Annotated in this window: 50 protein-coding genes (1 of these 50 running past the window's edge); 22 read left to right on the plus strand and 28 right to left on the minus strand. The window is 48.8% G+C overall.

What is annotated here, in order from left to right; genetic code table 11:
• Positions 1 to 154 (minus strand): NAD-dependent epimerase/dehydratase family protein (locus tag F7D08_RS05900; RefSeq protein WP_152209746.1); only part of this gene is annotated, 154 nt, incomplete at its 3' end.
• Between the two features lie 213 nt (positions 155 to 367).
• Here F7D08_RS05900 and cps2T point away from each other — a divergent pair.
• The 9 genes from cps2T (at position 368) to F7D08_RS05945 (ending at position 10,954) form a co-directional block, all read left to right on the plus strand.
• Positions 368 to 1,543, plus strand: a complete 1,176-nt coding sequence (gene cps2T / locus F7D08_RS05905; RefSeq protein ID WP_226803399.1) for a beta 1-4 rhamnosyltransferase Cps2T — start codon at positions 368 to 370, stop codon at positions 1,541 to 1,543.
• 68 nt (positions 1,544 to 1,611) lie between these two features.
• A complete protein-coding gene (locus F7D08_RS05910; RefSeq protein WP_152209847.1) occupies positions 1,612 to 2,850 on the plus strand; it encodes a nucleotide sugar dehydrogenase in 1,239 nt (412 codons plus the stop codon).
• A 25-nt stretch (positions 2,851 to 2,875) separates the two neighbouring features.
• Complete coding sequence (locus F7D08_RS05915; protein ID WP_152209747.1) at positions 2,876 to 4,069, plus strand: glycosyltransferase family 4 protein; 1,194 nt, start codon at positions 2,876 to 2,878, stop codon at positions 4,067 to 4,069.
• Between the two features lie 2 nt (positions 4,070 to 4,071).
• Positions 4,072 to 4,728 carry an acyltransferase gene (locus F7D08_RS05920; RefSeq protein ID WP_152209748.1) on the plus strand — a complete coding sequence of 219 codons (657 nt, stop codon included), beginning with the start codon at positions 4,072 to 4,074 and terminating at the stop codon, positions 4,726 to 4,728.
• Positions 4,725 to 5,870, plus strand: a complete 1,146-nt coding sequence (locus F7D08_RS05925; protein WP_152209749.1) for a glycosyltransferase WbsX family protein — start codon at positions 4,725 to 4,727, stop codon at positions 5,868 to 5,870. The genes F7D08_RS05920 and F7D08_RS05925 overlap by 4 nt, the downstream gene beginning before the upstream one ends.
• A complete protein-coding gene (locus F7D08_RS05930) occupies positions 5,863 to 7,017 on the plus strand; it encodes a glycosyltransferase (RefSeq protein WP_152209750.1) in 1,155 nt (384 codons plus the stop codon). Before F7D08_RS05925 ends, F7D08_RS05930 begins: the two co-directional genes overlap by 8 nt.
• An 8-nt stretch (positions 7,018 to 7,025) precedes the next feature.
• Positions 7,026 to 8,321 carry an O-antigen polymerase gene (locus F7D08_RS05935; RefSeq protein WP_152209751.1) on the plus strand — a complete coding sequence of 432 codons (1,296 nt, stop codon included), beginning with the start codon at positions 7,026 to 7,028 and terminating at the stop codon, positions 8,319 to 8,321.
• On the plus strand, positions 8,318 to 9,763 hold the full coding sequence (locus F7D08_RS05940) for a flippase (protein WP_152209752.1): 1,446 nt from the start codon (positions 8,318 to 8,320) through the stop codon (positions 9,761 to 9,763). The genes F7D08_RS05935 and F7D08_RS05940 overlap by 4 nt, the downstream gene beginning before the upstream one ends.
• Positions 9,764 to 9,850: 87 nt before the next feature.
• Entirely contained in the window at positions 9,851 to 10,954 is a 1,104-nt protein-coding gene (locus F7D08_RS05945) for an acyltransferase family protein (RefSeq protein WP_193316212.1), read from the plus strand.
• Between the two features lie 140 nt (positions 10,955 to 11,094).
• Here the strand turns inward: F7D08_RS05945 and F7D08_RS05950 are convergent, their stop codons facing one another.
• The 19 genes from F7D08_RS05950 to pssD all read right to left on the minus strand — a co-directional run bounded on the left by F7D08_RS05950 (position 11,095) and on the right by pssD (position 31,076).
• Positions 11,095 to 12,603 (minus strand): FGGY-family carbohydrate kinase, encoded by a 1,509-nt coding sequence (locus tag F7D08_RS05950; protein WP_152209754.1) that lies wholly within the window; start codon positions 12,601 to 12,603, stop codon positions 11,095 to 11,097.
• Entirely contained in the window at positions 12,600 to 13,688 is a 1,089-nt protein-coding gene (locus F7D08_RS05955; protein WP_152209755.1) for an aminopeptidase, read from the minus strand. Before F7D08_RS05955 ends, F7D08_RS05950 begins: the two co-directional genes overlap by 4 nt.
• Positions 13,689 to 13,952: 264 nt before the next feature.
• A complete protein-coding gene (locus F7D08_RS05960) occupies positions 13,953 to 14,768 on the minus strand; it encodes a BtpA/SgcQ family protein (protein ID WP_152209756.1) in 816 nt (271 codons plus the stop codon).
• Positions 14,765 to 15,601 (minus strand): DeoR/GlpR family DNA-binding transcription regulator, encoded by an 837-nt coding sequence (locus F7D08_RS05965; protein WP_152209757.1) that lies wholly within the window; start codon positions 15,599 to 15,601, stop codon positions 14,765 to 14,767. Before F7D08_RS05965 ends, F7D08_RS05960 begins: the two co-directional genes overlap by 4 nt.
• Before the next feature lie 2 nt (positions 15,602 to 15,603).
• On the minus strand, positions 15,604 to 16,752 hold the full coding sequence (locus F7D08_RS05970) for an ABC transporter permease (RefSeq protein WP_152209758.1): 1,149 nt from the start codon (positions 16,750 to 16,752) through the stop codon (positions 15,604 to 15,606).
• Positions 16,749 to 17,765, minus strand: coding sequence for an ABC transporter permease (locus F7D08_RS05975; RefSeq protein WP_152209759.1), 1,017 nt, complete (start codon positions 17,763 to 17,765; stop codon positions 16,749 to 16,751). The genes F7D08_RS05970 and F7D08_RS05975 overlap by 4 nt, the downstream gene beginning before the upstream one ends.
• Positions 17,762 to 19,255: a sugar ABC transporter ATP-binding protein gene (locus tag F7D08_RS05980; RefSeq protein ID WP_152209760.1), complete on the minus strand. Its 1,494-nt coding sequence runs from the start codon at positions 19,253 to 19,255 to the stop codon at positions 17,762 to 17,764. The genes F7D08_RS05975 and F7D08_RS05980 overlap by 4 nt, the downstream gene beginning before the upstream one ends.
• Positions 19,256 to 19,277: 22 nt before the next feature.
• Complete coding sequence (locus F7D08_RS05985) at positions 19,278 to 20,438, minus strand: substrate-binding domain-containing protein (protein WP_193316213.1); 1,161 nt, start codon at positions 20,436 to 20,438, stop codon at positions 19,278 to 19,280.
• Between the two features lie 1,142 nt (positions 20,439 to 21,580).
• On the minus strand, positions 21,581 to 21,829 hold the full coding sequence (locus F7D08_RS09825) for an ATP-binding protein (protein ID WP_226803400.1): 249 nt from the start codon (positions 21,827 to 21,829) through the stop codon (positions 21,581 to 21,583).
• A 325-nt stretch (positions 21,830 to 22,154) separates the two neighbouring features.
• Positions 22,155 to 23,168, minus strand: a complete 1,014-nt coding sequence (locus F7D08_RS05995) for a nitroreductase family protein (RefSeq protein ID WP_152209762.1) — start codon at positions 23,166 to 23,168, stop codon at positions 22,155 to 22,157.
• A gap of 18 nt (positions 23,169 to 23,186) precedes the next feature.
• Positions 23,187 to 24,689 carry a lipopolysaccharide biosynthesis protein gene (locus tag F7D08_RS06000; RefSeq protein WP_152209763.1) on the minus strand — a complete coding sequence of 501 codons (1,503 nt, stop codon included), beginning with the start codon at positions 24,687 to 24,689 and terminating at the stop codon, positions 23,187 to 23,189.
• Positions 24,690 to 24,693: 4 nt separating this feature from the next.
• Positions 24,694 to 25,764 carry a polysaccharide pyruvyl transferase family protein gene (locus tag F7D08_RS06005; protein WP_152209764.1) on the minus strand — a complete coding sequence of 357 codons (1,071 nt, stop codon included), beginning with the start codon at positions 25,762 to 25,764 and terminating at the stop codon, positions 24,694 to 24,696.
• Positions 25,764 to 26,690: a hypothetical protein gene (locus F7D08_RS06010; protein ID WP_152209765.1), complete on the minus strand. Its 927-nt coding sequence runs from the start codon at positions 26,688 to 26,690 to the stop codon at positions 25,764 to 25,766. The genes F7D08_RS06005 and F7D08_RS06010 overlap by 1 nt, the downstream gene beginning before the upstream one ends.
• 344 nt (positions 26,691 to 27,034) lie before the next feature.
• Positions 27,035 to 27,439, minus strand: a complete 405-nt coding sequence (locus F7D08_RS06015) for a hypothetical protein (protein ID WP_152209766.1) — start codon at positions 27,437 to 27,439, stop codon at positions 27,035 to 27,037.
• Between the two features lie 56 nt (positions 27,440 to 27,495).
• Positions 27,496 to 28,260, minus strand: coding sequence for a hypothetical protein (locus F7D08_RS06020; RefSeq protein ID WP_152209767.1), 765 nt, complete (start codon positions 28,258 to 28,260; stop codon positions 27,496 to 27,498).
• Entirely contained in the window at positions 28,253 to 29,134 is an 882-nt protein-coding gene (locus F7D08_RS06025; protein ID WP_152209768.1) for a glycosyltransferase family 2 protein, read from the minus strand. Before F7D08_RS06025 ends, F7D08_RS06020 begins: the two co-directional genes overlap by 8 nt.
• Before the next feature lie 48 nt (positions 29,135 to 29,182).
• Positions 29,183 to 30,103 (minus strand): glycosyltransferase, encoded by a 921-nt coding sequence (locus tag F7D08_RS06030; protein WP_152209769.1) that lies wholly within the window; start codon positions 30,101 to 30,103, stop codon positions 29,183 to 29,185.
• A 24-nt stretch (positions 30,104 to 30,127) separates the two neighbouring features.
• A complete protein-coding gene (locus F7D08_RS06035; RefSeq protein WP_152209770.1) occupies positions 30,128 to 30,625 on the minus strand; it encodes a glycosyltransferase in 498 nt (165 codons plus the stop codon).
• 13 nt (positions 30,626 to 30,638) lie between these two features.
• On the minus strand, positions 30,639 to 31,076 hold the full coding sequence (gene pssD / locus F7D08_RS06040) for a PssD/Cps14F family polysaccharide biosynthesis glycosyltransferase (protein ID WP_226803401.1): 438 nt from the start codon (positions 31,074 to 31,076) through the stop codon (positions 30,639 to 30,641).
• A gap of 326 nt (positions 31,077 to 31,402) precedes the next feature.
• On the opposite strand from pssD, the gene F7D08_RS06045 reads away from it, so the two are divergent.
• The 9 genes from F7D08_RS06045 (at position 31,403) to F7D08_RS06085 (ending at position 40,817) form a co-directional block, all read left to right on the plus strand.
• Complete coding sequence (locus F7D08_RS06045) at positions 31,403 to 32,524, plus strand: glycosyltransferase family 1 protein (RefSeq protein ID WP_152209772.1); 1,122 nt, start codon at positions 31,403 to 31,405, stop codon at positions 32,522 to 32,524.
• 34 nt (positions 32,525 to 32,558) lie between these two features.
• Entirely contained in the window at positions 32,559 to 33,590 is a 1,032-nt protein-coding gene (locus F7D08_RS06050) for a glycosyltransferase family 2 protein (protein ID WP_152209773.1), read from the plus strand.
• An 11-nt stretch (positions 33,591 to 33,601) separates the two neighbouring features.
• A complete protein-coding gene (locus F7D08_RS06055; RefSeq protein ID WP_152209774.1) occupies positions 33,602 to 34,525 on the plus strand; it encodes a capsular polysaccharide synthesis protein in 924 nt (307 codons plus the stop codon).
• A gap of 9 nt (positions 34,526 to 34,534) precedes the next feature.
• Positions 34,535 to 35,662, plus strand: a complete 1,128-nt coding sequence (locus F7D08_RS06060) for an EpsG family protein (protein ID WP_152209775.1) — start codon at positions 34,535 to 34,537, stop codon at positions 35,660 to 35,662.
• Positions 35,663 to 35,674: 12 nt separating this feature from the next.
• The gene (locus F7D08_RS06065; protein ID WP_152209776.1) at positions 35,675 to 36,685 is read left to right on the plus strand and encodes a glycosyltransferase family 2 protein; all 1,011 of its coding nucleotides are present in this window, start codon (positions 35,675 to 35,677) and stop codon (positions 36,683 to 36,685) included.
• Complete coding sequence (locus F7D08_RS06070; RefSeq protein ID WP_152209777.1) at positions 36,682 to 37,770, plus strand: polysaccharide pyruvyl transferase family protein; 1,089 nt, start codon at positions 36,682 to 36,684, stop codon at positions 37,768 to 37,770. Before F7D08_RS06065 ends, F7D08_RS06070 begins: the two co-directional genes overlap by 4 nt.
• Entirely contained in the window at positions 37,770 to 39,230 is a 1,461-nt protein-coding gene (locus F7D08_RS06075; protein ID WP_152209778.1) for an oligosaccharide flippase family protein, read from the plus strand. The genes F7D08_RS06070 and F7D08_RS06075 overlap by 1 nt, the downstream gene beginning before the upstream one ends.
• 66 nt (positions 39,231 to 39,296) lie before the next feature.
• Complete coding sequence (locus F7D08_RS06080; protein ID WP_152209779.1) at positions 39,297 to 39,911, plus strand: LbetaH domain-containing protein; 615 nt, start codon at positions 39,297 to 39,299, stop codon at positions 39,909 to 39,911.
• A gap of 42 nt (positions 39,912 to 39,953) precedes the next feature.
• Positions 39,954 to 40,817 carry a beta-1,6-N-acetylglucosaminyltransferase gene (locus tag F7D08_RS06085; protein ID WP_226803413.1) on the plus strand — a complete coding sequence of 288 codons (864 nt, stop codon included), beginning with the start codon at positions 39,954 to 39,956 and terminating at the stop codon, positions 40,815 to 40,817.
• 750 nt (positions 40,818 to 41,567) lie between these two features.
• Here the strand turns inward: F7D08_RS06085 and F7D08_RS09830 are convergent.
• The 3 genes from F7D08_RS09830 to F7D08_RS06095 all read right to left on the minus strand — a co-directional run bounded on the left by F7D08_RS09830 (position 41,568) and on the right by F7D08_RS06095 (position 43,735).
• Positions 41,568 to 41,963 (minus strand): hypothetical protein, encoded by a 396-nt coding sequence (locus tag F7D08_RS09830; RefSeq protein ID WP_226803402.1) that lies wholly within the window; start codon positions 41,961 to 41,963, stop codon positions 41,568 to 41,570.
• A 14-nt stretch (positions 41,964 to 41,977) separates the two neighbouring features.
• The gene (locus F7D08_RS06090) at positions 41,978 to 42,955 is read right to left on the minus strand and encodes a hypothetical protein (RefSeq protein ID WP_226803403.1); all 978 of its coding nucleotides are present in this window, start codon (positions 42,953 to 42,955) and stop codon (positions 41,978 to 41,980) included.
• Positions 42,956 to 43,129: 174 nt separating this feature from the next.
• Positions 43,130 to 43,735, minus strand: a complete 606-nt coding sequence (locus F7D08_RS06095) for an arsenate reductase/protein-tyrosine-phosphatase family protein (RefSeq protein WP_152209781.1) — start codon at positions 43,733 to 43,735, stop codon at positions 43,130 to 43,132.
• Positions 43,736 to 43,956: 221 nt separating this feature from the next.
• On the opposite strand from F7D08_RS06095, the gene F7D08_RS06100 reads away from it, so the two are divergent.
• Positions 43,957 to 45,669: a sugar transferase gene (locus F7D08_RS06100; protein ID WP_152209782.1), complete on the plus strand. Its 1,713-nt coding sequence runs from the start codon at positions 43,957 to 43,959 to the stop codon at positions 45,667 to 45,669.
• A gap of 238 nt (positions 45,670 to 45,907) precedes the next feature.
• A complete protein-coding gene (locus F7D08_RS06105) occupies positions 45,908 to 47,485 on the plus strand; it encodes an MDR family MFS transporter (RefSeq protein WP_226803404.1) in 1,578 nt (525 codons plus the stop codon).
• Positions 47,486 to 47,878: 393 nt separating this feature from the next.
• Here F7D08_RS06105 and F7D08_RS06115 read toward each other — a convergent pair whose 3' ends face one another.
• The 4 genes from F7D08_RS06115 to F7D08_RS06130 form a co-directional block, all read right to left on the minus strand.
• Positions 47,879 to 48,880, minus strand: a complete 1,002-nt coding sequence (locus F7D08_RS06115) for a cupredoxin domain-containing protein (protein ID WP_152209785.1) — start codon at positions 48,878 to 48,880, stop codon at positions 47,879 to 47,881.
• 522 nt (positions 48,881 to 49,402) lie between these two features.
• Positions 49,403 to 50,674 carry an Nramp family divalent metal transporter gene (locus tag F7D08_RS06120; protein ID WP_226803414.1) on the minus strand — a complete coding sequence of 424 codons (1,272 nt, stop codon included), beginning with the start codon at positions 50,672 to 50,674 and terminating at the stop codon, positions 49,403 to 49,405.
• Positions 50,675 to 51,069: 395 nt separating this feature from the next.
• Positions 51,070 to 51,840: an HNH endonuclease family protein gene (locus tag F7D08_RS06125; RefSeq protein ID WP_193316215.1), complete on the minus strand. Its 771-nt coding sequence runs from the start codon at positions 51,838 to 51,840 to the stop codon at positions 51,070 to 51,072.
• A gap of 4 nt (positions 51,841 to 51,844) precedes the next feature.
• Positions 51,845 to 52,714, minus strand: a complete 870-nt coding sequence (locus tag F7D08_RS06130) for an aldo/keto reductase (RefSeq protein ID WP_152209786.1) — start codon at positions 52,712 to 52,714, stop codon at positions 51,845 to 51,847.
• 648 nt (positions 52,715 to 53,362) lie between these two features.
• Here F7D08_RS06130 and F7D08_RS06135 point away from each other — a divergent pair.
• Positions 53,363 to 54,364, plus strand: coding sequence for an alpha/beta hydrolase family protein (locus F7D08_RS06135; protein ID WP_152209787.1), 1,002 nt, complete (start codon positions 53,363 to 53,365; stop codon positions 54,362 to 54,364).
• Between the two features lie 141 nt (positions 54,365 to 54,505).
• Complete coding sequence (locus F7D08_RS06140; RefSeq protein WP_226803405.1) at positions 54,506 to 56,407, plus strand: sugar porter family MFS transporter; 1,902 nt, start codon at positions 54,506 to 54,508, stop codon at positions 56,405 to 56,407.
• A gap of 74 nt (positions 56,408 to 56,481) precedes the next feature.
• Here the strand turns inward: F7D08_RS06140 and F7D08_RS06145 are convergent, their stop codons facing one another.
• Positions 56,482 to 57,671: the 3' end of an ABC transporter ATP-binding protein/permease gene (locus tag F7D08_RS06145; protein ID WP_152209788.1), read on the minus strand. 2,659 nt of this gene lie beyond the right edge of the window; only the last 1,190 of its 3,849 coding nucleotides appear in the window; its start codon lies beyond the right edge, outside the window — the gene reads right to left on this strand; the stop codon is at positions 56,482 to 56,484.

Below are 57,671 nucleotides of genomic sequence, written 5' to 3' on the forward strand. Positions count from 1 at the left end.
TGATGTTCTCCAGATTGCCCGCATACGTCAACGCATCCAGGACCGTCACATGCACGTCCGGATGATTGTTATACACGTAATGAACGAAATTCGAACCGATGAAACCACAACCACCAGTCACAATAATGTTATGAGGAGTAAATTCTTCAGACATAGTTCCTTATCCTACTGCGGCGCACATCCAAAGGTCCAATAGATTCAAACACTGTATATACGTTCTTCACGCATACGTTATACACACTTAGTCGGCGTACCCCCCTCCTTCAATTCCTCAAGTAATCGAGCTTTGCCGTCCACCAATAGCCGATAAGGGCGGTTATGTCAGATTTCCTGTGTTCCTGTTTGGTGTTTTTTGTGGGGGTCTGGCGTGAGTTCGGGGCCTGTGCAGCATGTGTTCATTGTGGGGTCGAAGGGGATTCCGGGCTCGTACGGCGGCTATGAGACGTTCGTGGACCGTCTGACGGAGCGTCACCAGGACGATGCGTCGTTGAAGTACCACGTGGCGTGCAAGGCCAGGGATTCGAAGCGTTTCGTCTATCATAACGCGGACTGCTTCGACGTGAATGTGCCGAGCATCGGTCCGGCGCAGGCGATTTGGTATGACGTGGCCGCGCTCAACGATTGTGTCTCCTATATAAGGAGGAACCGGATCCCGCATCCGATCGTGTATGTGCTGGCGTGCAGGATCGGGCCGTTCGCAGCTCATTTCGAACGCGTAATCCACAAGTTGGGCGGCAAACTATACGTGAACCCGGATGGCCATGAGTGGATGCGCGCGAAGTGGAGCCGTCCGGTGCGCGCGTACTGGAAGTGGTCCGAGCGGCTGATGACCAGGCACAGCGATCTGATGGTGTGCGATTCGGTGAACATGGAGCGGTACATCCGCGGGGAGTATGCGGCGTATTCGCCGAATACCACGTTCATCTCGTATGGGGCTGACGCGCGTCCGAGCGCGTTGCCTGACGGCGATCCGAAGCTGCTCGACTGGTATCGGGGGCACGGGCTTTCCCCGAAGTCGTATTACCTGGTGGTCGGCCGGTTCGTGCCGGAGAACAACTACGAGACGATGATCCGCGAGTTCATGGCGAGCGGGTCGGAGCGTGATTTCGCGCTGGTCACGAACGTGTCCGACAAGTTCCTCGAGGAGCTGAAGCAGCGCACCGGCTTCGATAGGGATCCGCGCGTCAAGTTCGTGGGCACGGTCTACGACCGCGAGCTGTTGATGAAGATCCGGGAGAACGCGTACGCGTATTTCCATGGCCATGAGGTGGGTGGCACGAACCCGAGCCTGTTGGAGGCGTTGGCGTCCACCGATTTGAACCTGCTGTTGGACGTGGGCTTCAACCGGGAGGTCGCCGAGGACGGCGCCTTGTATTGGAGCAAACGGCCGGGCGACCTGGCCGCGCTCATTAATCGGGCGGACGCCATGGATCCGGACGAGATCCGAGCGTTGGGCGTGAAGGCCAGGCAGCGCATCCACGACGCGTACTCCTGGGAACACATCGCCAACCAATACAAGAAACTCTTCACACATAAGAGCTGATTCGTACTCATCAAGTCATTCATCAATTGGTTTTGTTTTAGGGGGTTTGTATGCGTGGTTTTGCTGATTTGCGTGTTGCTGTTGCGGGTACGGGTTATGTGGGGTTGAGTCTGGCGACCCTGTTGTCGCAGCATCATCATGTGACGGCGGTGGATGTGGTGCCGCAGAAGGTGGATCTGATCAACCGGAGGGAGTCGCCGATCCAGGACGAGTACATCGAGCGGTACTTCGCCGAGAAGGATCTGGATCTGACGGCGACCCTGGACGGGGAGCGGGCGTACGCGGACGCGGACCTGGTGATCATCGCGACGCCGACGAATTACGACAGCGAGCGGAACTTCTTCGACACGAGCGCGGTGGAGGCGGTCATCGACCTGGTGATGCGGGTGAACCCGGACGCGGTCATGGTGATCAAGTCCACGATCCCGGTGGGCTACACGAAGGCGATCCGAGAGAGGACGGGTTCCAGGAACATCATCTTCAGCCCGGAGTTCCTGCGTGAGTCGAAGGCGTTGTACGACAACCTGTATCCGAGCCGCATCGTGGTGGGCACCGATCCGGAGGACCCGCGTCTGGTGGAGGCGGCGCACACGTTCGCGGCGCTCCTGCAGGAGGGTGCTTTGGAGAAGGACATCAGGACCCTGTTCATGGGGTTCACGGAGGCCGAGGCCGTGAAATTGTTCGCGAACACGTATCTGGCGTTGCGCGTCTCCTATTTCAACGAGCTGGACACGTATGCGGAGTCGAAGGGCCTTGACACGAGGGAGATCATCGACGGCGTGTGCCTGGACCCGCGCATCGGCTCGCATTACAACAACCCGTCGTTCGGGTATGGCGGCTACTGCCTGCCGAAGGACACGAAGCAGCTGCTGGCGAACTACGCGGACGTGCCGGAGGACCTGATCCGGGCGATCGTGGAGTCGAACGCGACGCGCAAGGACTTCATCGCGGACCAGGTGCTGAAGCGGACGGGCGCCTACGGGTATACGGGCAACAACGAGTACGAGGCCGCCTCGGAGAGGCCGGTGACGGTGGGCGTGTACCGGCTGACCATGAAGTCGAATTCGGATAATTTCCGCCAGTCGGCGATCCAGGGCGTGATGAAGCGCGTCAAGGCGAAGGGCGCGACCGTGATCGTGTACGAGCCGACCCTGGAGGACGGCAGCACGTTCTTCGGCTCCCTGGTGGTCAACGACCTTCAGGAGTTCAAGAGGCGCAGCGACGCGATCCTCGCGAACCGCTACAACGCGTGCCTCGACGACGTGAAAGACAAGGTCTACACCCGCGACCTCTACAAACGAGACTAAACGCATTGGGATAGGGACGAGGACAATGAGAATTCTTGCTATCCACAATTTTCATCGTTCTGGATCTGCAAGTGGTGATGACCAGGTATTCAAGAGCGAGACTCAATTGCTTGAGGAACATGGTCATGAAGTCATTCGTTATACGGTGTCGAACGATGAATTCGACAACGCTGGTTTTATTGGGAAGCTGACCGCGACTTTCGGCATGCTATGGTCCGTTAAGAACTATAAAGCAGTAGCATCGCTTATTCGCTCGAAGCATCCGGACATAGTTCATGTTCATACATTTTTCCCGTTGCTCTCCCCCTCCATTCTGTATGCAGCAAAACGAGCAGGTGTCCCGGTAGTTGCAACGTTACATGACACTCGTTTTGTTTGCCCGGTGGCGACATCATTACGCAATGGTCATATATGCAATCAATGCGGCGATGGTCATTACTTGCGCATGGCCAAGTATGGCTGCTTTAAAGGGTCACGACTGCAGAGTCTGTTGATAGCCGGGATTTTTAAATATCATCGTGTGCGTAAAAGTTTTTATACTCAGATTGATCGGTATATCTGTCTTAATGACAATCAGATCAAACTATTAGAAGGCATTGGATTCGAACAGTCGAAAATTTCTAAGAAATATAATTTCGTACCTGATGCACAAGCGAATCTATCACCTGTAAAACCTGCCGGTTTACCGGATCGATACGTAGTGTTCTATGGACGTATTGGCGCTGAAAAGGGCATACGCGTATTGCAACGTATCTGGAACGAGATTGATGATATTCCTTTGGTCGTAATGGGTGGCGGTCCATTAGAGGGTGAGTTCCGGACTTGGGCTGAGAAAAAACCGAATGTGTATTTTCTAGGCTATACCGCCCATGAAAAGTGCATGTCCATTGCTAAGGCTGGCGAATTCGTCGTATTTCCCTCAATTTGGTATGAGGGTTGTTCCATGGTCGAGATTGAATCGGAGAGCCTTGGCCTACCTTTGATAGCAACTGATTTAGGTTTTTCAGCTGAAGCCGTTGAAAATGGAAGAAACGGATTAAAAGTTCAATTAGGTGATATCGCAGGATGGCGGAAGGCTATTCGCGAGTTATGGGACAATCCTGAGCTCTGTATTTCTATGGGCAAAAACGCGCGCCTCGATTATGCAAGAAAATACAGACCTGAAGACAACTACAGACAGCTTGTCAGTATCTATCAACAATCGATGGGAAATAAGTAATTATGGAATTTAATTCTGAAATTACAAAATCCGATAAAATTATTATTTTATTGCGGACAGGTTTTAAATTTATTCGCGGCATTTGGAAACGTCTCTTCTTAAGTGAAGCACATGGATTGTTGCTGATTGGCCGTCATGTAACCATATCTCATGCGCGGCATATCCGATGCGGACGTAACGTGAAATTTGAAGATTATTCGGAAATCCATGGACTGTGTAAAGAAGGATTAATCTTCGGCGACAACGTGACGATAGGACGAGGAGTGATGATTCGTCCATCAAGTTATTATGGCGGTGATTTAGGTCATGGCTTGGTAATAGGAAACAATTCATCTATTGGACCTCATGGATACATAGGATGTTCCGGACCAATCAACATCGGGAATAATGTCATGATTGGTCCTAAATGTAGTCTATTTGCTGAAAACCATGTTTTTAATGATTCATCAAAAAGTATAAAAAGCCAAGGGGTAAAACAAAAGGGAATCACCATAGGTGATGATTGTTGGATTGGCAGCAATGTCATCATTTTAGACGGTGTAACTATCGGCAGCCATGTGGTCATAGGGGCAGGAACGCTTGTCACCAAAGACATTCCAAATAATAGTCTAGTTCTTGATAAAAGAAACAAAACAATAAGCGACATGGAGACAAAATGAACAACAAGGCTCGTGTTATAGCTTTTTATTTACCACAATTTCACCCAATCCCGATAAATGATAAATATTGGGGAAAAGGTTTTACTGAATGGACAAATGTCGCTAAAGCAAAACCGTTATACAGAGGGCATTATCAACCACAAATTCCTGCCGATTTAGGTTTTTATGATTTGCGTGTTCCAGAGGTAAGAGTTGAGCAAGCAAAGATGGCACAGGAAGCAGGAATAGAAGGCTTTTGTTACTGGTATTATCGGTTTGACGACAATACCAGAGTACTGGACATGCCTATAAAAGAATTGATGAGAACGCATAGTCCGGATTTTCCTTTTTGCATTGGATGGGCGAATCATGACTGGTCAAATAAAACCTGGGAAAAGGGGAAAAGGTTCCAGACAGATATTACTTTCCTAAAACAAAAATATTTGGGAAAGGAAGATTACGCGAAATTCTTTTATGAACTTCTACCGATGTTCAAAGATGATAGATATATTAAGGTTGACAATAAGCTCTTATTCTATATATTTGCCCCAGATGATATTCCTGATATTGATATATTGTTTAAAACCTGGAGATCTCTTGCAAAAGCAGAAGGATTAAATGATATATTTTTTGTCGCAAGAGCGGATTCATGTGGAAAAGCATCAATAATAATGTCCAAAGATTTTTTAAATCAAGGACTTGAAAGATATCAACATTATATTAATATTGGGTTTAATGCCGTTAATTCTTTTTCTTTCAGAAGAGCCGAAATATTAGCAACTGGATATTGGAAAAAAGTATGGCGTCAAATTCAGATTAAACTAATAGGCTCTTCATTAAATAAGCATGACTATCGCAAGGTAATGGAAAATTACTACACATCAGAAGATAAATTAGATTATGTTTTTCCGACCTTAATGCCTAGAAGGGACAGGACTCCTCGTTCTGGAAGAAATTCTTTAATTTATGCCAATAGTAATCCAGAGGTATTTAAATCAGTTGTCAAGAATGCTCTTGAAGTTGTAAAAAATAAACCAATTCAACATAAAGTAATATTCTTGGACTCATGGAACGAATGGGGCGAAGGATCATATATGGAGCCTGATTTGAAATTCGAGCATGGGTATTTGAATGCCCTTAAAGAGGAAATAGAAAATGCCTAAAAAAGCTAATGTATTATTTTTTCTTCATACATCGAGTTTAAACAATGGCGCAATTAGGTCTTTGATAGATGTTATAGATAGCCTCCAATACTCTATTAAACCAATAGTGTTATATCCCGATAGAGGAGAAAGCGCTATCGAGTATCTACAAAATAAAGGTATTAATTGCTATCATGTCACCTATTCAACTTTTGCTTTTCACGAACGAGAAAAAAGAAGCACTCAATTTATCGAAATTGTAAAGATTATTATTAAAACTATATTATTCTTTTTTTACATACCAAAAGTTGTATATATAATTAAAAAAGAAAAAATTAATATTTTATATTCTAATACTTCTGTAATAGATGCAGGAGTATTTATTCACAATATTACTAAAATACCACATATTTATCATATTCGCGAATTCGGCAAAGAGGATCACGGCTTAAAATGTATTTACGGAGATAAATATATATACCACTGTTTAAACTCTTCTAACGCATTGATATATATCTCAGATAGCATCAAGACTAAATATTCCAAGCTTGTTCGCCCTGAAATTATCCAGAAAGTTATATATAACGACATTTCCGATTCCTTTATATGCCCCAAAGAAGTCTTTAACGTAGACCAGCCCCTACGTGTTGCTATTATCGGGTCTATACAGAAGGGAAAAGGGCAGCTAGAAGCCATCAAAGCTTTTTCTATTCTTAAGAAAAGAAATATTGAGTTACATATTGCCGGATTAAAGAAAGGGAAATATTTCGAAGATATCCAAAAATATGTATCAGATAATAATATTCCAAATATTTATTTCGATGGTTTTATTACAGATTTAAATACCTATAGGTCGCAAATGGATATAGGTCTTGTATGCTCAAGCAATGAGGCTTTTGGCCGCGTTACCGTTGAGGGAATGCTTAGCATGATGCTTATGATCGGAGCCGATGCAGCTGGAACAAGTGAGCTAATCGATGATGGGCGTAATGGTTTTCTATATCCGTTAGGCGATAGTGTTGCCCTCTCTCAAATTATCTCTTTTATAGATAGCAACAGATTACTACTTCAATCTATTGCGCAAACAGCTTTTACCGAAGCCAGAGAAAATTTTTGTTCACATAAAGCTGCAAAAATTATATATCAATTAATGAATGAAATTCTTTAAGAGCAAATATGCCAATTCTTTGTATTCTTATAAATATAGTTATTCTATCAATTTTTTTCCACAAAAAGAATATTGTTAACCCTTTAGTTATTTTTGTTGGATTGTGGACTATCATAATATTTTTATCTTACTGTAAATACTATAATCTAATAGCCGCATCCGATAAATCATATATCGCCATTGAAACAGGTGTTATCGGCTTTGTTTTTGGATATTTTATTTACCAAAAAATATTCATACCTAAAGCATATTCAATTCCAACCAGTATCAATTATATTATTGTCTATTTTTTCTTTATAGTATCTATTTACTCTTTGGTTAAAGACTGCACAAATACGTTTTCTTTAATTTCGAGTGGCGGCGATTTAAGCGAAATACGTTCAATGGCTCAGGACACGTCTAGCATCTTGTATTCGTCTAGATCTAATCTTGATAATGCCATTAAATTATATTTTGTTAATCCTTTTATAATTTTTTTCCCTATAATTTTTTCTTATGAATATTGGAATAATGGTGTACGCAAGAAAGTTTTTCTTATATTTCTCATCTTGCTGTCCTCATTAAAAGTTTTATCGGATGGGTCTCGAAGTATTATTTTATATTCTATTTTCCATTTTATTTTTATCGGGTTTCTTCTTAACAAGCAGAAGATTCAAGATAAAATTAGAGAAATTAAAAATACTGTCAATAGCAAACTGTTAATTGTTGTCGCTGTTTTTTTATTGATTATTGCTTCGATTTCTCGTTTAGGTGATCAATCTTTCATTCAAAATATTTATTATTACTTTGCAATGGAACCACGTATGCTTGATTATTGGATGACGGTTGTCGATAACAATAATTCCCCAGGTTTCGGACTTGCCTCCATTAATGGAATTATTTTTCCTCTTATATATTTAATTAAAAATATTTTTTCTATCAACTATCCATCATACTGGTATCAAAATGTTTTTCTTAATATTAATGATACCGATAAAATATGGATTGATATTACAAACGATCATACTACAGCAAATGCGTATGTGACTGTTTTCTGGTTTCCATACCTAGATGGATTTTATTTTGGAATTATATTTATCCTAATGATTTTAGGAATCTGCAGTGCTTCACTGCATAAAAAAGTAAATATTTACAATAATACTGTGTGCGCTAAAGAAACAGTCCTATATTCCTTATTTATGCAAGGTATTATTATGTCGTTTGTTCGACTTCAATTCGCGGATACGTCTTACGCACTTGCTTTCGTTTATATTATTTTTTTGGTTTTCTATAAGAATAAGAATAAATCTATTAATATTCTATGAAGTATACACGTGTTCGTTCTTTGAAGTTTAATGCGGTGATGAACATGATTCTCATGTCGTCGTCGTTCATCTTCCCCTTGATCACGGTGCCCTACGTGTCCCGCGTCCTCGACCCATCGGGCATGGGCGCGGTGGCCTTCGCGCAGAGCATCATCTCCTACTTCTCCCTGGCCGCGCTGCTGGGCATCTCCACATACGGGGTACGCGCCTGCGCCCAGGTAAGAGACGACCCGAAGGAACTCTCCCGCACCGTCGAGGAACTCCTCATCATCCTCGCCGCCTCCACCACCCTGACCTTCGCCGCATACCTGCTCGCACTGCAATTCGTGCCACGCCTGGCCGGCGACAAACCCCTCTTCCTCATCTTCGGGACCGCCCTGTGGCTCGCGTCCTTCGGCGTGGAATGGTTCTACCAGGCCATCGAACAATACGGGTACATCACCATCCGCAGCATCGCGGTCAAACTCATCGGCCTCATCCTCATGTTCGCGTTCGTCCACCAGGCATCCGACTACCACGTCTACGGCATGATCGTCGTGTTCACCGGCTACGGGGCCAACATCCTCAACATGCTCCGCCTGCGCGCGTTCATTACGCTCATGCCGTTCAAAGAACTGAACATCAGGCGCCATTTCAAACCCATGGCCTCGTTCCTCGTCTCCAGCGTCTCCTCCGGCATGTACGCGCAGGCCGACATGGTCCTCCTCGGCTTCCTCGCCACCAACCACGTCGTCGGCATCTACCAGCTCGTCGCCAAGATCAAGACCATGCTCGTCATGGCCATCAACTCCGTGGTCAACGTCATGCTCCCCAGGCTCTCCTACTACGCCAGGAACTCCCAGGAGAAATACCACGACCTGCTCGTCAAGAACATCGACTTCGTGCTCCTGTTCGCCTCCGCCGGCATCGCCTGCGCCGCGCTCTGCCCGGACGCGATCATCGGCATCCTCGGCGGCAGCCAATACAGGAGCGCCGTCCTGCCCCTCCTGTGCATCCTGCCCGCGCTCCTGTTCGTATCCCTGAACACCGTCCTGTCCCAATACCTCATCTCGTCCGGGCACGAGAGGCAATACGCCATCGTCAACTTCGCCGGACTCGTCTCCTCCATCATCTACTGCCTCATCCTCATCCCACCCCTCGGAGCCACGGGAGCCGCCATCAGCTGCAGCCTGTGCGAACTCACCGCGCTGCTGATCCGCTGCTGGTACGCACGCGACTTCATCACAACCATCCGCAAAGACATACGAATCCTGCCCGCACCCACCTCAGCCATCACCGCCACGGCCGTCATCCTCCTGATCCGCCAGGCATGGTGGCCGGCACAACCCCTCCTGCAGATCATCACTACAGGAACCGGCTTCACCATCCTCTACATCACACTGCTCCTGCTCCTCAAAGAAAAAACGATCACCACGATGATCCACCGCATTCAAACACGGTAATCACCCCCCTGCACGACACCCCACGAAACGGAAAACCCCATGCCCAGACATTCAAACCCGACGAACGGGAAAACGGCCACGACACGTATGCACAAGACACGAAACTCAAGCATCGAGCTCCTCCGCATCATCGCGGCATATCTGATCGTGCTACGTCACTTCGTGGGAGCGAACGCGTTCGACGTATGGGCACAACCATTGTCATTCAACAAAATCATCCTCGAAGGCATACTCTACCCCAGCGGCAAGGTCGGGGTCGTACTGTTCTTCCTGATATCCGCATGGTTCCTCTGCGAATCCACCACGGACCTCAAGGCCGCACTCAGACGAGCATGGATCCTCGAACGAGAGATCCTGTTCTACAGCCTCGCCCTCACGACAGTCATCCTCATCACCGACAGGAGCCTGCTGACCCCCAAAACCCTCATCAGCGCCGTGCTACCCACATCAACCGACCTCTGGTGGTATACGACCAGTTATATGGTCTTCCTCATCCTCTGCCCATTCCTGACCATCGGCCTCAAATCACTCGGACAGCAGACCCACCGCAACTGCTGCCTGGCCTGCATCCTCCTATGGAGCATCGGCGGCGGACTCACCAGCTTCGTCTCGTTCGACATGACCAAGGAAAACGTACTCATCTTCATCTACCTATACACCCTCGTCTCATACTGGCGCTGGTACCGGCCCGAGTTGATCGCTCGCCGCACGGCCACCGTCCTCGTGGCCCTCGGATACGCGACATCCATCGCATCGGTCCTCGTATTGACCCCCATCACCCTCGCCCTCGACCGCGGCACGCACCAGCAGACCATGCTCGGACAGAACGAATGGATGCTACCCGTCATGCTCATAGGATTCGGATCGTTCGCGATCGCCAAACAACACCATTTCACCAGCAAAATCATCAACAGCATCGCCAAATCCACCCTGGCCATATACCTCATCACCGTCTACCCACCCATCTCCACGCTTCTCTGGAAACAGACATTCAACATGAAAGACATCTACCACGATCCATGGCTCACGGCATACGCACTCGGCATAGCAGCCCTGACAACCGCCACCTGCATCGCCATCGACTACATAAGAAGAGGAATATTCACCATCAGCATCGACCGCAACCCCGGAAAATGGTTCAACCAACTATGGAAACCACCCATGAAAGAGCACAATCACGGCAACCAGTAAAAACTTGAAACGATAATAACCCATCACTCAAAATGTTCAACGTTACCTCAATTTTGCTCTGAATCTGAGTAAATCATGAGGGCATACTTTCATCTCAAGTCCAGATTATCGTGCTTAAACTTTCGAACGCTACATAATAATCACCGCAACCGGTGCGAGATCTCCTGAGTTGCTCGCGTTAAATCACGGTATAAGCCAAACCTCGTATTATGGATCACTTCATATTGCGAGCGCGGACGAATCGTATCTGCATACTCCAGCTGTGCGCTGATCTGTGAAAGGTCGCCGAACCGTCCTACTCCTACGGCAGCGCGCATTGCGTTGCCTAAAGAAGCGCCAATGGTCTGTTTGGGTACGTGCTGTTCCAATCCGGTCACATCCGACACGGTCTGCAGCAGCACATGGTTTCTAGTGCCACCACCCACTGCATACAGCGTGGCGTCATCACCAATTTCCATAGACTCCAGTGCATTGCGTACACCGTATGCCAATCCCTCCAAACCAGCACGCAGTATGTCTGCGCGGGAAGTAGTGGAACGGCACCCGAGGAATCCTGCAGTGAGCTCTGGATCAAACAGCGGAGTGCGTTCGCCGGCCAAATACGGCAATGCCAGCACACCATTGGCACCAGGCACACTGGATTCCGCCAGCTCCGCCAGTTTTTCGAACGATTCAATACGCAACATATCCATCAGCCAGGTAACATATGTGCCCAATGTGTTGGTGCCACCAGCCAATGAGAATTGACCCGGCTCCAAGAATTCAGAACGCCATTGATGTTCGGCGGCACGGTCTGGTTTCTCTGATCTGCCACTGGATGCATCAGATGACAATGCAATGAAGAATCCAGTGGACCCATACATCACCATCACGTCACCCGGATGCGTCACTCCGGCGCTGGTGGCCTCGGCTGCTGCATCGATAGTCGGCGCTACTACGGGCATTCCTTCCGACAATCCCGTATCTGCAGCGGCATCATGCGTGAGATAACCGACTACCGTCGTGCTAGGCACTACATCTACCCCTGCTAGTCGAGATACGACATCAGACCCTAGCTCGTTTAACAACGTAGTGTCCCACGCTTCGGCTGACCCTAACCACCTTGCCGGCGCATAGCAGCCCGCCTCATAGCGGTCCACCACCATCTTCCCACATAAGCGGAAGGTGATATACCCGCCGCATCCTGCGATCCAACGGGTTTGTTCCCACACTTCAGGCTCATTTTCGCACAGCCATAGTATCTTCGGCAGCACCGATTGAGAATCGAAAGCTGCCGGTATACCTTGTCGGGCACACCAATCGGTCAGTTCATTAATCTGTTTTCCGGCACGAGAATCGATGCCATAAAGAATCGCAGAACGTAATGCGCGACCATCAGACCCAACCGGAACTACGCACGGTCCTATGCCGCTGACCGCCATCGCTGCAACACGGTCGCCGATGTCGCCTACCGTGCATAATTCTCGGCACAACCTCACGCATTCTCCGTACCAAATCTCTTCCGCATCATGTTCATACCATCCAGGACGTGGGTTGGCCGTAACGTGAGATATTTGCGCTGATCGCACTACCTTCCCGCAACGATCCATCAGCACCCCTTTAGAGGAGGAAGTGCCGATATCGATGCCGAGATATAGTTCGCCGTTCATAGCAGTACCTTTCCGCCTTCGACCACGGTTTTACCGTCCACCACCAAGCGCCCTTCCTTCCGGATGTCTTTGATGATGTCCCAGTGAATAGCGGACTCGTTGGTACCACCGCATTCCGGGTATGCGCGTCCCAATGCAATATGCACAGTGCCTAGAATCTTCTCGTCGAGCAGAATGTCGTTGCAGAACATGTCAATGGCAGGATTCACGCCGATACCGAATTCGCCAATGCTCTTTGCACCGGAATCCGTATCCAACACCATGTGCAGGAAATCCTGATTAGTGGACGACGTCGCTTCAATGAGTGTGCCGTGATCCCATGTCAAGGTCAGATCATGGAATAGTCGGCCACCGAATACTCCCGGATTTTCGAACCAAATAGTGCCGTTCACAGTGTCGGTGACTGGGGCCGTGGCGATTTCACCGTCCGGCATATTACGGCCGTCGGCCCAAGCCAGCCATCGGCGATCTTGGACAGAGAATGTCAGATTCGTGTATCTCCCCTCTATACGGACTTCATGGCTGCCGTCAAGCTGCTCAGCCCAACTGTCCCACTGCTTCTTCGAGGCAGGCCAGTCAATGAGACAGGCGTCAAAGAACATGTCGGCAACCTGTTCGAGGCTTACGCCTGCCTCATCAGCCAAATCCTGATTCGGCACGCGAATCAGAGACCATTTGGTTTCTTTCCACCGTTTGGTGGAGATAATGCCATGCGCTTTTTGCGCCAGAGACATGCGATCAGATGGCACATTGTTGTGAATGGACAACGGGAACGCGCCGCGCAATGCAATATATGCATCCGCCCATTCCATACCGTATTCCTCGATGCGAGGCACCCATCCAATCTGCTGGGCGTCACCGTCTTCCAACAGAACCTGCTGCAGATGCTCCGAAAGAAACTGCACTTGAGGATAGCCGCCAGCTCGCACACATGCTCGATAAACTGCCTCCAATAACGGATAGCTTGCAGTCTCGCTCATGGCAATCATCACCTTCTCGCCTGGCTGAAGATCGACCGCATTGTGAACTATAAGTTCCCCGACCTGCGCCCATCGCGGGTCATTATTCCAATTAAAATTAGTCATCTTATTCTGGCCTGCGTTTCGTTACAGCGTGGTTCAATCGCTGGCCGATTCGGCCGACGGCAGGCGCTCTCCTTTATTGTTGCTGCACCACAAACTTCATACGTGCTCAACGAGTACGTTTAACGACGAGAATTCCCGAACCGTCGTGGTTACGGGAATTCCGTACGGGATTGTCGGTTTAATGTTGGCAATCCAATCAAACTCACACCAGCAGGCGCAAGATGAACAGGGATCAACTGAATTTACGATTGCAATCTGGCAGATTCAGCCAAGTTCTGCGCGCAGCTCCTGGACTTGTCCCATCAGCTTGGCAACGCGGCTTTCATCCACTTCATTCCAGATGTAGCCATCACGCTTGAAGTAGGTGGCGCAGATTGCACCATCAGCAGCGGTCAGCTGTACTTTGGCGGTTTCCGCTTTCACACCGGTATTGGCGAATACTGGCGTATCCGGAACCACGCCTTTGACGCGGGTGATGATATCCGTATCGGCAGGAGCGCCGGCGGTCAAACCGGAAACGCACAATCCGTCCGGCTGAGCATTGAACACCGTGGATTTGGCGATGGATTCAATGCTGCGATCAGCAAGATATTGGGCGGATTCCGGAACAATGTTGTAAAGGAGCTTCACGTTCTTGCCATCCACGTGGCGCTGGTGACGCGCCACTTCACCGCTGTTGGTGTTCCACAGGCCGAAGTCGCTGGCATATACGCCGGAGAAAATCTCTCGGACGAACTTGGCGCCGGTGGCCACGGCCAGGTCGATGGATGCCGTCGGATCCCACAACACATTTACGCCGAACGGCACCGTGACTTCGCTTTTCAGTTCGCCGATGATGTTGGCCATGGTGATGGCTGTGATCGGCTCGGTCTTCAACAGGTAGGGCAGGCTCGCCTCGTTCGAGAACATGACGCCGTCCACACCACCGTTCTGCAAGGCCTTGAGATCCTTGCGCGCCGCTTCGATGATGGCCTCTACTCCAGCTGCCGAGTCATAGTTCGGATCACCGGGCAGCGGCTTTAAATGACACATTGCGATTACAGGCTTCTTTACCTTGAAAACTTCATCAAGCCAATTCATGATTCCTCCGATATCGATTGTGATTTGTTGTTGCCCCGAGGCCGTACGGTCTCGGAAATTTCGAAAGTGTCTCCGGCGACGAGCACGTTGGTGCAGTTCGCTTTGAACACGTCGGCGAATTCGTCTGAAAGGGGCTGGTCGGTGACCACAGTGGTGATCTTCTCCAATCCGACGATTCGGGCGAATGCCACTTGATGGAACTTGCGGGAGTCGGCTACCAGAATGATTTCCTTCGCCGAGTTGATCATGGCCCGCTTCACTCGGGCATCGTCCCAGTTGTATTCGGATAAACCGAACTTCACGTCAACCGCTCCGGTACCCAAAACGAGGCGATCCACACGCAACATGGAGAAAGCTTGTTCGGCAAGGTCACCGATTAATGAAAGCTCACCACGGCGAATGATGCCGCCTGTAAGAATCAGTCGGATATCCGGCTCATCCTCCAACTCTCTGGCCACTCGGATGCTTGGCGTCACGATGGTGAGATTGTGACGCCCATGAAGGGCTTTGGCTACTTCCAGACTGGTGGATCCGATGTCGATGGCAACGCTGTCTCCCTCAGCGATCTGGCTGGCAGCGAGTGCTCCGATGCGACGCTTCTCCTCGGAAGCCTCTCCGGAGCGTATGGCATATGGTGGTTCGTAGCCTCGGCCGCGGCCTAGGACTGCGCCGCCATGAACCCTGCGGACCAGCGAATTGCGCTCCAGTTCGAGCAGATCCCTGCGTACCGTCATTACCGATACGTCGAGTTTTCTGGCCATATCCGCCACGGTCATGGATCCCTTTGATTCCAAAGTCTCCAGAATAATTGATTTACGTTCCGCTCCTTTCATGATCAGCCGGCTTTCGCATGAGATGTGGGAGTCGCAGGAGCCGTCGGTTTCTTTGCTGCGATTCCGGCGGTATTAGTAGAGGTGCCACGGTGCGGTTTGAAACCGAAACCATGGTCCTGCATATAGCCGAGCCAGACTATGAGCAGCAGGAACAGGCCCCATGCGAAGCTTTTGAAGAAATTACTGTTGCCATGTCCGACCAGCAGCATGTTGAATCCGGTGGAGAGCATCTGCAACGTGATTAGCGAAACCACTACACCAGTGACTCTGCCTGATCCGCCGGTTACGGATACACCGCCCAGCACTGCGACCAGAATGGCAAGCAATACATAACTGGAACCGTAAGTGGGACTGGCGGATAGGGTCCTCATCAGAATCACTACGCCGGCCAGTGAGGAAAGCAGGCCGCAGAACGTATAGACCTTGATCATCAGGGTCGCGTTATTGACTCCGGAAAACAATGAGGCTTTGGCGTTCGAGCCGTACAGGTATGTCTTCACCCCAGTCGAGGTGTGAGCTAGGAACAGCCATACCAGAATCACGGCCAATATGAACACCAGTGTGGGCACGGGAATGGAGAAGATGGCGATGTTGCCCAGATCGGTCAATGAACGTGACGCTCCGGAGATGGACACTCCGTTGGTAGCCGCTGTGCCGACGCCGCCCCATAATGTCATCGTCGCCAAAGTGGCCAGAATCGGAGGGATCCGCAGCAGACCGACAAGCATGCCGTTAATCAATCCCAGCAAGGTGCCGGTTGCCAGCATTACCAGCACGCCAAACAGCGCAGCCGTCGGTGAGGAATCGACTCCTCCCATTGACGTCATAACCTGTATGCCTATGATACCGGACAGGTTGGCGACTGCTACCACAGACAGATCAATGCCTGCGGCAATCATGGATACGGTCATTGCCAGTGCCATGATGCCCAGATCGGAAATCTGCAACGCCATGGAATTGAAATTCGCGGCTGTACGGAAATCGGGAAGGGCGATGAACAGTACTGCCGCGACGATGACGAATACCGTGACCAGCAGATTCATTGAACGGTCATCGAACAAGGCATGGATGTCTGATTTGAAATCAGCAAGGCCGTTGCGATTACCGGGCTTCCGGGTACGTGGGGCTTGAGAGTCATTAGTCTTGCTCATATCAGCACCTCCGTTTTGTTTCTTGCATCGATTAGATGCCGTACTGCAGGAATCGCGATGCCGGCAGCCAGCACGATACCAATGACGACGTTCTGCCAAGTGGAGGGGATTCCGACCAGTACCAGGCTGTTCTGAATGATGGCGATAAGCAGCACACCCAGTAACGTGCCGGTCACGGATCCTTTGCCTCCGGTGATTAGAGCGCCACCCAACACCACTGCGGCGATGATTCCCATCTCCTGGCCTTGCAGGCCTACAGGATTAGCGTTGCGATAAATCGTGGCGTTGGCTGCGCCTGCAATGGCTGAAATGGCTCCAGCTAATGAATACAGGCAAAGATAACGCAGTCGGATGTTGATTCCGGACCGTTCCACTACCATTTCATTGCCGCCCAACGCATATATCGAACGCCCGAAGGAAGTGCGATGCAGCAGGAGTGAAACTCCTATCGCCATGATCACCAACACTAGGAACAGTGGCCCCAGTGAGGACGTGCCGCTGCCGGAATCGACGGTAATCAGCGCCTTCTGAGCAAGGTCCTTCGTTCCTTGGGGAAGCTCGAAGATCGATACGCCTCCCAGAAAGTACAGGCTTGCTCCATAAAATAGGCTTTGCGTGCCGAGCGTAACGATCATTGTCGGGATGCGGAACCATCCTACGAAGAAGCCGTTGATGGCACCCATAAGCATGCCCAGAGGAATCGCCGTAAGGAACAGGACAAGTCCGCTGCCATTGAAATGGGCCTGCAGCAGTATCGTGGCTCCGGCGAAGGCCGCTGCATCAGCCACTGCGGGGAAGGACACATCGACTCCGCCGGAAATCATGATGAGCAGACAGCTCAATGCCATCATGCCGCTTACCGTCATGATACGAAGGATGTCGAAGATGTTCGAAATGGTCATGAACGAGGGATTCGCCGCCGTTAGCAGTGTCACGACGATTGCGATGACCAGCAGGAGAATCGCCTCTTGGGTGCGGGCGGTTCGCTTGAATCGTTGTTGTATGGTTCTCATTGCTCCACCAGCAATTCGTTGAGGTTGCTTTCCGTGATATCTTTGCGCTCGCGAATGGCGGCGATGCTGCCGGAGCGCATTAGCATGATGCGATTGCTCACGTCGAGCAGTTCGGGAATATCGTCCGAAATTACGATGACAGCCATGCCATCCGCCGCGAACTCACGCAACTGGTCAAGAATCTCGGATTTGGACTTGATGTCCACACCTACGGTCGGACCATTGAGAATGAGTATTCGAGGTTTGCCGGAAAGCCACTTTGCCAGAACCACTCGCTGCTGATTGCCTCCAGAGAGTCCGCTGACAGGATTGGCGACGTTCGGAGTCTTGATATGCAGCCGATCGACCCAATCCTGGCCAGTTCGTACGATGGCGCCGCGGGTTACCAAGCCTATGGCATTGCGTATCTGCTTGATAGTGCGAATGGCCACGTTGGATGCGATGGAATGATCGAGGAACAGTCCTTCGGTCAAACGGTCGGCAGGTACATAGCCTATACCGTGCTTCATTGCATCACGCGGATTGCGGATGCTCACTCGTTCGCCATATATGGATATTGTCCCTTCCGTGATGGGCAGCAATCCAAACAACGCCAATGCCAGAGTGTCTCTTCCCGAGCCGAGCAGGCCTGTCACGCCGAGGATTTCTCCTTCATGTAGCTGGAATGACACATCACTGAAGCAGTGAGGTCGTGAGACATGACTCACTTCCAGCGCGATTGGCGCATCGGCGGAAATAGGCTCGGATACATGGTTCATGGCCACGTCCTTACCGGTCATGGCGTTGATAAGTTCGGCACGATTCATGCCTTCCGCAGGACGATCCGCGACTTTCGTACCGTTGCGCAGCACGATGGTATGGTCGGATATGCTGACCACCTCGTCGAGCTTGTGGCTCACGAACAGTGTGGACACGCCTTGCGAACGAAGATCCTCGATGATGGCAAGCAGTTGCTCTACTTCCTTGCGAGACAGAGCGGTAGTCGCCTCATCCATGACAATAAGACGTGCGTCTTTGGCCAATGCAGCAGCAATGGCCACCAGCTGTCGCTCCGCCAGGGTCAGTTCCCCTGCAGGAGCATCGACATCCACGTGGAAATTGATGCGTGACAATGCCCGTTGCGCAATCGTGCGCGCCCGCTGCACTGAATAAAGGAAGCCGCCACTCGCAACCAATTCACCGAACGCTATGTTCTCCGCCACCGAAAGATTGGGCAGCAAGGAGAAATCTTGGTAGATGAACTGGAAGCCTGAGCGTATGGCATCGGCCGGGGTAAACGACTCATATACGTGACCGTCCACCTCGATGGTGCCATGTTCGGGTCGGTACATGCCGGACAGCACTTTAATGAGTGTAGATTTGCCTGATCCGTTCTCGCCGGCCAAACAGCATACCTGGCCTTTGTTGATAGTCACGCTCACATCGTCAAGGGCCACGACTCCGGCGAATTCCTTGCGTATGTTACACAGACTGACCAATGGTTCCGCCATGACGACCTCCTTTGAGATTGGGCTAGAAGTTGTATTTGTCCATGTTGTCGGCGGTGATATCAATCCAACCGTTGCCGTAGATGGTGTTACCCTTCAACGTGACGTTGTCGTATCCGCTGACGCCGAGGTCGGTGCCATCAGTGATGTCCTTCCCCTCGAGCACCATTTGCGCCACCTTGTTGCCCACGTATCCGTGGTCGGCGGGGTCCCAGGTGAAGATTTTGGTAATGGCTCCGCTCTTGAGCAGATCGCCTGAATACGAGACGATACTGGTGCCCATTACTGCGATCTGGCCGCTCTTGCCGGCCTCCTGTACCGCTTGGCCAATGCCGACTACATCGAAAGCGTCAGCGCCAAGAGCTCCCTTGAGATCTGGATACTTTTTCATCAACTGATTCATCTGCGCATAGGAGGTCTGCTGGCTGGAATTGGTGACGTTATAGTCACCCACCCATTCCATGTTGGGATACTTTTCTTTCTGGTACGAGACCGCTTCCTTAGTCCATTCCATTTGGCTTTGGCTGTTGAGCGCACCTACGAAGATGCCATATTGGCCAGTTTCATCCATACTTTTGGCTAGCTCGTCCATGATGTGGCGGCCATAAGCCTTATTGTCGAATGCTTCGACATCGTACACGGCATTTTTATCTGCCGGACTTTCCAGCGTGACCACTACCACGCCCTGTTGCTTGGCTTGCTTGATCACCGATTCGGTTTGCGCCACATCGATCGGGTCAATGATCAGCGCATGGACGCCTTGGGCAAGTGCATCCTGCGCCACTTGGTTCTCTTGTGCGGGATCAGCCTGAGAAGGGCCTTGCTCGAACGCATCTATACCGGTATCGGAAGCGAATTGTTTGACTCCGGTCTCCATGCGTTTGAACCAGTTGAATCCCATGGACTTCACAATGGTGGCGAATTTCAACTCGGATGCTTGTTTGCCGGCTCCTTTATAGGTTTGCGTAACATTTTCACTACCGGATTGTTGAGCGTTGGAATTAGATACTGCGGAACATCCAGTCAGGGCGAATGTCATAGCGATGATTGCCGTGAGTGTAGCTGCGAGCCGCTTCTTCATGATCGCACTCTTTTCTTTGCTTTTCGTTGTTATTGGTGCTTGTTTGCTTGCTGTTACGATGCAGCACAGTGAAACAGGTATGGCTTCGCCCTCGGTATGACCCATGTTGCTTTGCAGGGGCATACCGTCGTTTAAGCCATATGCATTGGTGAGATTAGTTGTTATTGATAATGTCGTTATGGATAACGCCAATAGGAGCTGAATTGGTGTGGAGCTATCCGGATCGTTGATAGGGCGACCCGAGCCGAAAGGGAAAGTCCGCCGATTGAATTTTGTTTATTCAATCGTTTTTTCTGTTTGTTTGAACTTGTTGATTTAAGCGTATCGTTACACGGCTTTACCTGTCAAAGACGCTTTCAGGCTCTCGCGGGCATGATTTTGTGCGCTGAAAATATCCTGAAACCGGCTGTTAACAAGGATTGTTAGCGTTCTCTAGTTGCAGTTGTTGAAAGACGTGATTCAAAAGGTTGGAGGCTTCTTATAACCGCCCAAAATATAACAATTGTTCGTTTGAACGCTTTGTGGCTGATGTCCGAACAGCTGGCTTGGATAGTTGAACATTGGCACAAATCTATGATTCAAACGGCTCCACGGACGATCTTGGTGACTCACATTAGTCATATCGATGTTACCGAACCGAAATACACATATGGCTGGCGATGATTGAAACGAACATTTTTTAAGCGCGGCGCACATTTAGAAAAATCTTGGAAATTTTCATGCAAGATATGATGCCGCGGTGTTGGCGGATACGCTCGATGCACTTAATGCGCTCAATACGTGTATATATTTTCCGAGGTGATGAATTCGGTGGAGTCGTCTGTTAGGTAGCGGTTTTCGGGTGGCTGCGTTCACGGGATTCTTGGTGAAGAGCATGAACTTCGTGTTGTCTGGGGAATACCCGTGGATGAGTGCCGCCATCGTTCCAAGGCCTCCGTTTCATTGAAGGAGCTCCTCCATATGATTCGCAAGCAACCGTCTGTCCTGCGGATTCGCGGCGATTGCATCGATATCGGCCCGTTCTCGTGCTATTGGATTGTTGCCCCACCATTTGTCGAGCTGCGTCGCGATGAAGGGGAGCATGCCGTTGGCTATGGATTGCAGCACGGAGTAGTATGCCGCAGACTCGCTCCTGACGCATCATCATTAGTTCTTTGCGAAGAGAACCAGGATCGTCGAATATGAACCTCGACACGTCGGCTTCGAAGCCTTCCGATTCATTGATGCGAGCCAGATAATATGATGTGCTACTGAACGTGGGCATCGAATCGGGGCATGCCAAAGAAGCTGAGCGCTATGCGAGGAGAAGTCTTCGGATTCAGCTTTGCGCTTTGTTGTATCGCAATGGAATACAGCGTGTCTTTGCCTTTGACGAATTCGCCGCTCAAAGCTGTCTTGCCCACACGCCGACGGCCATACAATACCACCATTCTAAAGGATCCGCTGGCATACAGCCGTTCCAACGTCTGCAACTCATGCTCATGTGCGATGAACATTCCGACCCCCTGCATCGCCGAATAACCATGCCACGATTAAGGTAATCACGGCATGGTTAATGAGTTACATCCAAGGAGAACTTCTGTACTTGTAGCATGCAAGCTGCGATAGTAACGCTTCTGTTTCTCTCATCCTGATTTTTGTCTGTAATCGTAACGTGATTGGTCCACTGGGTGGCAGAAGCTTGTGGACGCTCATCTGCGCACATGCACTATGGCACATCCAGCGAGTTAATCGGCGTAACGTTACCTCGGACATATCCAGGTTTGGTGGAACCGTGACGGCACTCGCTGGATTGTTTTCCTGCTCAAAATACACAAATCATCAATCGATGGTGGTGGTGATGTACTGAGCGGGGTAGCGTTGGGACTGGCATACACGTGCATGTTCTGGATAGTGTCCAATCGCGATATACATGACTGGCAGCTCGTAGTCTGGAATGTTGAGAATCTTGCGAGTCTGTTCATCCTGCTTACGACTAAACATGGCATTGAGTGGACATGCAGCGAGGCCTACGTACTCGAGTGCATAGAGCAGTGACATGGAGAATAGACCACCGTCCACGAAGGGTTCGTTGCGCTCCATATGATTCATGAACGCACGAATGTCGGAAGTAACAAGTACGAGAGCAGGAGGCGTAGGATATCCACGGTATCCCCCCTGAATATCTAGTAAAGTTTGGATTGTTTGAGGATTGAGTATTTCATAGATGCGTGTGGCCTGGCGGTTGCACACGGACGGCGTCTTCATCGAGATGTCCACAGCCTCGTCCAGCTCTTCCTTAGTGACTGGCTGGTCCGTATACTCGCGGATGGCGTATCGGCACTCAGCCAATGTCTTGAAATCAACATGGCGGTTGTTGACTTTATCGGTGCGGCCAAGAGTCAAAACACCAGCAAGCTTCACATCCGTATTGCAGATAGCGTTCCACAAATCGTCGGGGAACATGTTCCGCATATAAGTAAGGTCATAATCGATATCGTGATGTCGTTTTACGTATTCATGCAACGCGGATATTGCCTGCTGATAGACGAATGTATTGGCCGCGTCGTCACCTGTCTGTTGCAGTCGGGTCAGAAGCGTGGCCATGGCTTTGAGTACTCCTTTGCCGAAACCGGGGCGGAAGTTCTCATGGCTTAATCCTTTTTCAATCTGATGGGTGTGGAACATGATTTGTGTTTCAATCTGTCCACGTCCAGTGGAATTGGGGCGAGAATGATATTTCGCAAAGCGGCTTCGTTGTGTAGCTGTATCGGACATCAGTCCTCGCCAGTCGCGTATGTTGGCTCGCCATTCAAAAACGATTACCGGGATGAATTTCTTGATGATTTGCTTCATGGGTTGTTCTTTCGTTGCCTATTTGCGGATGATTCTGTGAATAAATGCTTGTCGTTCTTGGCCATTGGCGATGAATAGCCATGCTGCCGCACAGTAGATCGCGCTGTACAAGATTCCGTAGGAGAGAAATCCCGTGAGACCAGGGAGAACGATGATATGAGAGACGATTTCGCATATCGCGAGCACGCCTATGCTGGTTACGATGGTGGGCAGCATGTGCTTCCAGAAATAGGCCATGTCAAGTCCGATTCGATAGTGGTAGTACCAATTCATGAACAGGCCTGTACCTAAGAGAATGCTAGCCACGTATCCCCATGCGGTGGCCCAGTAACCATATGCAGGAATGAGAGCAACGCTGATGATGATATCGATTACGGACGTGAGGATATAAATCAGGCTACGGGTCTTGTGCCGGTTCTTTGCGCGTTGAATCTCGATACCGGTGTTCTGTGTCAGTGGAATGGCAACAGGCAGCACCATAATCAGAATCATCCAGTATGCGTCTTCGAATGTCGATCCGGCCCATATTTTGATGAAATATTGGCCGATGAGTGCGAACCCGCCATATATAAAACAGAACAGGATCATCTGGTAACGCCCCACGCGGGTCATGAGCTCGGTTAGGGCTTTGTTATCGTCCTTGGTGGCAACCATCCGGTTGATTTGAGGCACGAATACATTCGACATGGTGGTAGATAGGTTGAAGAAGATGTTCCTGATTTGCACGGCGATGGCGAACACGGCGACCGCTCCGGAGCTGGCCATGGCGCCCAAAAGGAAGTTGGGCACGTTGTTGTTGACCAGATCGAAGATTTGATTGAGAAAGATCCAAAAACTGAATATGGCTATCGCTTTAAACAGGGTTGTATCGAACCGAGCAAAGTCGAACCTCATTCCCAGGCGTTTTAGCGCATAACGAATGTTAATCAGAAGGAGGATCGTCGAAACAATGGCTTGCGCCATAGCAACACCTACCGCTCCGGTTCCTGCGAACAACAAAGCAACAGCCACACAAGGAACGGCCATGGTAGAGAACAGCTGGCGCGATTGTTGGAAGATGAACTGCTCATGGACCATGATGTATGAGTCAAACACCGAAGCGGGGAAGGATAGACACAGGTTGTAGACCATGATGATGATCAAGGCGCGGGCCAGCGTAATCTCCTCACCGGTCAGACCGTTGTGGAAGAGCGTTTCCGTATTGGCCCACAATACTGCGCCGCAGCATGCGCATATAAGCATGATGACGAGAAACACAATGAGATACATGCCATTAAGCCGGCGCACGCCTCGCTCATCACGCTTCGCTTTGTATCGCGAATAAAAACGCACGTACGCGGAGGTGAATCCCATACTCAGCAGAGACAGTGAGATGACCACGGAATTGGTCATCTGGAACACACCGTAATCACCTTTACCAAGGAAATGCAGAAGCAAAGGAGTGTAGAGAATATTGATGATGTTCTTGGCGACAATGTTGATATAGCCTAGGACAGCACCAGCCTTACGCTGTGAAACCATTGGCTTAGTCCTTGGTTTTGGATTCCATGGTCTGGATAGCCCACTTGAGCTCAGTCTCAAGGAAAAGAGAAGATTCCTTACGTTTGCATTCAAGATGGTCGCGAATGGTATCAAAATCGACACTCATAATATCGCCAAACTCAAATGTGCCCCAAAAACGATGGTCTATTCCAAGACTCTGATAGAGCGTTTCGAATCTACTATTCATGTTCAAAGAGCCTGTTCTGTTGAAATTAACGAATGGCACATTGAAGAGTATTGAAAAAATAGTGACATGGTAAGAGTCAGTAAGTACTAGCGATGCTTGCTTCAAAGCACCTAGAAATTGGGATGGATTAATATCAGTCAATGAATCAATGGAAAGCACTGGGAGATGGAGGTACTCAGAGATTTCGTGTACAGAAATGTCTGGCTTTCCTCCAAGGAACATAGAAAGAATGAACGGCTTGTCGGGTATTTGTTCATAAGGGGCGGAGATGGCCTCCCAATGTCTACGACCAATCATTAAAGTTGGATCAAGCACCACAGCGGCATTGCGACCGGTGATGGTCTGAATAATCTGTGCTCCACGGTGTTCGCGTACCGAAAGATATCTGAATCCTTCAAGCCTTTTCTGATATTGATGTATAAACTTTTCGGGAATATTATCGACAGAAAAACTCGGAGCATAGGTAAGCCGCTTTTCGTAAGGAGCGAAACGCAAGAAAAAGTTATCTCCGACAAATGGAGACATTGGATTCCATATCTGATCGCTACCAACAATAAAAGCATCGAAATCATTGCATATCGACAAATTTGGTTTTTTGAAGTTCAACTTTTTTCCATAGAACTTAATAAACCCATTATTGAAAGCTTCAAAATTAATTTCTCGCTTTCTTTCAACAATAAAACGAGAATGATGAAGCGCGCAATCGCGTGAAGACTTAAGGAATCGTTTTATCAAAGGTGAAGGATGAGATTGGCGTATAGTATACGCATGGCAGCCACATTCTTCAAGCAATGTTTGTAAAGCATAATTTTGCAATCGCTGACCAAGATTAGTTCCATCGGTAAAAGTTAAAATACCTATTTTCATTACAACAATCCTTTATTGAGATTAATAGTTTTTTTGCATGAAAAAGAACATAAAACACAGAAAAGAGATACTGAAACAGTAAGAGATGTAACAGTAAATATTTGTGTATAAATGCTTAATACGATGAAAAGTAATATAAGAGGAATAATGGTATAATATGAAAAGAATAATCTATATAAAAGTGATGTAATGATTATAAATAGGGCTGCTATTAAAAAAATACCGCCTAAACATAAGAAAACCCCGAAATCCGATTGCCCAAAATGCTCAAACCCAAAAGTACCTGGATCTGTCCACCTTGCGTTCCCGATTCCATAACCCATTAGTCGATTAGAATCATTTGATAGTGCATAAGTGATCATTCCAATGCGTTCGCTACTGCCATGAGCAGATCCTGCATAATAGATGCCTAGCAAAAATTCATGAACAATTTGATTAATAACATTATACAAAGGCGTATATCGATATATTAGATATACAAAAGGACATAAAAGAATGACAGCACCAATTATTTTTAGAGAAATTTTAAGTGCTTTAAATGAAACATTCTGATTACTGTTTACATAATTAACAAATAATGCGACTAAAAGATAGATAATAAATATTAGATAAAAACCTTTGTTGTCATTAAATAATGATAATATCGAAAAAAATACTACAATAAATACATTGAATATGGACAGTAAAGTTTTTTCATTTTGATATGAATGACAAGTACAATAATGATAATTAAGAAATATGATGAAACAAGTAAATAAAGTCATCATTGGGATGCCGTTATTGCCATATAATCCACTAATCAAATCAACAGCAAGTGTGTTATCGTTTTTCTTGATGCCAGTGAGCCAGTACTCTCCAGATAATTGTAAAAAAATAAATGGCAAATTAATTATAAAATACATATTAATTAATACAATCTTACCCATCAGAAAATCGTGTAAGAAACGTTTTTTTGACTGAGCAAGATCCAATAAATATATTATAATCAATAAAGGGACTATTATTTGATTAAAGTTATATAAAGCAATACTATAACTTCCGCCAAGTATTTTATAGTTTATAAAAAAATAAATGGAAATTAGAATAATTGAAATAATATTTCTTAATGACTTAACATTGATTATAAAGGAAATCAATATTAAAAACATTATAATAATATTAATAAATCTCGTTAGAGAGAGATACCTAAATATCATAACCTGAAGTAGAGCAATCCATAAAATTATATTATCCAATTTATCGGAAGCGTGTATAAAATTTTTTGTTCTCATCAATAATTCACCCTCAAAAGTCTGTAAATTAATGTAAAGATTAAATTTTTTTTAGGTTTATATAATAATTCGGAAAAGTAATCCTTATTTCCATTGCTAAATATAAAATCTGATATATCGTTATTTTGATAAATATTTACATTTGTAAATTTATCTTTGTATTTAATGACATCCATTTTAGTAGTAGAATAATCAGATAAATATCTTTTGCATTCACTAAGTGAGGAGAACACTAAACCACAGTTATATTTTTTTACTGATGCAGCGATATTGCCACTGTGCGAGTTTGTTAAAACATAGCATCCAGCTTCAAGTGCCTCAAAAAATGTGTAACAATATGTCTCATCCCATGTTGACCAAAGAAATGCAATATCAATATTATGCTTCTTTAGTTGAGGTACCATACCCGGTTTTTTAGAATCCTGAAAATCAACAGTAAAACAATTGACTCTATCATCATCTATTTTGTCAAATCAATTGTATCTAGTAATTTACACCATTCAGGAAATCCTTTATGAGACGCTGTAGATCCTATATATGCTATTCTGATTTTCTTATTAATTGGTTTATGTAGTATATTAGAAGATTTTTCAATCTTTAAATGATTGCGGATAATCGACATCGATGCATATTCAGGAAAACCGAGTAGCCAATTATTCATTGCCACTTCCGAAGGAGCAATTACTTTATAAATTAGTTTTTTAATGGACTGAAGAAACTTTCTACAGTTTAAATAATGCTCTCTATTATAAGGGTAATATTTGCATATTCTACATCTGCTAAGTGAAGGTACGCCAAATGACAAACGACATAATTTGCCAAGCCCATCATGAGATAATATATTTTCACAAATCATATCATAGTCATGAATAATAATATCAATCGGCAGATTAAGATGATTAAGAGCTTGGGAAAGATAATCTAAATTCCATCCATGAAGATGATTAATCTGCACACCAGAATAACAAAATTTATTTCTTAAAGCAATGTATTCCAGTACATCGATAAGTGTGGATTCGGAATATATTCCATCAAAAGAATCATCGATGTTAACAGCAAATAATTCTTTTTTAAATTTATTATTGATCTCAATAACTGGAAATAATTGAACTACATGAATATCATGTAATTGGAGCAATTTAGAAATATCTGTTATAAATTTTTCCGTACCGGAACTCTTGATTCGATAATTGCTATGAGAAATAATTACTATTGCTTTATTCATTATAATTTCTGCCAATAATCAATCTAGATATTAATTTATATCCATTTATAATACCTTTTAATATCGATTTGATTTTATCAAATTTATTCTTTTCAAAAAGACAAACTCTAAACAATATATATATATTTCTAATGTTTCCTCGAATAAAATGAAGTATTAAACTATTTTTAGCGGGATAATAGATATTATTTTGTGCAATATAATATAAGCGAAATGCGTTATGCTCAAAAAATGTGTATTTAAGCTTACCGAAACAAATGGTTGTTGGAGTTCCCAATGAATGTTCGAGCTTTACGAGTGAAGTTTGTACAATCTTGTATCCTGCTTTTCTTAAACGAAAACAGAAATCAAAATCTACGCTATCAATAAACAAAACCTCGTCGAAGCCACCAACTGTATCCCATGCCGATACGGATGTGCAGGCGCCGGATGTAATACATGTTCTTACAAATCCGTAATCAAGCTTTGGCTTATGACCTATAATAACATTCGATCTATCAACAATAACTGGTGCAGCTATACCTACTTTGGGAATATCGTTTATTAATGGGATTAGGTATTTAAAATAATTATTGGGGCAAACTGAATCCTGATCTAATGTTAAGACCCACTCAAACTTATTCTCTTCAGCATATTTAAAAGCTATATTTAATGCTTTAGCAATTCCGTAATTCTCTTTACATTTAATTAGATGTGCATTATATTTGACGGCAATACTTGTTATCGAATCTATATTATTTGAACAATTGTCGACTATGACCAATTCATTAACTTGATTAGTTATAGACTCAATGTTTTTTATTAATAAATGGTCGTCGGGATTATAAGTAATAATACTGCAAAGTATGTTGTAATTCTGTTGTTCTGATTTCATACATTACAATCCTTTTTTGCCATGCGAAGAGAGGGATTAAATAGATACTCAATTATGAGTAATTTGCCATTCTGGTACTTGTTTTTTTAAACCTTCAGTCGTTCCTTTTATTATTGCCTTTAAAACTTTCTTTTTATTATCTGCTCTGATAAAACTGGGAATAATATAACATGGAATAAAGCCTAGATAGCTATGGCAATTATAATTATTAAAACCTACTTTTCCATATGCACGTAGTTTTCGGTTTGCGTAAATAATATTCCGACATGTGTAGTATACTCTTAATGGAGACACGTTTTTTTTGTACGAAAGCTTTGCTATATTTTGACAATGCAAAATTTCACTTAGCTTTATCCATAGTTTTTGTTGAAATCTTTGTTTTGGTTCAATATTCCCGAATTCTTGATCTAATACCCACTGATTTAATCGAATTATCTTATAGCCACTAGCTGTTAATCGTTTGCAAAACTCATTATCTACAAGATCGATAAACATGTACTCATCAAATTCGCCTATTTCCTTCCACGCTTTGATAGATGTACAGCTTCCTGAAGTAATTGTCTCTTTTATGTAATCTATTCTGTTGTTATCTATTACCTTCAGATATGGTCTTCTCTTGTCAAAATACTGAGGACATATAATACCAATTTTGCTGTCTTTGGTATGGGACTCAAAATCCTGAAGCATACCTTTTTCTATAATAGAATCTTGGTCTAAGGTAAGCATCCATGTGAATCCGTCATTCATTGCTTTTCTCATTAGATAATTTAAGGCATAGGCTATTCCGTGATTATGATTATCTGTATAATAGTCGGCATTATCAGGAATCTTGATATTATTATTATTTGTTGAATTATCGTATATGTATAACTTTTCAACCTGAGATGCTGTAATGCGAATATTATCATTTACTCGCGAGATGTTATCTGGGTTAAATATGACAATTCCTGCCGCAATTGTATTCTTCATATGTTCCTTAATGAGTATCAAATATTAGTGTAATAATTTTTTGACGATTACTTCTAATCGTTCATTAAATAATGCATTATTGCTTATCGTGTTTACTTGTATTGATCGAGCAATTTGATCATAATTCTGTATTGCCGAATAAATATCTTTAATGTTGTATATGGGTATAATGTTATTAAAGCGTTTTGTCACCGCTTCAATAAAATCCACTTGATGATTATTGATATGCTCGTTAAACTCCACTTTTCGAGGTACCACAATAGGTATTTTTCCTTCTTTGAGTGGCATTAAGAAACTGGAAGGACCTCCGTGCGAAATCACAATATGAGCTTCATCCACTTTTTGTTGCATTTCATCATAAGGAAGAAACTTCTTCCACTCGCAATGCTTAGGCTCATAGGTGCTGTACCCGGTTTGCATGAACACTGGTTCATCAATCACACCTTCGCCTTTAAGCTCATCCACAGCCCTAATCAGACGATTAAACGGCTGCTCGTGTGTCCCGACAGTTACAAATATCATAAAAAGAACTTCCTTAGAACACACTGCCTAAGTTGATGGCTTTGGGATAAACGTTGAGCATCTCTTCCCATTCAACGATGAACCGATCAGTCACCGGTGTGACGAGACGTCCTGTGAGCGTGGGTTTGTCAATTCGATCGAACACTTCCAAGTAAACGGTCTTGGCACCAAATAATTTGCCCAGCCAAAAGAAGGGGACAGCAATGGCTGCACCAGACGAAATTATTAGATCTGGACGCTCTCGCCGCAACACCTTCCACGCCAATACAGTATTGCGAAACAGATTAGGTATATTACGGTTCGTGGGAAAGAAGCAATGATACACTTTCTCTCCCTGAAGTGCGCTATTGGCATCTTCCTTATCGAAAGTCACCCAGAAACGATTGTGCTTACTCCAAAACGGCTTTAGCATTATCAAATGAGTCAAATGGCCGCCGCTGGAACTGACCAAACATACTTTCATTAGGCGCTCACCGAAATCATGATGACGGGGAGATTGAATCTGACATAACCGCCCTTATCGGCTAAAACCGCGGAGAAGAGCGCTAAAACCTTGATTTTTCAACAAAAAATTCGGTAATCTAAACACAGTGTGAAGAAGCATTGCAAAGACCGAGAAGGCACTTGGAGCTTGGAGACACCCGAGCGTATACTCTCTGTGAGAATTGTCCGAGAAGCGAGAACACGGGAGAATGGGTATGGATAACCTAAAAATAGCCGATAAGGGCGGTTATGGCAGTTTTGCTCCCGTAATGGGCGAATAGGGTGCCGACTGCCATGTCGGAGACTCTTCGTGTTGCCCAGGTTGTTGGCCGGATGATGGGTGGTGGCGTCGAGGCCACCGTGATGAACCATTACCGCCATATCGACCGGGACAAGATCCAGTTCGATTTCATAGTACAGGATGACTCGACCGTCGTACCCGCCGAGGAGATCGAGTCCCTGGGCGGACGCGTGTTCACCATCCCCTCCTACAAGCAGCTGCCTTTATATATAAAGGAGTGCGAGAGGCTGTTCCGCGAGCTCAAGCCGACGATCGTGCACTCACATATGAACGCGTTGAGCGTATTCCCCTTGGGCGCCGCCAAACGGGCCGGGGTACCCGTGCGCATCGCCCACAGCCATTCCACATCCAATCCGCGCGAATACGCGAAGACCGCGGTGAAGATGGCGCTGCGCCCGTTCTCCCACGTATATCCCACGCATTACGCGGCCTGCTCGCACTACACCGCCCAATGGCTGTTCGGCAACAAGCTGGATGCCAGCGGCCAGGTGCGCATCATCCATAACGCCATCGAACCTGAGAGGTTCCGCTTTGATGCAGATGTGCGTGCCGCCAAGCGGACCGAGCTGGGCATTGCCGATGATCAGCTGCTCATCGGACAGGTGGGCCGCATGTGCTTTCAGAAGAACCAACTGTTCACCCTGGATGTGTTCAAACAGGTTCTCGAGCGCCGCCCAGACGCAATCCTCGCCCTCGCCGGAGACGGCGACATGATGGACGAGGTCAAGCAGCGTATTCAGGAATTGGGTATCGAACGATCCGTACGCGTGCTCGGCATCCGCAACGACATGAACGAATTATGCCAGGCGTTCGATGTGCTCGCGCTCCCCTCCACGTACGAGGGACTATCCGTGGTGGCCGTGGAAGCACAGGCCGCCGGTCTGCCGATTCTGGCCTCGACCAACGTGTCTCGAGAGACCGCCGTCATTCCCGGACTCATACGGTTCATCCCACTCAACAACCAACCGCAGTGGATCAATGCCTTGGCCTTCACACCCATAACCGGCCAGCACCAGGACACCCATAATCTCATACGCCAAGTCGGATACGACATCAACGACAGCGCCCAACAACTCGGTGAATGGTACACACAGCTCACTCTCAAGCGTCAGTAACAAGCGAAAACAGTCCAAGAACGCGAAAAAAGACATGCAAGAAAAATCATCGATAGCACCCGACACAGGCAATGAGGAATCGCACTCTCCTCTAGTAACAGTTATTGTTCCGGTATACAACGTGGAGCAATACGTAGAACAGTGCTTAGACAGTATTTCCAGTCAAACTTACCGGAATCTTGAAATCATCGTTATCGATGATGGCTCTACAGATGAATCTGGTCGTATCTGCGATGAATTCGCAAGCCGTGATTCACGAGCCACTGTTATTCACGAAGATAATTGTGGCTTGAGCGGCGCACGCAACAATGGGATTCGTTTAAGTCATGGTGAATGGATCTCATTCATCGATTCCGATGACTATCTCTCACCTATATATATAGAAACGCTGATATCGACAGCATTGCAGACAAAGTCGCCGATTGCTCGCGTCCCATTTGGAAAGCCTTTCACTGATGGGCAAACATGCACTTTGACAAATTCCATCAAGGAAGTCCCATCTCCCACCGTGCTTTCATCCCAACAGATGCAAAAAGACCTGTTATATCAGCAATACGATACAGCGATGCAATGGGGAGTATATGAAAGATGGACTCTTGGAGATGATCCGTTCCCACTAGGCCTGTATTACGAAGATCTCGCCACTTTATATAGAGCCATTCACCGCATATCACAAGTCGCAATGGTGGAATGTCGAGAAATATATGCCTATCGCATGCGGTCCGATAGCCAAATCCGTCAATCCTTTAGACCAGTGAAAGCACAGTCCGCTCTTAAAGTGAGCGAACAACTAGAAAATGAAATATGTAACTGGTATCCGGAGTTAGCAGCTGCCGCGGCTTCCCGATGCTTCTCCGTAAACCGAATGGTATTTGCTCAGATTCCAATCCAAGAAAAGCAGACGCGCAATATTATTTGGCAACGTCTAAAGCGCTACCGTTCCACTGTGCTCATAGATCATGAAGCACGAACCCGAGAACGAATAGCCGCTTTCATCACTTTGCTAGGAATCTGGCCGTTCACATGGTTTTGCAGTGTTTGCAGGCATATCGGACTGATGCGCTGAAAGAGGAAGATATGGCGAAATACGATAGCCTACTAAGCATAGCGAAAGTATTAAAGCGCGTTCCCGGGTTAAAAAGTACGACACGTCAGTATAACCGTTGGCGCCATTCCATGATTGAGAATAAGCTCTCTCCTTTCTTGAAACAAGCAGAATCTGCATGTTTCAACACAACCAGGCCAGTACCCTATTCATCAATCAAGGACCCAGGTATCATCTGGATATTCTGGTGGCAAGGTATCGATACCGCACCTGAGATAGTACGCTATTGCATAAATTCCATCAAAACTCACGCTGGTCATCGTCGTGTAATTCTTATAGACAAAGACAATATTCGCCAATATACAACTCTGTCTGAGCATGTGTTCGATTTAGTGAATTCGGGCGCCATAACACTCACACATCTGTCTGACTTATTAAGGTTCAATCTGCTCTACAACTATGGCGGATTGTGGATGGATGCCACATTATTAACCACGGAATCACTTGACTCTGTTGATACCAGTACGTTATTCACTTGTTCCGGATTCAACGACCCGACACTATTCAATGTCAGCGAAGGACGCTGGACCGGGTTTTTCATTGGAGGCCCTGCTGGACAGCCTTTGTTCCTATTCATGGATAATTTTTTTTCCAACTATTGGCAGAACAACAGCGAAATGCCGGACTATTTCCTTATTGATTATGCTCTTGATTACGCATGGTCCAGCAATATCGGCAACTTCAGAAATACTTGCCTACGGTATAAAGATATTCAACCACGAATGTTTGATCTACAACAATCACTTTCAAATACATCTTTTCTTTCGATGCATTGGGAAGAAATTACCGATAAAACCTATATATTCAAACTCTCATATAAGAAGACAACATCCACTCAAGCCAAATACCTAATGAGGCAAATCAATCAAACCAAATTTAAACCTTACAAGAAATAATAAATAGAAATGATATATTTTGTCATATTTGGAATATCCGCATGTATTTCCATATTATCAGACTATTACATTCAAAAGAGTCATCTTGGTAAAAAAGATGTCAGAGTCTGGTTTTTTGCATTTATAGCAATCACTGTTGTCAGTATATTAAATGGGATAAGAGATTATTCCATCGGAACAGATATCCAAGTTTACGGAAACAGTGTTTTTATTTATGCCGCACAATCCCACTCTCTTACACAATTCCTTGACTTATGCGTCAATAGTATTGGAATGACAGAATATGGATACGCTCTGCTGAACTATATTGTTGCAAGATTCTCAACAAGCCCTCATGTTTTTTATTTAATACTTGGAATATTAACGAACAGCCTTGTATATTGGGGCATTACTCGTATGCAAAAATTTAGCGGCATACCTCTGGCTTGGCTAACGTATCTATTAGTGTTCTACCCCTCAACCTTGAATCTTTTAAGACAATCACTCGCCATAGCCATAATATTTGTAATGTGCACATATGCATTTGATAAACGCTACAAACTTAGTGTTATTCTAATTATTCTAGCTTATACCATGCATCACAGTGCAATACTGGGGTTTTATCTACTATTCTTTATATGGCTGCTCCAAAGAAAACAAGATAAAAAGCGACACACATTCTATCTAATTATATTTTCATTTCTCACAGCCTCCTTATATGCAATAATAAGTTGGCTAAATTCTACAGGATACATTCAAGATAAATATTCACAATATATCACTATACCTTCAGAATCTATCAGCCTAGCGAATTCGATTCTCATTCGTATACCATTTATCATATTAATACTTTTCATATTAGCCAACAACTCAACAATATCATTAAAACAACAAATACTTTATATTTTTATAATAGGAGAAATACTTTTATTACCATTGCAACTTATTTCCGCCACAGCATTCAGAATCAGCCTTTATTTTGGTATTTTTAAAATTCTTGTTTATCCTAATGTACTCAAAGAAGTTCAAGGATTGACATTCACTAAAAATGCCATATATATAGCTTTCCTTCTTTTCTATTTTATATGGCAAATAATCATCCAAGGATCCAACGAAGTGTATCCATTTGTAATCGCCAATGATTTATCACTCTTCTAGATAGAAATAACCATGTACAATTATAGATTATCTATTATAATTCCTGCATATAATATGGACTCGTGCATTAAGTCATGTTTAAACTCTCTATTAAAAAAACCAACCATGGATGCACAAATTATCGTGATAAACGATGGATCGACAGATAGTACCGAAGAAGTGCTATCCTCATTTAAAGGATATGAGAACTATTCGTATGTAACCACTGAAAATCATGGTGTTTCTGCGGCCCGCAACCTAGGAATCACCATGGCTCAAGGTGAATATGTTTGGTTCGTTGACGCAGATGATCAAATCGATTCCACATTCATTGAACGGGCCATTTCACTTCTCAAAAAAGGTACATCACATGGAAATCAATGGGATTGGCTTGTTTTTGGTTCATTGAATATCTTTGCCTCCGGCAATACAACATCACATGCATTGCAAAATGACTTGAGATTAGAAACACGTAAACAATTCCACAATCATTTCGATGATATATTCAGCCAACTTCCATATAACGTACCTTGGAACAAATTTTTTAAACGCACTATCATCATGGAACATCGGTTATCTTTCCCGCCGATGACCACTGGCGAAGATGCCGCATTTATAACTTCATATTTACCTTATGTCAATACCTGCTGTGTCTTAGCTGAAACTCCATATTACTATCAACTTGAATCTTCATCATCTATGCGATCAACACATCGAGCATTGAAAGAGTATCAGGATAATCGAAATCGGATATTCTCTCAAACTAAAACATTCCAAAGGTTAGGTTTAAAGAGCGATAAAGTCACATCCGAATCGGTATATCGACTCATATATGGAACTTATATACTCCTTTACCAGTCTGTTCACAACAAACAGAACAGCTTAAAAGTCTTTTTAAGAAGCACACACGCTTTACCTGGTCTCACAGAATTTCTTGCTCTAGCCGAAAATCTCCCTATGACTCCTCGCATACGAATCCTACGTTTCTTCGTACAACATCCATTTGCCTTTTATTTGTATTACCAGATAAGGAGTGCACGATGACGCCGCGGATAGCAGTATTTGCTTACACTGCATTAAATCTTGGAGATGACTTATTCCTTAGTACACTTTTTCAGCGATATCCTTACGCACGATTTACTCTCAATGCGTCCAGCCAGTACGCTCGTATGTTTCCATCGGCAAACATACGACATATACCAGTCCCGCGCAATGACTTTCTAAGACGAAGTTTCTACAAACTCGTAAAAATCACAAATTTCCCCCTTGACCGGTTAATGTGCTGGAAGAAGAACGCTGCAGTCACCATTGCCGGATCTATGTTCATCGACCCGAATCTTCCAGATTTCGAATTGCCCAATAGACTGCCAATGTTCATCATTGGAGCAAATTATGGACCAGAGCGAACCATTCAGTATCGTCAATCCATGCATACATACTTTGCCAGTTGCAAGGATGTTTGCTTCCGCGACAAATACTCCCAAAGCACATTCTCTGATTTGACGAATGTACGACACGCTCCAGATGTAATGTTTTCTGCTGATTATTCAGCATACATAAGTGACCATGATTCATGCATTGCGAATGGGCCTCTCGTAATTTCCGTCATTGATTTATCCTGGCGAAAGACTCTTGCACAACATCAGAATAGTTATTTTGATTTTTTGAAACGTGCATGCGAACAGGCTGTAGCAGAAAAACATGAAGTTGTACTTATGTCTTTCTGTAAATACGAAGGTGACGAGAAAGCATGCGATGATCTCTTCTCTATATTAGATACATCTGTTGCCCAACATACGCATATCTACCGATATCGAGGCAACATATCCAGCGCCTTGAAAGTCATTGGAAGCGGGTATCGAGTCATCGGGTCACGTTTTCATAGCATTGTACTCGGTCTTGCCATGGGCAAGCAGGTTCTGCCTCTCTATTACAGCGAGAAAACCGTTTCCATGCTCCACGATTTAGGTCTTAATACAGGAATCGATATTGCGTCGCTGAAGAATTATTCAACAGATACGACTAATGACGTATCACTGAATGCAGAGCGCATCACGAACCTTCAGGAACAAGCCAAGCAACAGTTCAAAGCTCTAGACTCCTATATGGCAAGGATAACCAACAAATAATGGGGAAATATAAACAACTAGCAATCAATATCAGCATATTTGCTCTTAATTTTGTAGCGACTAAATTGATTACTTTTCTGCTTGTGCCGTTGTATACCTACTACCTGAGTAAGGCAGAATTTGGTTTAACGGACATGTCCGTCACAGTAAACATGATGATTGCCCCACTAGCAACATTAGCAATCGCTGATGCAGTGATTAGATTCGTGATTGAGAACCAAGAACGTTCAGGCCGATACGTATTAACTGGCGTAGTCGTTACATTCATAGGCGTATTTATTGTAGCTCTCCTGCTTCCTCTACTGGATCTACCATTCTTCGGTGGATTAGGAACCTATCGCTTCCAATACCTTTGCACATTTGCGACTAGTAGTTTCTTCTCTCTATTTGGTGAAATTGCACGAGGTTTTGGAATCTTAAAACTCATCCCTCTATGTGCAGTGACATCGTCAATCATTACTATGGGATTGGCAATCGTTTGCATTGCTTGGCTTAACATGGGTGCAAACGGTTATTTTATTGCCGTTTCCGCTGGCCCCGCAATTGGATGTCTTCTATACCTTACTATCGGCGGCTTTGGCAGCATTATTATCACAGAAATACGGCAGATGCATCAAAACCCTCACAAGTATATCTCTGTCCAATATGCCGATTTTCGTTCAATGCTACGATATTCACTTCCACTAGTACCGAATTCACTATTTTGGTGGATTGGCACAAGTATCAATCGCTTCTTTTTGACCGGCATTCTCGGCGTCGCTTCTTCCGGTCTCTTTGCTGCCGCAAGCAAAATCCCCGGACTACTCAGCATGGTATATCAAGTATTTCTTCAAGCATGGCAGATATCTGCCTTTCAAGAAGCACACGATAATCCGAACATCTTCTTTTCTAGAATATATTCGTTGCTTCGTCCATTAATGTTCATGGCAGCTTCAATTTTGATGCTCTTCTCCCCGTGGATTGCTTCTTTGTTGCTACAGAAGGAATTCTACCAGTCGTGGACATTGATCCCTATGCTATTAATTGCAATTCTATTCAATGTTTTGAACTCTTTTGTGGGCACCATATACACCACCACAATGAAGACCAAAGGATTAATGATTACTACATTAATAGGTGCAGCAAGCAGCGTAATATTAAATGCTGCTTTGATACCTATCTGCGGCATTATAGGAGCTTGCTACGCCATGGCTATTAGCAATATCCTCGTATTTCTATTGCGTATATTCGGCACCAAAAAAATCCTGTCGTTTGATATGCAATGGGGAAAGTTCTTCCTTGCCACAGTACTGCTCGGTGTGCAAACTGCAATCATGACTATTCATGCAAACGCATATCTTCCGATTTCAGCAGTGCTTTGTACAGTGCTTGTCGTAATAGAAATGTACGGCATACACCAGTATCTCGCACTGCTATGGCATCAGATAGCCACCAAAGCTGAGAAACTTTTTTTCCTGTAAAGATTGACACGCACCGATTGAAAGACTCCAACAATCGCCATCATATAAAGTAGAAAAGAGCACAACATGATTACCAATAAGCAAGAGCTTCATGAATATATTGAAGCCGATGAATGCGTACAACCACAACATCATAATCTCATCGTTCGTTTGATATGCGGCCGAATGTTTAGCTTAAAGAAGCATTTACGCAAGTGCGAATATCATCACAATGTCGCCTGCAGTAATAATTTCCAAAAATTATATCATAAACTTGCATACTATTGGCACCTATACAGACTTCGTCGTATTAATGAATCATACGGCAGCGAAATCCCCATCAATGTGTTTGGCAAGGGTCTAGCCATATGGCATGGGCAAAGAATCATCGTAAATCCCAACGTGAGAGTCGGTGATTATTGCAGTCTTTCCAGTGGAGTAGTCCTTGCCGAAACACATGATAAAAACCCCGTAATCGGGAACAATGTCGAACTTATGGTGGATTCAAAAGTACTAGGAGGGATCACAGTCGCCGATAATGTAAGAATTGGCGCCAACACCGTGGTCCTCAAGTCAATCAACGAGCCTAATACCACTTGGGTTGGGTACCCAGCCCGAAAGGTCAGCGACAAAGGCACGATTGAGACACCGGTTCCTCGAGTCGGCTCATATAAGGGCGGATTCCTACAGCTCTTTAAATAATATTTATGGATTTTATCGAGCAAGGCTGAAAAGTTGGCACAAATGCAAGCTTTAATCATTACATGTTATAAAGATTCCAACCAATTAATCAAACTCATCGAATCAACATGCAAAAATTTTCTTGTTTATGTTCATGTAGACAAGAAATCTACTATCGATCTAAATTACTTAATAAAAAAGAAATTCCCTAATACTACAATCATCAGCAATTATTCTATTAATTGGGGAGGAATGAATCATCTTCTTGCAATTATTGATTTAATTCATCTTGCATTAAAAGACCAACGAACCTCATTTATCCATATCATTTCTGCACAAGATATACCAACAAAGAGCCCAAGTGAATTTAAGCAGAAATTCGAGCATTCAGAAAAAATTTATATGGAATGCATACCTCAACATTCCATGCCTCCCCAGATTGTACGCAGAATAGAAAATTGGATTCCATCAGCTAATTTCGAGAGCCGCAAAACACCAGTTCGCGTTCTTAATATGTCATTTTATATTGCGGAACGAGTTTTACATTTAACCCGAAAACAACTTGGGGAATATAGGAATACTTTTAAAGGACAAATTTGGTGCTCAATTCCTCGCCATGTTGCACAATATGTCCTCGATTATATCAACTCTCATAAAAACTTCATGCGAAGTCTGAAACATACAATCATTCCTGAAGAATTCTTCTTCCAGACTATTATCGCTAATTCTCCATATAAATCCGATATTATCGATAATGATTTACGATATGTGGATTGGACATATAGGAATGGGAGCGGACCGGCCATTCTCGATGAGACCGACTACGAAAAAATACTCTCACGCAATGCTTTCTTTGCAAGAAAAATTGATTTAACTATCTCCAAGAAACTGATTGCATTGATTGAAGCAAAAACCACGACCAACTAATTTTACCTAAACATATCATTTGTCCGTGCATAAAGGGGACATCAGTACAACGAGCCCGCGAAGTGTGATCCGACCGTTACGCACCGCACTTCGATTATCGGGGGACTAAAGTAATTCAAGTTCGATAATTTGAGTGCGCTTTAGTCTGCGCTTAAGCAATTACTTGGATCAAATCGAATCGCATACTTTAATATTGCAGCCAATCGGCATTCAGCCTCAAGCCCCTTTTCACAGCACCACAGTTCTTTGCCTCATAAGGCACGATTCCTGCTGCGATTGCCACAAAACGGCGGAATTCCAACGAAATCTCTTTTGCCTGTCATTTGCTTCTCTTTTGATTTTAAAATCAAAAGAGAAGCAAATGACAGGCAGCATACGGCAATCTGTCTACTTAGTGATTCGCGGCTGTCACGGTGTTGCCAGCAAGAGAGACAAACGGCCGCACTTTGATAGCAGCTACGGCCATGCCCCCCTCAAAAATCAGCGAAGAACGTAGCGAGTACCTCGGCCACGGCCCTCCTGCCGTATGAGCCCTTCATTCACAAGACGTTTGAGCACGTATTTGGCTTTGGATGAACTTACACCGGTCAATCGCTCAACTTATAAATCGGACAATTATCGGACATAAATAGATTTTGCGGACATAAATGGGATTTGCGGACAATTATCGGATAATATTTGCCCGCAAATCTTCTAGCACTCTTCAAAGAGTCCTTTCCAAGGTTCCCAGCAGCACAATCGCATTGCTACCTACTTGGCGTCATGCATAGACAAGCCCAGCGGCCGCACTTTGATGGCGGCCACGGCCCACAGGAGCAGCGGGAGGGCGTAGAAGGCGTAGCCCTCGAACTGGATGTAGAGGTACACCACGAGCAGGAACCAGCAGACGGTGGTCTTGTTCCATGCATGGCTGCGGCTCACATGCCATAGCACCATCACCACTAAAAGCAGCGAGGCGATCAGGCCGAATTCCACGAAGAAACTGGTGTAGGCGCTCATCGTGAACATGTTCATCGGCGTCACCTGGGCATACCAGCCCTTGGGGGCGGAAGCATTCAGTCCCAAACGCTCCAAGGCACGCACGGCGGCGTCGGCACCCTGATGTGTGGCGTCGGAGAGATTGCCGGCGCCATAGCCGAGCAGCAATTGCTGCGGATGCTTCAGCGCACCGGCACCGGGGCCGAGAGCGATTGCCAGAGGCGGGCGTAGAACGAACCATCGCCGTCAAAACCAAGCTCGGCGATGGAACTTAATCGATGGTTCACGGCCACGCTCAGTGCACCCACTCCCCCGGTGACCACCAGCTCGCCGAACGCGATCAGCCGTCCCTTCCACGTGCGCCAGCTGTTCGCCTCGATAATCACGAACACCAGCGCGATGATCGAATCGAGAATGATGCGCACACCGGCGCCCATCAACACCGCACCGGCCGCGAACACGACGATCAGCACACGCAAACGATTCACACGCTTGCGGTCACGCCCACGCACCAGCCAAACCAGCGGCAGCAGCACGCCGAACAAGTGCATGCCAATGTAGCTTGGCTCAGCGAACAGAAACTGCGGACGTCCACCGCCCCACTTGGATGTACTGCTGATGTATTGGCGGCTCATCAGGCGCATGAAGAAATCACGCACAGTGGTCCATTCGAGCATGATGGAGAGCCTCTGCACCACGCCCACCATGAACGCAAACCAATAGACCAGAATGAGCAAATCCAGCATACGGCGCCAGGAAAGCCGCTTGACGCTCAGCGCGATGTCCAGCGAGACCAGGCAGGCCAGCGCGCCGAACACACCGGAGAACGAGATCATGGCAGGCAGACGGTGGAAACCGACCAGCTGCCAGTCCAACAATGAAAGCGCCACGAGCAGCATCGGGAAGAGGAAGAACACGCGGAAGCGATGCCAGACCTGAGGCAGAGCACGCCAATTCGCCACCGCGTATGCCAGGAACAGCCACGGCGAAAGCGGCGTCCAGAACGGCATATACGGGCCGGCGACGGTGCCGTCAATGGGCAACATGGCCAGCGCGGCGTAGAAAATGAAATCGGAGGCGTCGGCGATGATCGGGCGGTCGTCGTCAAGCGTCACACCCGCCTTGCTGAAATCGGCCTGCACAATATCCGAATTAGTCACGAGTTCGCTCCTATATTCACAGTTGACTTTCCTTCAGCCGGCATACGCCAAACACAGCCAAAGAGGCCGACTTCTTCTCCCCAACAGGCGCCAACTATAGCGCCGATAATAAATCAGCGCGTAAAAAGCTTGTGGAAGAGCCGTAAATATTGAAGCGACGAACCCAGGATGCGCTCAGACGGTATAGGCGTACTGACGCGTGATTTGAGGGCGCACGGGGGCCTCCTCCACGCGGTAATGCTTGCGCATGCTGGTCAGAATCGTGCGCAGGGCCTTGTTCGTCTGCTCGGCGGCAAGACGGAACTTGGCGTACTCCTTGCCATGCGGATCCTCGATATCGTCCGGAGTGGGCAGCATCGGTCGAATAATGGAGGAAGCATCAATCACCGACTGCAGTCGCTCCTGGATGGTCAGGCCTTTGACCAGACCATTGCGGGCGCAGTACTCGCACATATTGGCGAAATCATTGAGCAGGAATGTGTAGCGCACGGCCGTGGGAGCGAGCGTCACGATATCCTTGCGCTGATCCTTTTCGAAGCACAGAATCAGATCCGCGGATTTGGCCAGCTGCTGGGTGAGCCTTCGGGAACGGAATCCGCTCGGCTCGATGTTCACGCTTCTCATCAGCGAAGCGCTGGATGGGTCCATCTGGTGCATGGGCAGGCCATGCGTGCCGGCGCTGGAGACCTGAACCGTGGTACCGGCAAGATACTTGGTCAGCAGGAGTTCTCCCATGGGGGAACGACAGATATTGCCGGTGCAGACGAACATGATATGCATAAGGCTAATCTCTCATTCTCTCGACGCCGCGTTGCGGTTTTCCAATCACTGTCTAACTGGCCATTCTACTCAGAAGTTACGGACGAATGGTGTGTGCCCGAATCGTAATGGAAAAGCCTATAGGGGGGTGAGGCGAGTGATATGGTGTCATAAGCGTAGATATCGTGTGCGCGGGGTGTGGTTTGACCCTACCGAAGGAAGAGAAGGAAGAGATTTCGGTTATGTCGAAAGACACGAGTTTAGCGGCATCAAGCCCAGATGACGGCAATGGCGCGGATACGATGACTCTGTCTCGGGTGAGAGTGGGGGCCAGTCGCGCATCCCAGCCGTTCGCTGGTGCCGCACAGGCTGCATCGAATACCGCGGCACCGACCTTCTTCGATGGCACGTATTTCTCTTCCGCGTCGGAGGGAAACGCCTCCCCTGACGATAATGCCGCGCATGTGGTGACCGGGTATTCGGTTCCGGCCTGGCGCTACCTCTATAACGGCACGCTGATCGCACTGGATCTGCTGATGACCATCATCGCCACGTGCCTGGTGTTCCTGCTGAGGCCATCCTCATACATCTATGTGCAGGACATCGGCCCGGGCCAATATGGCATGATCAGTTTCCTCGCGCTGGCCTGCGTCTCCTGGGTCATCAGCCTGTATGCGGCACGGAGCTACGAGCGCCATACGATGGGCGAGGGCTATGCCCTGTATGCCAAGCTGCTCAACGCCGCGTTCATCGACTTCATCATGCTGTGCACGTTGGGGTATCTCTTCCACCTCAATGTGCCTCGTTCGCTGAACGTCTTCATCCCTCTGATCTCATTGGGATTGGTCATTATCGAACGCTGGCTGATGCGCCGCGCCCTGCATCGCAACCGTATGAAGGGCGAATTCAACTACCCGACCGTGGTGGTGGGCTCGCCCGAAGGCATCCATAAAACCTTGCAGCAGTTGGATCGGTCTCGCAACCTTGGTTACGCGCCGATCGCAGTGTGCCCAATCGAATCGGCCGAGAACGAGGAAGACCCGAATCAGCCCCAGCATCTGGTCGCAGTGCCGTTCACCCCGCTGAATGATGCCGAAGCTCGCCTGAAGGTACTGTCGCTGAATTCCCATTTGCCGCAGACCGCCAAGCGCATGAAGGCACGCACCGTGCTCGTCACCGATGTGCTCACGCGTGATTCCGAAACGATGCGAACGCTATCTTTGGCGGTGGAATCCATGGGTATCGAGCTTGCCATGACCACGTCGGTCGCGGATTTGAGTGGAGCGGACCTGCATTTCCGCAATGATCCGAGCATGCCGATCGTCACCGCTCAGCTTTCCCAGTACTCCACCACCACCCGCATCCTGAAACGCCTGTGCGATATCGTGCTTTCCTCGGTGGCCATCATCCTGAGCTCGCCGATTATGCTGTGGGTGGCATACAAGGTGAAGCACGAGGACGGCGGTCCGGTGTTCTACTCGCAGACGCGCGTGAGCATCTACGGCAAGCCATTCACTATGTACAAGTTCCGCTCCATGCGTACCGACGCCGATAAGATCAAGTCCCAGCTGGCCAAGGAACGCGGCATTGAGGATCGCTTCATATTCAAGCTCAAGGATGATCCGCGCGTGACCAAGATCGGTCACTTTATCCGCAAGACCTCGCTGGATGAATTCCCGCAATTCTTCAACGTATTCAAGGGCGACATGAGTCTGGTGGGCCCGCGCCCGCCGCTGCCGGAAGAAGTGGCGAAATACAATATGCTGTATTCCACCCGTCTGCTGGTCAAGCCGGGTATCACCGGTCCATGGCAGATTTCCGGACGCAGCGATCTTTCGCAGGAGCAGTCGGAATATGCCGATGTTTCGTATATTCAGGACTGGTCGATCACCGGCGATATCGCGATTCTGTTCAAGACCGTGGGTGCGGTGTTGAAGGGTACTGGATCGTATTAAATCCGCGTCTGTTAATTAATTAGGGAATGAAGGGGCTTTATGTCGAATGGCATAAAGCCCCTTTGCCGTACCTGTCCATGTGAGGAATACGGTTCATGCACTGTGTTTCATGCACTGTTGCACACAGTATTGCGCACAGTGCGCTGGAGCCCAGAACGGACCGGGGATGGGAGTAGTCTTTCTTCGGATTGATATGCGAATCCATCGATGGATGTATCGGCAACAGAATGGGGTTTGTGTGGCCGGAACGAGCGGAATCAAGCATCGCACCAGCGAGTTACAGCGGGCGCTGAGCCAAGAGGAATCATATGTAGACGGCAAACTGAGCCGGGCCGCATTCGTATCCATCGCCATCCTCACCTTCATCACCTTCGTCGGCAATTTCGCGCAGTTGCAGTTGAGCTCGGCGCTGCCGATCATCGTTTCGGAATTCGGCATCTCGGTGACCACCGGGCAATGGCTCACCTCCGTGTTCCAGCTGGTGATGGGCGTCATGGTGCCGCTCACCGCTTTTCTGACCCGCAGATTCTCCACCCGACAGATTGTGATCACCTCCATGGCGGTGTTCACGATTGGTTCCGTCATGTCGTGGCTGGCCCCGAACTTCATTTGGGTGCTGGCCGGGCGCGTGCTCGAGGCGGCGGGCACGGGCGTGATGTGGCCAGTGCTGCAGATCACCGTGTTCTCCATCTATCCGCTGTCGCGTCGAGGCTTCGCCATGGGCACGGTGGGTATGGCCATGAGTGTGGCTCCGGCCATCGGGCCGGTTTTGGGCGGCTGGCAGACCGATGCGAACGGCTGGCGATCCATCTTTCTGACCCTAAGCATCATCGGCATCCTGTCGTTGGGCGCGGCCGTGCTCTGGCTGCATAACTTCGGCGCGCATGACCCGTCCGCACGTGCGGATTTCTTCTCCGTGTCCCTGTCCGTAATCGGTTTCGGCGGGCTGATGTTCGGCTTCACCAATTCGGAGGCCTACGGATTTGCGGCTCCGGTGGTGTGGGGGCCGATGATTGTCGGTCTGACCGGCATCGTGTGGTTCGTGATGCGCAATTTGCGCCATGGGCGGCGTTACCGTGAGGCCAAGGCCTCCGGCGCGACGCCGCTCCCCCAGCCGGCGCTGCTCGACTTGCGTGTGCTGAAGAACCGCTCGTTCACCGTGGGCACCATCACGGCTTCGCTGGCGTTCTTCGCGTTCAGTTCGATTCTGGTGATCATGCCACTGTACATCCAGACCGATCGCGGGTTTTCGGCCACGATGAGCGGCCTGATTATGCTGCCGGGTGCCATCGGGCAGTGTGTATCGCAGTTCTTCGGCGGGCGTGCGATGGACCGCTTCGGCGCCCGACCGGTGGCGTTGTTCGGTTCCAGTGTGCTCACGCTGGGCACCATCGGCATGTCGCTGATCTCGATAGACACATGGATCTGGTGGGTGTCAATCTGCCAATTCGTGCGCCAGATCGGTATGGGCTTCCTACTGATGCCGATCACCACATGGTCGCTGAACTGCCTGAACGGGCCGGATGAGGTGTCGGCCGGCTCTTCCGTGACCAATACCGCGCGTCAGATCGCTGGTGCGGTGGGCGCTCCGGTGCTTGTGATCCTGATGGAGACGTTCGCTGCATGGAATCATGCTTTGGGGGCTTCCACGGTTGCCGCTTCGATTTTCGGCATCCAGTGGGCGCTGCGTATTTCCGCCAGCATCTGCCTGGCGATGGTGCTGATGGTGGCGTTTGGCGTGCGCGGCGATGGTGCCGGCCATATGCGTGATGCCGTGTCGCTTCATATGCTGCGTGAACGGCTGAAGCGCGCCTAGGAGCCTCTAGCCGTCAATCAGTCACCACTCTGTCCGTCAAGTTGTCACCCTTCATGCACTTGACTGTAGGTTTTTGAACACTGACTGTAGGTTATTTGACGTTGACTGTAGGATTCCCAACGAAATCCGTTCAAAAACCTACAGTCAATGTTCAAAATCCGACAGTCAGTGTTCAAAAACCTACAGTCAACTTGAACCGCAGTAATAGGAAGTATGGGAATACCATAGTCGGCATAGAATCCGACCAGCGGATAGCAATTGACTTGCTGATGGCGAGAGCAACGGCCTGTCGAACCGTTGTCAACAGACTAATCCAACCTTGCCACGATGCCTCTCGAACCCCTGCGAGCGTCAGCTAGCCACGTCTTACCATCGGACGAGACATAATCATAATCATCGAATCCACGGAGCAGTGGGCTTGCCGACTGGTACTCCCGCTGCAGCCAAAGCTTTTTTCATCGGCAATCGACGATATGCGTCGTTGAAGAACCAGCGCACAGTACGACTAATACCAAGTGCAGCAAGCACATTCTGCCTACTACGCTCAAGCCCAACTATGCCACTGATGTGTTGTCCATTGGTCATCGATGGATCCACGTATTTCTTTTGCCCGTCGAACTCGCCAGCGATCATCGTCCCGTCAGACAATCTCCACAAATAATCGACTCGATACACAGTATTGGGATTATTTTTATCGACGAACTCAACCTGCTGCTCCGGTAGCATCACGCCCTCCTCCGCCATAGTCCCATAGCAAAATGACTCGCCGCCATTCTCGCTGAGGCCATTGGCAAAGGCGGCAAGCGCACGTGCTTGATACTGGTTACGGCAGCGGTGTTTCTCATTGCAATATGCAACTAGACTGTCACGCGTCACGAGCTCCTGCCGAATCGCAGAGTCATAAAACGACAGCGCGCTCCGAGGCTCGTAAATACGGCCGCAATCGAATAAAGTGCGTTGAATCGTTGTGACCTTGGCTCCATTGACATATTGGGCTTGTTCGATTTCGTGCCGCGGCACATAGAATCTACGCACCTGACTGCAATACTCATTAGTCGGCGTTCCGCTACTTGCCGCTATCATGATCCGGCTATCTCGAGCGTGCAAATGGAAAGAATGATCCAATCCCCATGCGCAGGCCGCCGAAATACCGGCGAAGACCATATCAGGATGCCCTACCGAAAGCGTGCGCATAATATGGAGCATCTGGTCTGGTGGATTGAGGCTACTCCAATATCCACGGTCCATGTACATGTTGGGGTATGGACGAATGATTTCTCCTTTTGCCTTCATCCGTCTCAGTAACATGTACTCCGCATCCCCAAGTGCTCGCATGCAGCGCCCACCCTGCGTTGCGGCATCCAATTTATTCATCACTGTTGCATATGTATCCATATAGCAACGCTAGGAACCGTCAATAGCGTTCAGCAAGCTCGACCGGTAATTGTGGATACTATGACAGGGCAAAAACTCTTGTGGATAACTCATCGTTATCCACAATTATTCTTTTGACTTTGCGCCAAGAACTGAAAATGCACCCGAAGTCGACGGAATATCTCGTAACGAAGCAATCGATATGGCTCATACCCTTTATGTCAGTCTAAAACCATCTAAGACTGTAGGATTTTCTACATTTGCTGTAGGTTATTTGACACTGACTGTAGGTTTTTGAACGAATTTCGTTAGAAATCCTACAGTCAGTGTCAAATAACCTACAGTCAGTGTCCAAAATCCTACAGTCGAGGCAGGAGCCTGCCTATCAGGCCTTGCCGAGGGACGAGTTGTTCTTTTGCTAGGGACGAGTTCTCTGCTTAAGGACGAGTCATCTGCTTAAGGACGAGTCATCTGCCTAGGGACGAGTTCTCTGCCTAGGGACGAATCGTCTACCTAGGAACGAATCGTCTACCTAGGGACGAATCAAGCCTTGCCGAGGATGGTGAGGACGATGAGAAGCACGTTGAGCGCGATGATCAGCGCAGCCACGGCGATGAAGATGGCATGCTTAATCGGGCCGTCCACCCACTTGCCCATCAGTTCCTTGTTGTGCGTGTAGCGCATCAACGGGATGATGGCGAACGGAATGCCCACGGAAAGAATCACCTGGCCAATCACCAGCGCCTCGGTCGGGTTCGGCGCAAACCACAGCACAATCAGGCCTGGCACCAGCGTCACCACGCGGCAGGCCCACATTGGCGCCTTGATACGCAGCAATCCATGCATGATCTCGGATCCGGCATATGTACCCACCGAAGTGGAGCTCAGCGAGGAGGCCAGCAGACCAATGGAGAAGATCGTGCCGATCACCGGGCCGAGCACGGAAACAATCGCATGCTGGGCACCCTCGATGGAATCAGTGCCTTTCATGCCATAGAGGGAATTGGCGGCGAGGATCAGCAGGCTCAGATTCACCGTACCGGCCAGCACCAAAGCCCAGAACACATCGACTTTGGATCCATCGAGCAGACGTTTGATGGAAGGCTTGGCCTGGCCACCCGCGTAATGATCGTTGACCAATGTGGAGTGCAGGTAAATCGCGTGCGGCATCACCGTGGCGCCCAGCATGGAGGATGCCATCAGCACGGAATCCGTGGTGGTGAAGTGCGGTATCAGGCCTCCTGCCACGTCGGCCGGATTCGGCGGCGCGATGAACAGGCCGGCAATGAAGCCGAACGTAATCACCAGCAGTAGGGCGATCACCATTTTCTCGAACAGCCGATGGGTCTTGCCGCCCTCGAACAGCAGCAGCACTGTGGAGACCGCGCCGATCACCACGCCGCCCACAAACAACGGCAGACCGAACAGCAGGTTCAATGCGATGGCGCCGCCGATCAGCTCGGCCAGATCGGTGGCGATGGCGATGACTTCGGCCTGCATGAAGAACATGAATCGCCCGGCGTCATGCATACGTTCGCCGAGCAGCTCCGGCAAGGATTTGCCGGTCACAATGCCGAGTTTGGCGGACTGGTATTGGATCAGCACACTCATCGCGTTGGCGAGCACCAGCACCCAGACCAACAGATAGCCGTAGCGCGCGCCCGAGGTGACGTTGGCGGCCACATTGCCCGGATCCACATACGCCACAGCGGCCACGAACGCGGGGCCCAGAATGCCGGCGAGCGCGTGACCGTGATGCGCCACCGTCTTGCTGCTACGTCCTTGCGCGCGGGCTGCGGCACGTTCCTTGTCGATTTCGGCGTCGCCGCGCTCGATGCTGGCCGCGGTCTCGGCGTCCACGATGTTGAGCTCGGGATGTTTGGCGGTGAGCCGCTCCTGATCGGGGTGGATGGCACGCCGCTTGTCGATGGTGTGCATACGGCCGTAGCCGCGACCGTGGGTGTTGCTGGCAATGGTGGGGTCGTTGGTGCGCGGCGCGTGTTGATTGGCGGCGCGCTTAGTTGCGGATGTATTGGCGGATTGATTCGAGGAATTCTCGGGATTATTCGTGTTCGTGTTGGCGCTCATGTATTCGTTCGTGCCTCTCTTATATACCGGCCCCTGTTATAGCGTCACCATGTTTCTGAGTCAATTACAAAGTCATGCGGATATATCGGCCAGACAACAGTTCATTGATTATTCACCGGTGACTACTCATCGGCTGGAACCGCCTGGCCGGGGCAGGTGTGGAGCACGGCGAGCATCGCGTCTTTTTCCTGGCTGGTCACGGTGAGCCGGTATTTGTCTTTGACTCCGATCTGCCGGGCCACGTAATCGCACCGGTAGGCGGCGTTGGTGGGCAGCCAGTAGGCGGCGGAGGCGGAGCCCTTCTCCTGATTGGCGGGTCCGTCCACCGCGAGCAGGTTGTAGGGGTCATTGCCGAACTGGTGACGTTCGGCGGTGGACCAGTCGCGTGCGCCGGACTGCCATGCGTTTTCGAGTGCCACCACATGGTCGATCTGCACTTTGGCGCTGGTGGTGCGGCCGCGTACGAAGTGAATGGTCTGACCGGTGTAGGGGTCTTGCAGCGTGCCGGATGACACTTGGCATGAACCGGCGTATTTGTAGCGCACATCGGTCAGATCGCGGGCGAGCACGTCCTCACGGGCGTCGCATCCGTTGCCGTCGGTGTCGGTTTCGCGGAAGCCGAAGGAGTCGCGGTCGTATCCGGCCGCGTTTTGGCTGTCGTCTACGGTCAGGTGATTCAGGGTGTCCGCGGCGGAACCTGTGGCGGTGTAGTTGCCGGTGATTTTGCCTGCGGTCGGGCTTATCTCAGGCAGCAGCAACCCTGCGGTGACGCCGATGATGGCGGCGATCACCAGCAGGATCAGGATGCGTTCCAGCGGGTTCGAAGCATTGAATCCGCGGCGGAAATGCGTGGAACTTGGACGAGGGCGACGGTATGAGGAACGGCGTGGCATCGATTCAGGCGTAGGTGAAGGTGGCGGGATCGTGGCCGGCGCGGGTCGGGCCATCGAGCGCGTCGATGGCCGCATGTTCGTCGGCGGTCAGTTCGAAGCCGAAGAGATCAAGGTTCTCCTTCTGGCGGGAAGCGTGCACGGACTTCGGAATGATGATCGTGCCGTTTTCGATGTGCCAGCGCAGAATCACCTGGGCCGGGCTGACCTGATGGGCTTCGGCGATGCGATCGATGGTGCCGTCGCCTGCGTTGAGATCGGCGCCACGGGCCATCGGTGAGTAGGCCTCCACGGCGATGCCGTGCTCCTTGCAATAGGACACCACTTCGCGCTGCTGCCACGTGGGGTGCAATTCGATCTGGTTCACGGCCGGCCAGGAACCGGTCTCCTCGTAAAGGCGCTTCAGGTCGGCCGGCATGAAGTTGCATACGCCAAGCGTGCGGGCGCGACCCTCCTCGCGCAGCTTCATGAACGCCTTCCAGGTATCGGCGCTGCGCCAGTTGAACGGCGTGGGCCAGTGAATCATGTACATGTCCACATAATCGAGCTGGAGCTTGCTCAGGGAGTCATCGAACGCCTTGAGTGCGGAATCGTAACCTTGCTGGGAATCGCGCAGTTTGGTGGTGACCCACAAGGTCTCGCGGGCGGCACCCTTGTTGTAGCCGGTGGCGGCGAGCGCACGACCCACGCCGGCCTCGTTGTTGTATCCGGCCGCACCATCGATATGACGGTAGCCAGCCTCCAGCGCGGATTCGACCACCGGGGTCACGCCGTCATCATCGATGCGCAACACACCGAGGCCGACCTGCGGAATCGAATGGCCGTCTTTCAGTGCGATATCCGGTACGTTGGCGGGATTGATATGCCCATTGGTCATGACGATGCTCCTTTATTCCTGATGGCTACACGTCACTGTACACGGCTTACTCGTCCATCGAGAGGAGCAACCACCTGTTATTTCGATGATCGACGTCACCAGTTATGAATCGAAGGCTCCTCCAGTCACCGGAACCTTCTTTAAAAATCAGAGCCCTTCTCGAAACGAAAGGCCCTTCTAGAACCGAGGTTCCCCTCTCGAACCGAAGGAACCCTCTCGAACTAGAGCCCCTTTCGAACTGAAGTTCCCTTCTTAAACTGGAGCCGGAGAACCCCTCAAAACCAAAAATCCCCAAAACTGGATGTCCCCTTCAAATTCGCGTTACTTTTTTCGAGATAAACCCCAACTTCGTGAAAAAGGCACACTGACGGTCCGTAAGCGTTACCTTTTCACGAGATATGGCCTTATTTCGTGAAAAAGTAACGCTGAGTCACACTCAGTGTTACTTTTTCACGAAGTTGGGATTTTCTTCGAGAAAAGTAACGCACCTAATCCGCTGACAACACTTCAGATAACCACTTATCCACATCTCCTGCCTTCAAATAAGGTTATCCACATAGTTATCCACATCATTAATAACCCCGTCACAGTATCCACATTCCTCATTTCCTCTTGCGTTCGAATCCAAGACCCCTGTAACGTCAATTCATGAAGGAACACAAAGCCGTGACCGCTTTATTGAACACAGCGAAGCAGCAAAAACGCTGTGCCTATGGGACCAATCGAGCCGAGCGCATGGCATTGCGCCGCAGATTGCAAGCAGATGAACTCATTTGCCCGTATAAAGGCATATACGTCGAGAAAACGTATTGGAGCAATCTTTCCCGAGAGGAACAATCGCAGCACACCATACGAACTTTGGCGAGACGCCACCCAAATTGGGTTTTCACCGGTATAAGCGCAGCATGTATATATAACGTGGAGCATTCCTATGCACTGCATGACGGCACTGTGTACATCGCTTCCTCGGGAGGCATCAATGGACAGGACGAGCCTCATCTTCAACGTATATATATGCAGAGAATCCCTGTGCGGAAATACAGAGGTATGAACGTCACATCGCCGGAACGCATGCTCATCGATTGTACATCATTGCCGTTTGCGCAATCATTGGCAATATACGATTCTGCATTGCGCAACAACCTCATCACAACCAATGCAGTGCAATCATTGGCCTTGCAGTGTGTATGCGACGAAGCAGCAGTGTCGAAACTCCTCAAATACGCCAATCCTCTCAGTGAAAACGGAGGCGAATCATTTGCCCGCGGAACGATTCTCGAACGTCATTTCGCGATTCCGCTATTGCAGGTTGAGTTCAACAATCCCAATCACCCCGAATCACCTTACAGAGTGGATTTCCTCTGGAAACTCGCCGATGGACGAATCATTGTGGCGGAATATGACGGTACCGCGAAGTATGCCGATGCAAGCAACGCCAATCGTGCCAGCATACGAGCCAAACTTGAATATGAACGGAATCGGGAACGGCACCTTAAGGATCAAAAGGTCACGGTGATTGTGCATCTGTTCTACGAAGATGTAGTGCAGCCTTGGAGATTGGAGAAAAAGCTACGGGAAGCCGGAGTGCCCCAAGCCTTGAATTTCGCTATGGCGCCAACGCTCACCCAAACGATTTCCACTGTTGCGTGATCATTCGTAATACAGTCATTCCGTCAGCCGCAGTAATACCCCATAAATAATTACCGATTATTTATGATATTTCCTCGCTGAAACTCAATGCTGAGGCTACTATGGGCTGATGTCCCCCACGCTGTATTGAGAGGAAGGCACATGGCGGGTCTGTTTCAGGATGCCACAAAACAAGCAAATCCGCTGGGAACCGCTATCCGCACGCAAGGTTCCGGCAAATACACGTTTGGTTTGGCATTGAGTGCAGGTCTCGCAGGACTCCTCTACGGCTATGACACGGTCTCCATCTCCGGAGCGATTGAATTTCTACGCGCGCGCTACGGCTTGAGCACGGTGATGGAGGGGTTCGTGATCTCCTCCATCATGATCGGCGCCATCGCAGGCGCGGCGGCGGCCGGCTTCCTCTCCGACAAGTTCGGCAGACGCCGCATTCTGATCATCGGCGGCGGTTTCTTCTTCGTGGCCGCGATCTGGAGCGCGCTGACCGCGGGACCCATCGATCTGATCATTTCCCGTATGGTCGGCGGCTATGGCATCGGTTTGACTGCGGCATTGGCGGTCACCTATATCACCGAGTCAGCACCGACCAATATCCGCGGATTGCTGTCGTTCTCCTACCAGATGCTCGCCGTGTGCGGCATCTTTCTGACGAATGTCATCAATTACATTATCGCTTCGTATGGCTCGCATTCCTGGGATGTGAACGTCGGCTGGCGATGGATGCTGGGGCTGGGCGCCATTCCCGCGGCCGCATTCCTGCTCGCGATGCTATGCTCGCCGGAAAGTCCCCGTTTCCTGATTCAGGTCGGCCGGACCGAGGAGGGTTTCGCCGTTCTTGAGCACATTCTCGGCACCGAACGCGCACGCCTGCGTACGGACGACATCAGCGCGTCCGTGAAGCTTGAGCATGAGATGTCGAAGGAATTCCACGATCTGTTCCGCCCGGGGCTTCGCAAGGCGCTGGTCATCGGCATTTTCCTCGCGGTGTTCAACCAGTTCATCGGCATGAACGCCATTTCCTATTACGGCCCGGTGATGTTCGCCGACCTCGGTTTCGGCGGCGACACCGAATTCCTCGCCTCGGCAAGCGTGGGCGGCGTGGAACTGGTGGCCACGGTGATCGGCATGTATCTGATCGACATGTTCGGCCGCAAACGCCTGATGGAGATCGGCACCGGACTGATGTGTGCATTCGCCCTGTGCATCGCCGCCGCCTATGCGATGGGCAGCTCGCTGCTCACATTGGTATTCGTGATGGCGTTCACCGCATCCTTCGCATTCTCGATGGGGCCGATTCCGTGGATTGTGATTCCCGAACTGTTCCCCACGTATTTGCGCGGCCGTGCGACGGGTTTGTGCGTCATGTGCCTGCTGTTCGCCAATTGGGTCATCGCCCAGTTCACTCCGATGATGATTGACGGATGGGGAGGCGGCATCTCGTTCCTTATTTTCAGCGCGCTGAATCTGGTGTGTCTGCTGGGCATCATCGCACTGGTGCCGGAGACCATGGGCCGCACGCTTGAGGAAATCGAACATCTATGGCAGCCGAAGACCGACATGGCAGCCGCGAAATACGCACTGAGCTCCGCGGACGCGAATATCCGCCATGCCGAGGCCACTTTGAGGCGCGTGGAAAACGAGCGTCTGCAGGCCATGGGCATCATGACCATGGCTGAGCGCTCCCGCATTGCCGCGCAGAAGAAGGTCTTTGCGCTCGAAGCCGAGCAGCGTGCACGCGAACAGCAGCGGAAGACGGCTGCAGCGGCGTCCGAGGCCGCAGCCGAAGCCGTTGAGGAGCCGGCATCCGTGCGCGAAGCGGGTGAAGCGGGTATGGATGAGACCGTGCCCATGTCTGATATTGCATGGCCGACGACCATCGGCAGCCCGGAGACTAACATGGCCGCAATGCAGGCCTCTCCGTCCACCGATGAGATGCTGCCGGACGATCGGAAGCCTGGGCAGACGTACCGAACCGAGGATGAGCGCGAGGCGCAGGCAATCGACCGCGCACTGGACTCGCTGGATTCGTTTATCAAGGATTAGTGAGGACGGGCGCTGCGGGACGTCTTGCGCGGTGGTGTTGCGCGGCATGGTTTCCACCGCACAACACCACGCCTTCACACCGTGAGCACTTGGTCGGCGATACGCATGGCGGATTCCCGGTGAGACACCAACACTACCGCGACACCGGATTGGGGCGCGGAATCACCGTATGCCGCAGCAGAGCGTTCGGCATGGCTGGCGCCAAGATCCTGAATCGAGCGCAGGATAATCGCCTCGTTCAACGCATCCAGACGGCTGGTCGGCTCATCAAAGAGGATGAGGTCGGCGCTGCGCAGGAATACGCGAGCCAAGCCGATGCGCTGGCGTTCGCCTTCCGAAAGGCGATCGCCAAGCTCGCCGACCTCGGTATCGAGCCCATTGGGCAGGGAATCAATCAGGCCCAAAACGGACGCTTTGCCTAGGGCCTCGCGCAGACGGTCGTCGGAAGCGGCGGCAATCTCCGATTCAGGCAGGGCGATCAGCAGATTGTCGCGAATCGTACCGTCGAACAGATGCGTGTCCTGGCTCATCATGGCTTGGATGCGGCGACGATAATGGGCGTCGATTTGCGGCAGAGGCGTACCGGAGAGCAGCACCTGGCCGGCTTGCGGGTCCCAGTAGCGCATCAGCAGCTTCAGCATCGTGGATTTGCCGCGGCCCGATGGCCCTTGGACGCCGAGGATGCCGTGGCGCGGGATGTCGAGGGAGAAGTCGTTGAGGACTGGCTCGGACGGTGCTGCAGCTGCAACGACAGCGGCGCCAGCAGCACCGGAGTAAGCAAAGGTCACATGATCAAGCGTCATGCCTTGGAAAGACGGCGTTGCAGCGCCGGCTTCGGTAATGGCGGGAGTCTCATCCATGATGCCGAACAAGCGGCGTGCGGCGGCGAACGTTTGCGTGAGGTTGGCCGGCAGGGCGCTCAGCGCCAAGGTCGGGCCGAAGGAACTGGTGAACAGTACGAATGCGGCGACCAGTGCCGGGATGCGCATAGGTTCGGCGGCGGCAAGCGTGAGTACGATGGCGATGGCAGCGGTGTTCAGCAGGAAGACGAGCAGACCGCCGATTCCGGCGAAACGGCCGTTCACGCGGCTGAGCTTGGCGTGATCGCGCCAGAGTGCGCGGGTGCGGTTTTCGATGGCGCGGGCACGCTCTTCGCCACGGCCGAAACGGATGATTTCGTCGATGCCGCGCATGTCGTCGAGCATCACGTCGTCGAGCTTGCCGGCGGCTCCGCGGATTGCAGGGCCAAGATTGCGCACGCCGG

Origin of the sequence: Bifidobacterium cebidarum (assembly GCF_009193305.1) — a bacterium.
In the GTDB taxonomy this organism is placed as follows: Bacteria; Actinomycetota; Actinomycetes; order Actinomycetales; family Bifidobacteriaceae; genus Bifidobacterium; species Bifidobacterium cebidarum.

Excerpts from the sequence above, each read along its gene's own strand:
- F7D08_RS09825 (WP_226803400.1), bottom strand. The coding sequence starts at position 21,829 with ATGTTCATCGCACATGAGCATGAGTTGCAGACGTTGGAACGGCTGTAT.
- F7D08_RS06060 (WP_152209775.1), top strand. The coding sequence starts at position 34,535 with ATGATATATTTTGTCATATTTGGAATATCCGCATGTATTTCCATATTA.
- F7D08_RS06030 (WP_152209769.1), bottom strand. The coding sequence starts at position 30,103 with ATGAAGAATACAATTGCGGCAGGAATTGTCATATTTAACCCAGATAAC.
- F7D08_RS06125 (WP_193316215.1), bottom strand. The coding sequence starts at position 51,840 with ATGCCACGCCGTTCCTCATACCGTCGCCCTCGTCCAAGTTCCACGCAT.
- F7D08_RS05930 (WP_152209750.1), top strand. The coding sequence starts at position 5,863 with ATGCCTAAAAAAGCTAATGTATTATTTTTTCTTCATACATCGAGTTTA.
- F7D08_RS06025 (WP_152209768.1), bottom strand. The coding sequence starts at position 29,134 with ATGAAATCAGAACAACAGAATTACAACATACTTTGCAGTATTATTACT.
- F7D08_RS06045 (WP_152209772.1), top strand. The coding sequence starts at position 31,403 with ATGTCGGAGACTCTTCGTGTTGCCCAGGTTGTTGGCCGGATGATGGGT.
- F7D08_RS05965 (WP_152209757.1), bottom strand. The coding sequence starts at position 15,601 with ATGAAAGGAGCGGAACGTAAATCAATTATTCTGGAGACTTTGGAATCA.
- F7D08_RS06065 (WP_152209776.1), top strand. The coding sequence starts at position 35,675 with ATGTACAATTATAGATTATCTATTATAATTCCTGCATATAATATGGAC.
- F7D08_RS06075 (WP_152209778.1), top strand. The coding sequence starts at position 37,770 with ATGGGGAAATATAAACAACTAGCAATCAATATCAGCATATTTGCTCTT.
- F7D08_RS06135 (WP_152209787.1), top strand. The coding sequence starts at position 53,363 with ATGAAGGAACACAAAGCCGTGACCGCTTTATTGAACACAGCGAAGCAG.
- F7D08_RS06000 (WP_152209763.1), bottom strand. The coding sequence starts at position 24,689 with ATGGTTTCACAGCGTAAGGCTGGTGCTGTCCTAGGCTATATCAACATT.
- F7D08_RS06050 (WP_152209773.1), top strand. The coding sequence starts at position 32,559 with ATGCAAGAAAAATCATCGATAGCACCCGACACAGGCAATGAGGAATCG.
- F7D08_RS05995 (WP_152209762.1), bottom strand. The coding sequence starts at position 23,168 with ATGAAGCAAATCATCAAGAAATTCATCCCGGTAATCGTTTTTGAATGG.
- F7D08_RS05955 (WP_152209755.1), bottom strand. The coding sequence starts at position 13,688 with ATGACTAATTTTAATTGGAATAATGACCCGCGATGGGCGCAGGTCGGG.
- F7D08_RS05940 (WP_152209752.1), top strand. The coding sequence starts at position 8,318 with ATGAAGTATACACGTGTTCGTTCTTTGAAGTTTAATGCGGTGATGAAC.
- F7D08_RS05915 (WP_152209747.1), top strand. The coding sequence starts at position 2,876 with ATGAGAATTCTTGCTATCCACAATTTTCATCGTTCTGGATCTGCAAGT.
- F7D08_RS06085 (WP_226803413.1), top strand. The coding sequence starts at position 39,954 with ATGCAAGCTTTAATCATTACATGTTATAAAGATTCCAACCAATTAATC.
- F7D08_RS05960 (WP_152209756.1), bottom strand. The coding sequence starts at position 14,768 with ATGAATTGGCTTGATGAAGTTTTCAAGGTAAAGAAGCCTGTAATCGCA.
- F7D08_RS05985 (WP_193316213.1), bottom strand. The coding sequence starts at position 20,438 with ATGGGTCATACCGAGGGCGAAGCCATACCTGTTTCACTGTGCTGCATC.
- F7D08_RS06100 (WP_152209782.1), top strand. The coding sequence starts at position 43,957 with ATGTCGAAAGACACGAGTTTAGCGGCATCAAGCCCAGATGACGGCAAT.
- F7D08_RS06020 (WP_152209767.1), bottom strand. The coding sequence starts at position 28,260 with ATGAATAAAGCAATAGTAATTATTTCTCATAGCAATTATCGAATCAAG.
- F7D08_RS05925 (WP_152209749.1), top strand. The coding sequence starts at position 4,725 with ATGAACAACAAGGCTCGTGTTATAGCTTTTTATTTACCACAATTTCAC.
- F7D08_RS06010 (WP_152209765.1), bottom strand. The coding sequence starts at position 26,690 with ATGGGTAAGATTGTATTAATTAATATGTATTTTATAATTAATTTGCCA.
- F7D08_RS06015 (WP_152209766.1), bottom strand. The coding sequence starts at position 27,439 with ATGGTACCTCAACTAAAGAAGCATAATATTGATATTGCATTTCTTTGG.
- F7D08_RS05950 (WP_152209754.1), bottom strand. The coding sequence starts at position 12,603 with ATGAACGGCGAACTATATCTCGGCATCGATATCGGCACTTCCTCCTCT.
- F7D08_RS06130 (WP_152209786.1), bottom strand. The coding sequence starts at position 52,714 with ATGACCAATGGGCATATCAATCCCGCCAACGTACCGGATATCGCACTG.
- F7D08_RS05920 (WP_152209748.1), top strand. The coding sequence starts at position 4,072 with ATGGAATTTAATTCTGAAATTACAAAATCCGATAAAATTATTATTTTA.
- F7D08_RS06115 (WP_152209785.1), bottom strand. The coding sequence starts at position 48,880 with ATGGATACATATGCAACAGTGATGAATAAATTGGATGCCGCAACGCAG.
- F7D08_RS06140 (WP_226803405.1), top strand. The coding sequence starts at position 54,506 with ATGGCGGGTCTGTTTCAGGATGCCACAAAACAAGCAAATCCGCTGGGA.
- F7D08_RS06005 (WP_152209764.1), bottom strand. The coding sequence starts at position 25,764 with ATGAAAATAGGTATTTTAACTTTTACCGATGGAACTAATCTTGGTCAG.
- F7D08_RS06070 (WP_152209777.1), top strand. The coding sequence starts at position 36,682 with ATGACGCCGCGGATAGCAGTATTTGCTTACACTGCATTAAATCTTGGA.
- F7D08_RS06080 (WP_152209779.1), top strand. The coding sequence starts at position 39,297 with ATGATTACCAATAAGCAAGAGCTTCATGAATATATTGAAGCCGATGAA.
- F7D08_RS05935 (WP_152209751.1), top strand. The coding sequence starts at position 7,026 with ATGCCAATTCTTTGTATTCTTATAAATATAGTTATTCTATCAATTTTT.
- F7D08_RS05975 (WP_152209759.1), bottom strand. The coding sequence starts at position 17,765 with ATGAGAACCATACAACAACGATTCAAGCGAACCGCCCGCACCCAAGAG.
- F7D08_RS06035 (WP_152209770.1), bottom strand. The coding sequence starts at position 30,625 with ATGATATTTGTAACTGTCGGGACACACGAGCAGCCGTTTAATCGTCTG.
- F7D08_RS06055 (WP_152209774.1), top strand. The coding sequence starts at position 33,602 with ATGGCGAAATACGATAGCCTACTAAGCATAGCGAAAGTATTAAAGCGC.
- F7D08_RS06095 (WP_152209781.1), bottom strand. The coding sequence starts at position 43,735 with ATGCATATCATGTTCGTCTGCACCGGCAATATCTGTCGTTCCCCCATG.
- F7D08_RS05980 (WP_152209760.1), bottom strand. The coding sequence starts at position 19,255 with ATGGCGGAACCATTGGTCAGTCTGTGTAACATACGCAAGGAATTCGCC.
- F7D08_RS05945 (WP_193316212.1), top strand. The coding sequence starts at position 9,851 with ATGCACAAGACACGAAACTCAAGCATCGAGCTCCTCCGCATCATCGCG.
- F7D08_RS05970 (WP_152209758.1), bottom strand. The coding sequence starts at position 16,752 with ATGAGCAAGACTAATGACTCTCAAGCCCCACGTACCCGGAAGCCCGGT.